Origin of the sequence: Streptomyces sp. NPDC060002 (genome assembly GCF_042737245.1) — a bacterium.
Classification (GTDB): Bacteria; Actinomycetota; Actinomycetes; order Streptomycetales; family Streptomycetaceae; genus Streptomyces.
Map to the genome: position 1 here is coordinate 1 of NZ_JBHWUW010000061.1, position 43,678 is coordinate 43,678.

The window sequence follows — 43,678 nt, forward strand, 5'->3', positions numbered from 1 at the left end:
GGCCGCCGCCCGGGGGCCACAAACCCCCGGGGCCCCGGGTACCAACCCGCCCCCCCAACCCTACACCCCGGGGCCCGCCCACCCGCGGCCCCCCTTCTCTTCTCGCATCCCGGCCTGTCAGCAATCACTGCGACGGGAGCTGAACAGCAGTGTGCGCTTGTACGCGGTTCCCTCGCTCAGACCGCGACGGTGGTGCCGAGCATCGCGGAGGCTTGCTGCAGCGAGCTGAGGATGCTCAGGGGCGCGGCCTTGGGGACGGCGCGACAGGTGAAGCCGAGCGCAGCCATGGCCCGGAGGACTTCGGCGGCGCTGAAGTCCCGGCGGTCCTGGCGGGTGATGACCTGGCCGACTTGCTTGACGGGGTAGTGACGGCGGCCGATGATCACGGATTCGCCGGTGACCGGTTCGGGCTTGATGCCCTTCAGCGATTCCAGCACCCCACCCTTGGTGAGCTCGAAGGGGAAGCGGGCGATGACGCAGCGCATGTGGCCTCACAGAGAGAAGGGAAGAAGGGGCCGACCAGGGGTGAGGCGTTTCGGCGAGAGAGGCGAGGATGCCTGGGGCGCTGCCTTGCTCGTCGACGAGTCGCAGGGCACCGAGCCGACGGGAGCGCATCGCCTGCTCGGCTTCGGCCCTCGTGGTCACAGGTGAGGTGAACGATCCGTGATCGCCGAGGGTGTCGCGCAGCACGCACGCGGTCCGTGCAGACGGAGCTCTCGCGAGCGGCGGTGAGTTCGGTCTTCTAGGCCGCCGTGCCGAGGGCGGGCTGGCGTACGGGGGCGCGCCGGGTCGCCGAGGCGGGGCGGCGTCGGCTTCGGGAGGAGGCGCTGCGCTTGGGGCGTTCGGTCACCGGTGCGGTGATGACGACCGGGATGCCGGACGGGGGCTGGGCGCCGGTGATCCGGTTCAGGGCCTCGTCGCCCGAGCGGATCTGGGTGGTCTGCGGCCGGATTCCGGCGTCCGACATGAGGCGGACCATGCCGCGGCGCTGGTGCGGTGTGACGAGGGTGACGACGCTGCCGGACTCGCCGGCGCGGGCGGTTCGGCCGCCGCGGTGGAGGTAGTCCTTGTGGTCGGTCGGCGGGTCGACGTTGACGACGAGGTCGAGGTTGTCGACGTGGATGCCGCGCGCCGCGACATTGGTCGCCACCAGTACGGTGACGTGCCCCGTCTTGAACTGCGTCAGCGTGCGGGTGCGCTGCGGCTGCGACTTGCCGCCGTGCAGCGCGGCGGCCCGTACCCCGCTGTTGAGCAGGTCCTGGGTCAACCGGTCGACGGCGTGCTTGGTGTCCAGGAACATGATCACGCGGCCGTCGCGGGCGGCGATCTCGATCGTGGCGGCGTGCTTGTCGGCGCCGTGGATGTGCAGGACGTGGTGTTCCATTGTCGTGACCGCACCGGCCGACGGGTCGACCGAGTGCACGACGGGGTCGGTCAGATAGCGGCGCACCAGCAGGTCGACGTTACGGTCCAAGGTGGCGGAGAACAGCATCCGCTGCCCCTCCGGACGCACCTGGTCGAGCAACGCGGTGACCTGCGGCATGAAACCCATGTCGGCCATCTGGTCGGCCTCGTCCAGCACCGTGATGCCCACGTGGTTCAGCCGGCAGTCGCCGCGGTCGATGAGGTCCTTGAGCCGGCCCGGGGTCGCGACGACCACCTCGGCCCCACCGCGCAGCGCGCCTGCCTGCCTGCCGATCGGCATCCCGCCCACCACCGTGGCCAGCCGCAGCTGGACGGAGCGGGCGTACGGGGTGAGCGCGTCGGTCACCTGCTGCGCCAGCTCACGCGTCGGTACCAGGATCAGCCCCAGCGGCTGGCGGGGCTCGGCACGCTGTCCAGCGGTGCGGGCGAGCAGGGCGAGGCCGAAGGCGAGGGTCTTGCCGGAACCGGTGCGTCCGCGGCCCAGGACGTCACGGCCCGCCAGGGAGTTCGGCAGCGTCGCTCCCTGGATCGGGAACGGTGCGGTCACACCCTGCCTGCCGAGTTCGGCCAGAAGCTGCTCGGGCATGTCGAGATCGGCGAACCCCTCGACGGCGGGCAGCGCGGGGGTGATCGTCTTGGGCAGCGCGAACTCACCCTGCACCGCGGCGGGCCGGCGGCCGTAACCGCCGGAACGGACAGGCCCGCCGGAATGGCGCGGTGCCTGCGAGCCGAAGCGGCTGCCGCCCCTTCCGGCGTCGGCACTGCCATTACGGGCGCGGGCGGGGCGGTCGTTCGTGTATGCGCGGTTCATGCGGAACCTTCCTCGATGTGGCACATATCAAGGAATTCCCGCAGCGATGGGCGGCATGGAGAATTACAAGTATGGACCGGTGGCAAAAGAAAGCAGATCTGACCGACGGAAATATCCGGGGCAGAGGTGCTGAAAAGAGTGACGCGACGGGGACTTATGATCCGGGCCCCGGCTGCGGTGCAGCTCCTGAGGATGCGCCTGCATCTCTAAAGGAGGAGCAGCGCGTGGTGAGACTGCGGATTCCTCCGAGGCGTCCCGCAGGTGAAACCGCTGCGGGAAATGCGTGCAACTGGGGCCCGCACCCCGAAGGATGCGGGCCCCGGCTACAGATTGTGCGTCAGCGTCAGGCCGGAACGATGTTCTCGGCCGTCGGGCCCTTCTGGCCCTGCGCGATGTCGAAGGTCACCTTCTGGCCCTCGAGCAGCTCACGGAAACCCTGCGCGGCGATGTTCGAGTAGTGGGCGAACACGTCAGCGCCGCCACCGTCCTGCTCGATGAAGCCGAAGCCCTTTTCCGCATTGAACCACTTAACGGTACCAGTAGCCATGTCATATCTCCTTTGGGGCAGTACATCGGAATCCGCACTGCGCGAACGCCGTGTCGCCGCGATGATTACCCCGCCCGGAAAGTGACCGGAAATACAAAAGTGCTCCCATCCGGCAGAAGCCTGGTGGGGGCACTTGAAGTTTTGGGAACCACAACTGCAACTTAGAGCGACAGTAGCACGCCGGAACGGCCTGTGCACGTTACATAATTCGACCCTGCTCATCGCGGCAAAAACTCTCACTGCGGGGTCCGTCAAACTCTCACTTCGCGGGCACAGGTATTGATCCACTCGGAGTGCAACGTTTCAGGAATGGCGGTCTCACCAACTGCAGCCAGGACCGCGGGGTCCGACGGCTCACGCGGCCGTCCGTAGTACGCCTCCCGGAAGGCGTCCAGCAGCTCGCACCGACATGCCGGCAGGCAGGATCACGCGGTACGACTGCCTCCCACTACGTCCGTCGCGGCCCTGCAAGAGGTCCGCCGGCTTCCGGGCCCGGCACTGTTCCCCTGTCGAACGGATGACCTGGAGGGTGGTGTCACCGGACCGGCGAAAGCGCCGGCTCCCTCCAAGCCCAGCGGGAGAGATCATTCTTGAGGCCAGGCCCATCCCCTCGGCTTGCACGGGCCCGCGCCGCTTGCGTCGCCGGCGCTCTCCCGTACGTGGCGGGAGCGTGGAACACCGGCACAGGGGGACTCGGCATGCAGCCTGCGAGAGGAGCCGACATGTCCAGCCCTCGCGACGAACTGTCCCACCCGCTGAAGGAGCTCACCGGCGAGAAGGACGTCCACCCAAAGGAAGAAGGGGCTGTGCCTCAGCGGCAGGAGTCGGATGCCGGCGTCGGGAAGGAAGGCTCACCTGTGGGAGAGGAACCGCGATGACGGTATCGATCACCGGGCAGGATGCTGCTCTGCTTGGGGGGCAGGGCAGCATCCTGATGCGCCAGCGCCGCGACCACGCCGACCTCGACGCGATGATGAACCGCTACCTCTGCGGCCAGGACACGCCCGAGGACCTGCACGACCTGTGGCAGAACATCGTGCAGTTGGTCTTCAGCCATGCCTTCGCCGAGGAGACCGTCCTGTGGCCCCTGCTGCGCCGCGGCTGCGCCGACGGCGTGGAACTCACGACACGCGTGGAGCTGGAACACCAGGCCGTCAACGAACTCATCGCGCGGATCGAACGCTCTCCGCAAGATGCCCGTCGCGACGAATGGATCCGGCAGGCTTTCGCGCTGATCTCGCAGGACATCCGCGACGAGGAGGACGAACTGCTGCCCTGCTTGCGCGACGCTCACAGCGACCGGCAACTGCGATGGATCGGTGCCGCCTGGGAAGCGGTCCGGGTCACCGCACCTACCCACCCCCACCCTGGTGTGCCGCGACGTCCCCCCGGCAACGCGCTGAGCGGTCTCCCGCTCAGCGCGTTCGACCGGCTGCGCGACTTCCTGCCCGCCACCACTTGGGCCGGGCGCCGCGCCACCCTGATCATCGGGGGCAGCTCCGCAACGGCAGCCATGGTCGTCCTGGCCCGGATCGCCGCCCGGCGACAGCTCCGTCGCCGAGACCACCAGAAAGTCCTGCGCTGACACGCGGCACTTCCTCTCCTGGCTCCCGGGGCGAGGTGTACGCCTGCGGCATCTGATTACACGGCATGCGCTCCGTACCTCACAACGCGTCAGCGTGCGATGCCTGAGTGTTTACGGAATCTTGATACCTGAATGCCGCGCTTCCACGGACAAGGGAGCCGATGGCTGCTGAAACTGCACCGGTCACGTTGGTGCCGGTCAAGGGACGGCGCAGCAGGGGCCGAATGGTCGTCTCCTGGCTGACCACGACCGATCACAAGAAGATCGGCCACCTCTACCTGATGACCTCGTTCGCGTTCTTCCGCGTAGGTGGGGCGCTGGCGAAAACTGGATCGGCACGATGTGGAAGGGCTCGATCTCCTTCGAACCACCCATGCTGTGGGCGGCCGGCTTCCTCGTGACGTTCCTCTTCGGCGCCGGCCTGACCGGCGTGCTGCTCGCCTCGCCGCCGATGGACTTCCACGTCACCGACAGCTACTTCGTCGTGGCCCACTTCCACTACGTGCTGTTCGGCACGATCGTGTTCGCGATGTTCGGCGGCTTCAGCTTCTGGTGGCCGAAGATGACCGGCACCATGCTCGACCACCGACTGGAGAAGATCCACTTCTGGACCCTCTTCGTGGGTTTCCACACCACCTTCCTGGTCCAGCACTGGCTCGGTTCGGAAGGCATGCCCCGCCGTTACGCCGACTACCTGGCCGCCGACGGCTTCACCGCCCTCAACACCCTCTCCTCCATCGGCGCCTTCCTCCTCGGCCTGTCCACCCTCCCCTTCCTCTACAACGCGTGGAAGACCGCCAAGTTCGGCGAGCGGGTCGAGGTCGACGACCCCTGGGCCTACGGCCGCTCCCTGGAGTGGGCCACCTCCTGCCCGCCACCCCGCCACAATTTCGTGACCCTGCCCCGCATCCGCTCCGAATCGGCCGCCTTCGATCTGCACCACCCGGAAATGGCGGAACTCGAACAGCGTGAGAACGACGGCAGGCGGGACGCCATCGACGCCACCGACCACAAAGGCGAACCGACGTGATGCGACCGGTCCCCTGGCCCGCTGGACCGGCAGGGCGCCGGCCTGGCCGACGAGGTCGAGGGCTACCTCCTCCCGACCGAAGACGTCGCGTCACCACATGGAGCGGCGCCTCGGGCTGACCGGACCGGCACCGCAGATCAGCCTCCGGCAGGGCCGACCGGCTGCGGCGTACGGCCCTGCCGGAGGCTTCGCGGTTCAGCCGGGTCCCGGCTGGTGTCGCGCCTCGTCGGCGACCTGCCTGCCCGATTCACGTGCCTGGTCCGTCACCTGCGCAGCCTGGTCACGGGCCTCGTCCTGGGTGGTGCGGGCCGCTTCCGCGGCGGTGTCCTTCACTTCCTGCGCCGCGTTCTGTGTGGCCTCCTTGGCGCCTGCCTTCAGGTTCTGCGCGGAGTCGAGGGCCGCTTCCTTCACCGGCTCCAGTGCCCCACCGGGTGCCATCAGGGCGGCGGCCTTCCCCTGCTCCATCTCGGACGCGGGCAACAGCGACGACGCCAGCATGCCCGCACCGAAGGCGATCAGGCCGGCGGCCAGCGGATTGCCCTGTGCCTGGCGCATCGCCTCGTCAGGCGCTTGCCGTATCGCTTCCCCGGCCTGGCCGGCCGCGTCGCGCACTGTGCCGGCCGTTTGCTGGGTGCCCTCCTGGAGGGAACCGGCCGCGCTCTGGGCACCGCCGGTGACCTCGTGGGCGGTGTACGAGGCCGTTCCCATGACCCGCTCACGCATACCCGAAACGGCGCCGCGCATCCTCCGGCTGCGGCGGCGGACCACCCTTCGGGGGCTGGCCCGGTCCGCGAGCCGGTCCACATCCGCGGACAGCCGGCCCCGAGTGGCGTCGATCTCGGCCCTCATCCGGTCGGGTGACGTGCCCATTGCGCATTCTCCTTCATCGTCTCGACTGTGTGCTCCGGTCTGGGTGCCACCGTGCGCATGCGTGTCCTGCCCCGCTGATACAGGACGGTTGCTGCCACGGCCCACACGGCGGCGACGATCAGGGCGGCCCAGCCCGCGTCGATCACGTTGGCCAGTCCGAACACGGCGGCCAGCGACAGGAACAGGACGACCATGTAGCCGGCGAACCCGGCGCCGCCGTACATTCCGGCGGCCTTGCCCGCCTTGGTCGCCTCCTGCCTGACCTCGAATTTCGCCAGTTCGACCTCTTGGCGGAACAGTGTCTGGACGTCCGACGTCACGGCGGACAGCAGCTCGCCCACCGAGCTGTCATCGACGGGCGACACCGCCGAACGGGACGGAACGAAGGACATCGTTCACACCCCCGGACCCGGCCGGCCCGGTGCGTCACCCGGGGTCATGCCGAGGGACGGCGCGAACTGGGGCGGAGCGGGCGGCACCGGCTCCCGCGCGGCGCCCGGCGACGGAGTGGACGCGAGCGCAGCGTGCGGCTCGTTCAGCGCCGCCTGCTCCGAGCGGACGGCCCCCTGCTGGTCCGGCCCCGAAGACGTGTCGGCCTTGGCCGCCACCTTCACCATCCGCCCGACGGCGAACCCTGCCAGCAGGGCACCGCCCAGAAAGGCCGCGGGACGGCGGCGGGCGAAGCTCTGCACTTCGGTGAGGACGCCGTCGACTCCCTGCTTCTGCAGATAGTCGGCCGCCCGGTGCCCGCCGTCGGCCGCCTGAGCCGCGAGGCTGCGGGCGGGCGAGTCGCTCTGCGCGCCCTCGGCCAGTCCCGCCAGGTCGTCCGCCCACTGGTGCAGTGTCCCGGCAGCCCGCCTGGTCTGTTCCTCGGCCTCGTCCATCGCGCGGCGGCGCAGGTCGTCGGCGACCTTGCCGGCCTGCTGCCGCGCCTCCCCGGCCACGGCTTTGGCCTGGTCCGCGGCGGTACCCGCAACCTGCCCTGCTGCCTGCTGGGCCTGACCGGCGGTGGCCGACGCCTCCGCTCTGGCCGTCTCACCGGCCTGCTGCAACTTTGTGGTGTCCTGCACTGCCTCACTCATCAGCTCACTCCTCCTCGCGGGTAATGCGGCTATTCGCCAGATATGTACACGAGTGACTGATTCGTCATCTTTTACACCCATCGAGGGGCTGAATTGTCGCGCTCCCCCGATCCCCGGCACGCCAGGCGGGGCGTGGACCTCCGGCACAGGGATGCCACGCGGAGACGATCGACGGCAACGCCTGCCGTACCCAAGCGCTGATCCCGGCTACTCGGCCAAGAGCACCCCTGCGCCATCGCCGACGACGAGGCGATACCCGAGTCAGGCGGGCCCGAAGTCATCTTCTGCATCGACGAGTTCAGCCCGCGTGGCCACCAGCCCCACCCGGGCCGCCAGTGGGCCGAGCGCAGTCCGCACGGTTCGACGGCCGCGGAGGGTCGGACGGTTGCTCCGTCCGGGTGCATCAGTCACGCGATCGGACGCTCGTCGGCCGCTCCGGGTGTAGGTGCTGCCCTCGCACAGCGAGGATGGCGGTGACTGACGTCATGGCGTGAGCGGACCGCGAGCATCGAGAGACGGACGACCTGTGAGCATCCTCGACGAACCCCAACCCCACGGTGCCGCGGCAGCCGAGGACTCCTACCAGAACGAACTGCCGGTCAGGGGCAGGCGGCCCGGCAACGTGGTGGTGACGTGGCTGACGACCACCGACCACAAGACCATCGGCACGCTGTACCTGACCACATCGTTCGCGTTCTTCCTGATCGGAGGCGTGATGGCGTTGCTCATGCGCGCCGAACTCGCCCGGCCGGGCCTGCAGATGATCTCGAACGAGCAGTACAACCAGGCGTTCACGATGCACGGCACGATCATGCTGCTGATGTTCGCGACGCCGCTGTTCGCCGGCTTCACGAACTGGATCATGCCGCTCCAGATCGGCGCGCCGGACGTCGCCTTCCCGCGGCTGAACATGTTCGCCTACTGGCTCTACCTGTTCGGCTCGTCGATCGCAGTCGGCGGCTTCCTCACCCCGCAGGGTGCCGCCGACTTCGGCTGGTTCGCCTACACCCCGTTGTCGGACGCGGTCCGCACCCCGGGGCTCGGCGCCGACCTGTGGATCATGGGCCTGGCCTTCTCCGGCTTCGGCACCATCCTCGGCTCGGTCAACTTCATCACCACGATCATCTGCATGCGCGCGCCCGGCATGACCATGTTCCACCTGCCGATCTTCACGTGGAACGTCCTGCTGACCGGTGTCCTGGTCCTGCTGGCCTTCCCGGTCCTCGCGGCCGCGCTGTTCGCCCTGGAGGCGGACCGCAAGTTCGGCGCCCATGTCTTCGACGCGGCCAACGGCGGCCCCCTGCTGTGGCAACACCTCTTCTGGTTCTTCGGCCATCCGGAGGTGTACATCATCGCGCTGCCGTTCTTCGGCATCATCACCGAGATCATCCCGGTCTTCTCGCGTAAGCCGATCTTCGGCTACATGGGCCTGGTCGCCGCGACCATCTCGATCGCCGGTCTGTCCGTGACGGTGTGGGCGCACCACATGTTCGTCACCGGCGGGGTGCTGCTGCCGTTCTTCTCCTTCATGACGTTCCTCATCGCCGTGCCGACGGGCGTGAAGTTCTTCAACTGGATCGGAACGATGTGGAAGGGCTCACTGTCCTTCGAAACCCCGATGCTCTGGGCGGCCGGCTTCCTCGTCACGTTCCTCTTCGGCGGTCTGACCGGCATCATCCTGGCGTCACCGCCGATGGACTTCCACGTCTCCGACTCGTACTTCGTGGTGGCGCACTTCCACTACGTCGTCTTCGGCACCGTCGTCTTCGCGATGTTCGCCGGCTTCCACTTCTGGTGGCCGAAGTTCACCGGCAAGATGCTCGACGAGCGCCTCGGCAAGATCACGTTCTGGACGCTGTTCGTCGGCTTCCACGGCACCTTCCTGGTCCAGCACTGGCTGGGAGCCGAGGGCATGCCCCGCCGGTACGCCGATTACCTGGCCGTCGACGGCTTCACCGCCCTGAACACGATCTCGACGATCAGCTCCTTCGTCCTCGGCCTGTCGATGCTGCCCTTCCTCTACAACGTGTGGAAGACGAGCCGGTACGGCAAGCCGGTCGGCGTCGACGACCCGTGGGGCTACGGCCGCTCCCTCGAATGGGTAACCTCCTGCCCGCCGCCACGGCACAACTTCCTCACCCTGCCGCGGATCCGCAGCGAGTCCCCGGCGTTCGACCTGCACCACCCCGACATCGCGATCGCCGAGGCCGAGGCCCATGGCGCCCGCGCATGAGCGGCCGAGGCGCGCGTTGAGCGGTCTGCCGGAGCGGGGAGTCGCCGGCGAACTCGGCAACACGGTGGAGGGATACCTGCTGTGGCAGGCCCGGGTCACGGAAGCGGAGCAGCGTGCGCGGGAGTTCGTCCGGCCGATGGAGTGGCTGACGACGTCGCAGCGCGCGGAGATCGAATGCCACTACGTTGCCGACAGTCTCCGACGCGCCCGACGTGACCTTGAGCGCATCGCGGCCCGAAGCCTGTCCCTGCGTACCGAGTACGAGCACCGCTACCAGCAGTTGCGGCGCCGCTGTCTGGGTCTGGCACTGACCGTCTGCGCGATTCTCACTACGGTGGCCACCCTGCTGTCGGACCTTTGACCAGGAGCGGTCTTGAGCGGGGCGCGACCGATACGGGGAGGGGCCGGCTCCGTTGCACCGGACCACCTGAGTCCATCAACCACCATGCCGGCCGACTCCCCAGCTTCGCCGCGCGCAGCCCACGGATGATCCGGCCCGCCCTCGGCCCGTCAGCCACCGCCCCGTCCCGTCACTGTCCCGAGATGACATGACGTACATGGCTCGCAACGGTGCGGCCCCGCTCGCCGACGGCGAGCGGGGCGGGCGTCGGCGGCTGGTTCTGCCTCGTCAGTCAGCCGTCTTTGCCCATGGCTTTGCGTACCGCGTCCTTGGTGCGGTCCATGAGGGCGGCGACCGGCCCGAGCGCCACGTTCGCCGCTCCCGATTCGACACCGGGGTGCGGACGGGTCGGCGCCACGGCTTCGGCGGCCTTGACCGCCTTTGCCATGGCGGCGAGGTCGGTGGCGTCGGTGCTGCGGCGGATGTGGGTGAACTCGTAGCGTTCCTCGGCCCGCGCGTGCTCCTGGACGTCCTTGCGCAGTTTCATGAGCTGCGGCATGAACTTCGGGTCGTCGGTGTCCAGGTCGTCGAGGGCGGCCAGCGTCTCCTTGGCCGCCCGTTCCTCGGCGAGCCGGTCCTCGACGACCTGTTCACCGCCGGGCAGGGCCCGCCGGGCGAAGGGGTGGACGACTTCCTCCTCGGCGGTCTCGTGCACGGCCAGCAGGCGCACAAGACGGCGGAAGGCGTCACGGCGCTCCTCGCCGGTGCTCGCCTCGACCTCGTCGAAGAGGTTGCGGATGTCACCGTGCTGCCGCATCAGCAACGCCACGACATCAGTGTCCTCGGCTCCGTCGTCTCCGGCCTGCGGGGTCTCAAGATCGGTCATCCCGGTTCCCCTCACTTCTCGCGCATCGCGGGGTCGGGGTGCTCGCCCTCGGACTCGATGCGGTACTCCCGGCCGAACATCTCGTCGTGCTCCGCCATGACCCGGTCGCTGGGCGGTTCCTCGCCGCCGTGGATCTGCTCCTGCATCTTCTCGAACCGCTCGTGCTGCTCCCGCACATAGCCGGCGCCGAGCGTGGTCAGGTCCATCTGGGTGTCCAGCAACTCGCGCAGGTACTGCTTGTTCGGCTCGAAGGTGAGCACGTTCGGCAGCTCAGGCGCCAGGACCTCCCGCGGCTCACGCCCGTCGTGCCGGCGCATCAGGTCACAGGCGATGTGCAGGTGCTCCAGCTCCATGTTCAGGTGCAGCTCCCAGATGGCCTTCACCCGGGGGTCGCTCTCCTGCTCCATGAAGGAGTAGTAGAGGTAGCACTCGTTGTACTCGTGGTTGACGAGCTGCTCCCACCACGTCTCGCCCGGGTCGACCAGCGACTCGTAGTGGGTGACGTGCTCCTCCTCGATGAGTCCGATCTCCTGGTAGAGCTGGCGGGCGATCGGCTCCATGTAGGTGGGGCCGGTGTTCATGTAGAAGTTCATGGTCTGCTGCTCCGCCGACAGGATCGTCAGCGCGTGCAGCTTCGACAGCGGGTTCGTCTCGTCCTTCGCGTACGGATCGCGCACATTGTCGACCGGGTCGCGGTGGTGGAACCTGGTCGGCCGTCCCGGCATGACCTCGGTCAGCCCGTCGACGATCGACTCCGCCTTGCGGTGCTCGATCATCTCGTACAGGTTGGCGTACCGGTACAGATGGTCGAAGTCCTCCAGCACCCCGAACTGGTACGCCTGAGTCAGGTACGGATCCGGCTCCATCCGCGCCACCCAGGCCGTGAGGTCCACCGCGACCTGCTCGTAGGCGATCGTCGTCTCGAGCACCGAGGACACGCCGGGCAGCAGCCAGTTGACGACCTTCTGCTGCTGGGCCTCGATGTAGCGGGTCCGCGCGAGCTGCCGCTTCACCTCGGGATCGACGGTGTTGCGGGCGAGCTGGTGGCTGAAGAGGATCGCCTCCACCTCGATCCCGTTCATCGTGATGATCCGACATCGGGTGTACGGGTCACAGTGGTCGGGATCGATCGGCTTCACGTTCAGCTCGCGCCAACTGCGCAGTTGGCGGTCCAGCGGGATACCCCGCTGTTCCAGGGGGTTGAAAGTCATGGGGGCGCTCCTCGTGGATCGGCCGGGCGGGCGAAGTACCCCCGTCGCCGCACAGCAGTCCGCAACCCAGGGCACTCGAAGCCATGTTTCGGCCATCCGGCTGCCCCTGCGACCGCACGCACCCGCAGGGCGGGACGAGTCCTTCCTTCGAGCACGATGGAGGGACTGTTCGGCGGCACTCGAGCCGCTGGGACCGGCAACCGGTGTTATGCCCAGCGCCTGACTCGGCCGGCCGGCAACGTCAGGACGTTCCGGGAGGTGGCGTCACCGCGTACCGGACGGCCGAGCTCGGTCGCGACCGTCCGCCGGCCGGCCTCCGGGTCCGGGCAGGACCATTCACATACGCCGGCCAAGGCGTGGCCTCGAATCCCGGTGCCGTCCCTCCACCGGCCCGGCTGCCCGAGCGCTCCCGAAGACGCTGCCGCCCCTGGGCGCGGTGAAGGAGCCACGGTACGTACGTCCGCGGGCCCTGAACCAGCCCAGCCCCACAACTGTGGCCATAGCCACCTCGACCATGTCTCCGCCGTAGTACATCAAGAGGGCCCCGCCGTGCAGGTCTGCGGCGGCGAAGCCGGTACCGGGCGGGGGAAGGGCGTACAGGGTCTTGGCCAGAACCGCGTGTGCGGCACCGGCGGCCAGCAGGGCCCCACCGCGCACCGCGACACCCCAGCGGCGGCGCATCGGATCGAGCTGACACACGGAGAAGCTGAACAGCAGACCCGCCGCCAGCAGGTGGGCGTGCACCAGGTAGCCCAGTAGCGGGCTGTGCTGGATGGCCGAATACAGCTCCGTCCGGTACAGCAGCCACAGACCGCCGACGTCCAGCATTGCCGCCAGCGGAGGAAAGACGAGCGCGCCGACGACACGGGAGTGAGCAAGGGCCAGCAGACCCCGGCGTGCTCTGCCGGGCCCCAGGCTGCGCAGGACGAGGGTGAGCGGACGGGCCGACACGAGAAGCAGCGGGGCCGCCATGCCCACGGCCACGTGCTGGAGCATGTGTCCCGTGAAGGGCCCTGGTGGCAGCGCGCCCGCCGCCGCCCAGGCCATGGCGACGCCCCCGGCACCGAACGACGCGTCCCGGTGCCGCGGCCAGGCGTCCCCCCGGCGCCGCAGACGCCCTGCGGCCGAGAGGTAGGCGACGACCACGAGCAGCGCGGCCGCCGCCGTGATCAACTCGGCCGTGCCGGGGCCCGCGGTCGTGCCCGGGTGGACGTGCGCGAGGCTCACGATGCCGATCCGGCCCTGCCGCGGGCGGCCACGCGCGCGGCGAGGGCCACGCCGACGAGCAGCAGGATCAGGCCTCCGAGGTTCCATGCCCAGTCGTACGGGGTGACATCCACGCCGTAGCGGACCTGGTGCAGGCGCAGCAGTTTGTGGTCCACGATCCCGTCGAACAGCTGGAAAACACCCAGACCCAGGAAGAACCCCGCTCGTGCGTGGGCGGGCGCGAGGGTCCGACGGCGGCGCAGATCGGCGTACAGGAAGAACGCGGCGACCAGCGCCAGCAACTCGGCGGTGTGCAGCAGGCCGTCGGACAGCAGTCCCACGTCGGCGGTGGAACGATCGTAGAAGTGGTGCCAGTGCAGAATCTGGTGGAAGACGATCTCGTCGACCGCCGCCATCACCGCCGCCCCCATGAGCGCGGCCGCGGCCATCGACCTCCGGGGCTCGACGGGAGCGGCCGGGACGGTGTGCGGCCCAACCGGTTCGCTCATGACTGTGCCTTTCCGTACGGAGTCGTCGTCCGCCGCCCGCTACGCGTACCCCTCCCCACGGCGGTACGCCTGCCGGGCGCGGCATCCGGGTTCCCGTGCGGGGTATCGCCGAGGAGGACTCCGACGATGATCTTGTTCACCACGGTGCGCGTGGCGTCCACGGTCCCGGCCACACCCAAGGCGCGATGATGGTCCAGATGCCGATCACACTGCGGCCCATGCCCGGTTGTGGACGCGCTCGCAGGGCGTGTCCGAAGCGGCTCGCGACGAGCTCCGAAGCGGGCGGCACGGACAGGGGCGACCGTGGCCGCTCGGCCCGGGTGGCCCCCGAGGCGGTGCTCCGGGCCGGCCGGACCGCCGACACGGCGGCGACCGCGGGCCATCCGGTCGCCGTCCTCATTCCCAAGGGCGAGACCGACGGCTGAGCGGGGCGGGCCGGCCTCGCCGGTTCGTTTGCCGTACGCCCTGGCGGGGACCCGGTTGCCCATGCACCGACGGGTCCAGGCAGGGCACGCGAGCGGCAGCAGGACGGACCGGCGCACGAGCGGGACTGGAGCAGCACATGGGCACAGCAGTTGACAACCGCCTCGCACGACGTCTGCACGGATTTCTCCGCAGCACGAAGCGAGACTATTCAGCGGGGTCCGAGCGGCCGCTGGGCGGCTATCTGACGGCCATGGCCGGATTCGGGGCGTACACAGCAGCCTGGGCGACGGCGGTACGGCTCCGTGGGTGCTCCCTGCCCGACCGGCCCGTGCCCTTCGACGTCGTGCTGACCTCGCTGGCCACCTTCCGGCTGAGCCGACTGCTGAGCAAGGCGGCGGTGACCAGTCCGCTGCGGGCCCCCTTCACACGGTACGTCGGCCCGCAGGGTCCGGCCGAACTGCATGAGGAGGCGCGGGCCGACGACGGCAATGACACCGTCGGAGAGCTGGTGACCTGCCCCTTCTGCATGAGCGTGTGGGTGGTCTCGACCCTGACCGCGGGCCAGCTGCTCTGGCCCCGCGCCACCCGCACCGCCATGGGCGGCCTTGCAGCCCTGGCCGGGGCGGACGCGCTGCAACTGGCGTACGCGGCGCTGGTGGACAAGAGCAACGGCAAGTGACTCCTGCTGCTTCGGCCCGGCCGCGACGGCGACGTGGGCTCCTGCCCAGCGACGAGCAGGCCCGCCACGGCGCTCTGTGCCGGCACGTGCCCACCCGCTTCCTCGGTGCGCACACGGCACGAGCCTCACACGCACGATCGCCATGGCCGAACCAGGCCGACTCCGCGATCTCCCTTGAGGCAACCAGCGGACCCGTGTACTCGGCGGTGTGACAGCAGAGACGCGCAACGGCCCTTGTGCGTGGGGCCGCACGGCCGGCTCCTCGGGACAGGGGCCGATCGGTCCTGGCGGCCGTGCGGTGCTGACGATGTGCTGGAAGTGGCGGGACGGGCCGCTGTCCGGTCACCCGTCGCCGGCGGGGATCCGTACCGTGAAGGTGGTCGAGCCGGGGACGCTTTCGAGGGCGACGCTGCCGCCGTGGGCCTCAGCCACCGCCGCCACGATCGACAGGCCGAGGCCGGTACCGGTACCGCTCTCCACGCCCTCCGTGCGGCGACGGTCCCCGTGGGTGAAGCGCTCGAAGACCCCGGGCTGGACGTCCGCGGCGACGCCGGGGCCGTCGTCGTGGACCTTGAGCACCGCGGTGCCGTCCTCGGTCTCCAGCGAGATGGTGATCGTGCTGCCGACGGGTGTGTGCAGGCGGGCGTTGGCCAGCAGGTTGGCCAGCACCTGATGGAGCCGGTGGGCGTCACCCGGCACTGTCACCGGCTCCTCGGACAGTTGCAGCGTCCAGCGGTGTCCGGGGCCCGCGGCCTGCGCGTCCGTCACCGCGTCCAGGACCAGACGGGTCAGGTCCACGGGCAGGCGCTCCAAGGGGCGGCCCGCGTCCAGGCGGGCGAGAAGCAGCAGGTCGTCGACCATCTCGCCCATGCGGGCCGCTTCGGCCTCGATGCGTTCCAGGGCCCGCGCCACCTTCTGCGGCACCGGGCCGGGGTGCAGCAGCGCCAGCTCCGCGTGGCCGCGGATCGACGCCACGGGCGTGCGCAGCTCGTGACTGGCGTCGGCGGCGAAACTGCGCAGCCGCTCTTCGCTCGCGTGCCGCTTGGTCAGCGCCTCCTCGACGTGGCCCAGCATCGTGTTGAACGCGTCGGCGACCCGTCCGACCTCACTGCGCGGGTCGGCCTCGGGCGCGCGCGGCCAAAGACCCACCTCGCCGCTGGAAAGCGGTAGCCGGCTGACCTTCGTGGCGGTCGCGGCCACCCTGCTCAGCGGTCGTAGCGACCAGCGCACCCACAGCGCTCCCGCGAAGCCGGCCACGGCGAGCGCGGCGCCGAAGACGACCGCGGCGACCAGTTCCAGCCGGTGGACGGTGGCCTCGACGGGCTCGGTGGGCAGCCCGGTGATCAGGACATCACCGTCCCTGCCCCGGACCGCCATCACGCGATAGTCGTCCAGCGCGGAGAGATCGATCGTATGGCCCCTGCCGTCGGCCGGCACCGTGGCGAGCGTTTCCCTGTCCGCGGCCGCGAGTGGAACGTTCTGTGCGCCCGCGCCCGTACTGGAACCCACCACCGCGGCGTTGGTGACCGTGTCGCCGACGAGCCGGGCTCCGAAGGTGCCGACGGTCTGACGGCGGGTGTCGCCATCGCCGTCCTCGTCGCCCTTCCGGGACTGGGGGAGGTCCGAGGGCCGGGTCCCGCCGTGCTCCAGGCTCGCCGGGAAGCGTTCGCCCGTCTCACGCAGCTGTTGGTCGAGGCGGCCGGTGAGGAAGCCGTTGAGCTCCACCACCGCTGCCACCCCGACGGCCGCGCAGCTGACCGCGAGCAGCACGACGAGGCCGGCCGTAAGCCGCGCCCGCAGTGTGTGCGGCCGAGGCAGCCGGGCCGGCCACCGCCTCGCCCCGCGCCGGAGCGGACCGCGTGCGAGGCGCTCTCGCAGCCCTGTCCTCACCGCGCCACCGGCTTGAGCACGTATCCGGCGCCCCGCACCGTGTGGATCATGGGCGGGCGGCCCGCGTCCACCTTCTTGCGCAGGTAGGAGATGTACAGCTCGACGACATGGGCCTGCCCGCCGAAGTCGTAGGACCACACACGGTCGAGGATCTGTGCCTTGCTGAGGACGCGTCGCGGGTTGCGCATGAGGAAGCGGAGCAGTTCGAACTCCGTCGGGGACAGCTCGACGAGCTCGCCGCCACGGGTGACCTCGCGGGCCTCCTCGTCCATGACCAGGTCACCGACGGTCAGCCGCGGCCCGTCCTCCGACTGGCGGGCCATGCCGGCCCGGCGCAGCAGTCCGCGCAGGCGGGCGACGACCTCCTCCAGGCTGAAGGGTTTCGTCACGTAGTCGTCGCCGCCCGCCGTGATGCCCGCGATGCGGTCCTCGACCGCGTCTCTGGCGGTCAGGAAGAGCACACACACGTCGGGGCGTACGGCCCGCAGCGAGCGCAGCACGGCGAAGCCGTCGGTGTCCGGGAGCATGACGTCGAGGACGATGGCGTCGGGCAGCAGCTCGCGTGCCTCGGCGACGGCGGAGACGCCGTCGCCCGCCGTGCGGACCTGCCAGCCGTCGTAGCGCAGGGCGCCGGAGAGAACCTCGGCGAGGTCGGGGTCGTCGTCGACGACGAGGACCCGGAGCGGGGCGCCGTCGGTCCGGGTCAGCACGGGGCGGCCGGGGCCGCGGGGGCGGGAAGTGTTCATCTCGGTTACCAGGATGCGGTCTCGCCGCGTCGTGAGCTGCCTTCCCAACCTCTGAGTTCGCTCTGAGTCGGCTCTGAGTCCGCCGTGCCGCCGGCCGGCGCCGATCGGCTGGGCGGCCCTCCCCACCTGCGGCGGGGCCGCGTCACCCCACCGGTCACTGAGAGCGGGCTCAGAGGTTGCGTCGGCACAGTGTCGTCGCGGACGGCCGAAGAACGGGGTCGTGAGGACAGCCGAAGGGACATGTGGATGACGACGGCCTACGCGCGACGAAGGGTGGCCCCGGCGCCTCCCGCACCACGGCGCTCTCCCGTCGGCCCGGTGCTCGCCGTCCTGTGGGGCGGTGCCGCCGCCGTGGTCGCCCTGTGGTGGCACGATACGGGGTCGGTCGTGGGCGCCTCGGGCTGGCTGACGGGGGCCGGGCGGATCGCGGGACTGCTGTGCGGGTACGCCTGCGCCGTCCTCGTCGCCCTGATGGCCCGCGTCCCGCTCCTCGAGCTGCGGGTCGGGGCGGACCGGGTGACGCGCTGGCACGCGATGGCGGGCCGCTACACGGTCTGTCTGCTGGTCGCGCACGTCGTGCTGATCCTGGTCGGGTACGCCGCCCAGGACGGTTCCTCGATCGTGGACGAGACGCTCACCGTGGTCCTGGACTACCCGGAGATGCTCAAGGCCACCGCCGGGACCGTCATCCTGATCGCGGTCGGGATCGTCTCGGCCCGCGCGGTACGCCACCGGGTCAGCCACGAGTTCTGGTTCTACACGCACCTGCTGACGTACGCCGCGGTCTTCCTCGCCTTCGGCCACCAGCTGGCCCTGGGGTCCGACCTCGTCGGCAGCCGGCCTGTTCAGGCCGCCTGGTACGCCTTGTACCTGGGCGTCGCGGCCCTGGTGGTGTGGTTCCGGATCCTCGCTCCGGTGCGGCTGAACCTGCGGCACCGGTTGCGGGTGGACTCGGTGCACCGGGAGGCGCCGGGTGTGTACTCCGTCGTCGTCCGCGGCCGACGGCTGGCCGAGATGGGCGCGCGGCCGGGGCAGTTCCTGCGCTGGCGGTTCCTCACCGAGGGCATGCGCTGGACCTCCACGCCGTACTCCCTGTCGGCGCCGCCGCGCCCGGACCTGCTGCGCATCACCGTCAAGGCACTGGGCGACCACAGTGCCGCCGTCGGCCTGCTGCGGCCGGGCACCCGCGTGTGGGCGGAGGGGCCGTACGGGGCATTGACCGCGGACCGGCAGAGCGCGCACAAGTCCCTGCTGATCGCGGGCGGCGTCGGCATCACCCCGCTGCGGGCCCTGTTCGAGACGCTGCCCGGCGACGTCACCCTCCTCTACCGCGCCCGCTCGGCCGAGGACCTCGCGCTGGGCGGCGAGTTGGAGACCGTCGCGCGGTGGCGCGGGGCGAAGGTCCACTACGCGCTCAACGGTCCGCACGGCCGACGCCCCGACCTCACTGCCCAGACCCTGCGAGCGGCCGTACCCGACCTGGCCGCCCACGACGTGTACCTGTGCGGCCCGCACGGGTTCGCGCAGGACCTGTACGAGGCACTGCGCGGCGCCGGGGTCCCGGACAGCCGTATCCACCACGAGTCCTTCGAGCTGTGAGGCCGTCTTGCACACGTTGAAGAAGAACCGTCCGCTGCGCCGCGTCGTGCTGGCGAGCGCCGCGACCGTCTCCGGGATGGTGCTGCTGCTGTCGCTGAAGCCGCACACGACGCCGGCCGTCGCCGGGTCGGTGTCCTCCCCCGCGCCCTCCAGCAGCTCCAGCACGTCGAGCGGAACGACCGGGTCGGGCGGATCGACCGGGTCGGGCGGATCCGCCGCCACGGGAACCAAGACCCTCACCGGGGACTCCGTCCAGACCCGCTGGGGCCCCGTCCAGGTCCGCGTCACGCTGAAGGACGGAAAGCTCACCGACGTCACCGCGGTCACCTACCCCCAGGAGAACCCCAGGGACCAGCAGATCAACGCGTATGCCATCCCGCAGCTGACCCGAGAGGCGCTCACGGCTCAGAGCGCGGACATCGACACCGTCTCAGGAGCCACGTACACGAGTGACGGCTACCGCCAGTCGCTCCAGTCGGCACTGGACTCCGCGAGCGGCTGAACGCCTGGCCCTGCCCCTGCCCCTGCCCCTGCGGCGACGGCGATCGGCCCGGCCGGGCCCGGCGCGAAGCGCCGCGCGATCCACAGCGGTACCCCCTCTGCCCGGGCTCGGTCCGCCAGGGCGGCCACCTGGGCGGACCCACCGCACTGCCGCACCGCCAGCTCGCCCGGCTTGCGGGCGAACTCGGCGGCCTGTCGGGCCCTCACCGGCGTCGCGGTGCCCGTGACGCGGGTCACCGGCACCACCCCTGTGCCCTCCGCCAGCCGCTCCAGCGGGCGCTCCGTCCCACCGCCTCCGAGCCAGCACCCTCGCTGGAACACGTCGGCCATGGCGGCGAGGTTCAGCTCGCTCAGCGGCGTGGTCCTGCCGCCATTGCGCAGGTGGACCTCGGTCAGTTCCACGGTCCGGGCGAGCGGGTTCCACGACCGTTCGCCCTAGAGCAACCGGCTCACAACTACCCCCGTATTCACGCAGTCGGCTCAGCGGAGCTGACCTTCACACACCCCGGCACAGCCCCGTCACGGGGGTGGCCCGTCCAGAAACGCTCCGGTGCGGTCGCGGTAGGTGCTACTTGCTGACGGCGAAACGCATCAGGGCGTGTTCGTCGCCCTGCTTGACCTTGCCCGTCACATTGATCACTTCGAGTTTCCAGCTGCCGCCGACCCGCAGCGCCTTCGCCACGGCGCAACCGTTGTCCTGCGTGAGCAGGCTCGGCCAGATGTCGGCGACCTGCTGGGAGTTGCCACCGGTCGCGTCATAGACCTTGAAACTGATGTTGCGCGCCTTCTGGAAAGAGCTGCCCTTCTTGTACGCGGCGGCGACGAACACGATCGACGTGATGTTGGACGGTATTCGGGCGAACTCGACGGTCACCGTCTCGTCGTCCCCGTCTCCGTGCCCGGTCTGGTTGTCGCCGCTGTGTACCAGCGCGCCGTTGCCCATGGGGTCGAGTGAGTCGAGACCCGCGAGGCGCACCGGATCCCCGCCCTGCATCGCGACGGCGATCAGGTCGAGGTCGGTACCGGTCTTACGGCGCAGCCTGCCCAGCACCCCGCCACTGCTGCCGGCGGTGGGATCCCAGGAAACCCCGATGGAGAGGTGGGTCACTCCGTCCAGGTCGGCCGGGCCGTCTTCTTTCGTGAGGGTGATCATCTGTGGCTCATCCTTTTGGCTCAAGGGGACTACAACACGCAGAGTGTGCCTGGTGCCTTCCTGGTTCCACGTGAGGGGTCCCCTCCGGCCGGGCCACGTCCTTGGCCCGAGCCGTTTCCGGTCCTCCGTCGGAACGAGGGCCCGGCGGTGTCCTCCTTGAGAAGTAGGCGACCGGCGTAGGAGGTGCGCCGGAAGTGATCTCCGGGACGGATCCCACGAGGGCGGGGCGGCGGTGAGAATGTGCCGGTGACGAACGAGACGACCGCGGTGGACCGGCTACGAGAGGCAGCCCGCCGTGCGCTGCGCCCGACCGGGCCGGCTCCGCGCCTCACCCGGCGGGGCCGGCAGTTCGACCTGACGGTGGCGGCGGCCTTCGCCGTCACCACCGTGTACTACGCCGTCGACGTCACGAACCATCAGGTGCGCGAGGTCCTCCCCGGTGTGGAGAAGGTGGTCCAACCGTCGGGAACGGACGCCGCGGTCGCCCTGAGCGCCCTGGCGCTCGTCACCTCCGGTGCCCTGATACAGCGCCGCCGCTACCCGCTCGGCGTGCTGTGCGTGGTGGCCTGCCTGGCGCTGCTCACCCCTCAGGACGTCGCGCGGCTGACCTTCTACCCCCTGGTCGTCGCCGTCTACAGCGCCGCGGCCTACAGCCCGTACCGGATTCCCACCCTGGTGGCCGTTCCGACGGCGGTCCTCCTGGTCTACACGTCGGGCACCTCGACCACCCACGTCTACCCGTACCAGCCGGGCATCGTCCCGAACGAGTACGTGGTCCTGTGGATCCTCGGGCCGCTGGCGATGGCCGCCAACGGCCTGCGCACCTGGCGGGTGCGCACCGACGAGGGCCGCGCGCGGCTGACCGCCGTGGAACAGGAGCAGGCCGAGGCGCTGCGCCGTGCCGTCGCCGAGGAACGCGCCAGAATCGCCCGCGAACTGCACGACGTCGTCACCCACAACGTCAGTGTCATGGTCATCCAGGCCGGCGCCGCCCGCAGGGTCATGAGAGCCGTCCCCGACGAGGCCGACGAGGCACTGCTCGCCGTCGAGGCGAGCGGTCGGGCGGCCATGACCGATCTGCGTCACGTCATGGGCCTGCTCACCATGGACAGCGGCAGCCAGAACGCGGACCGCGCCGAGAAACTGACCCCGCAGCCAGGTCTGGAACAGCTGGAGACTCTCGTCGGACGGGTCCGGGACACCGGCCTGCCGGTCGACCTCGAGATCACCGGAGCGGCCCGCCCCGTACCGCCCGGCATCGGGCTCACCGCCTACCGCGTGGTTCAGGAGGCGCTGACCAACACGGTCAAACACGCCTCCGGGGCGCACGCCACCGTGTCCGTCGAGTACGCCCCCGGCCGGCTCCGGGTGGAAGTCTCCGACACCGGTGGCCCTCCCGGGCCCGGCGCTGCCACCGGGAACGGCCGCGGACTGCTCGGCCTGCGCGAGCGCCTCTCCGTCTACGACGGAACCCTGGACACCGGCCGGCGCCTCACCGGCGGCTACCGTGTCGAGGCACTCATCCCTCTGGAGGCACCGTGACAGAGCCGCCGCCGCGCGTGGTGCTCGCCGACGACCAGACCCTTGTCCGCACCGGATTCCGGATGATCCTGCGCTCCGACGGCATCGAGGTCGTGGGCGAGGCCACCAACGGGTCCGAAGCCGTCGACGCGGTCCGCCGTACCCGGCCCGACGTGGTTTTGATGGACGTCCGGATGCCGGAGATGGACGGCCTGGAGGCCACCCGTCGCATCCTCACCGGCGCCCCGGGCGAGCCCCGCGTGATCATCCTGACCACCTTCGACCTCGACGAGTACGTCTACGCGGCGCTGTCCGCGGGCGCCAGCGGCTTTCTGCTCAAGGACGTCACTCCCGAGCAGCTGATCTCCGCCGTCCGCACGGTCCGCTCCGGCGACGCCCTGCTGGCACCGGCCGTCACCCGGCGCCTGGTCGAACGGTTCACGCAACAGGGGAGCCGGAACGCGATCCACCGCGATCTCGCCTCGCTGACCTCACGCGAACGCGAGGTCCTGGGTCTGGTGGCCCGAGGACTCAGCAATGCCGAAGTCGCCGACCGTCTGCACCTGGCCGAAACGACGGTCAAGACCCATGTCTCCCGCGTCCTCGGCAAGCTCCAACTGCGTGACCGCGTCCAGGCCGTCATCGCCGCCTACGAGACCGGGCTGGTCAGCGTGGGTGGGCAGGAACCCGCACAGCCGACCGTCGAACACCCGTGAGGCGTGCCGACGGTCACCGGATTTCCTGGTCTCGCTGATCAGCCCGAGCCGCTCCGGCTCCTCGATGAGGTGGGTGAGCTGCTCGCGGCCGTGGGCGGCGGCCGGCTCGTCGCGTGGCGTCACGCGGCACGGTCGTACCAGGGCGTCGCTCACCTTGTTCAGCAGCCCGATGACCGGCCGTACGACCTTCACCACTCCCCGGAACGCGGGCCAGAGCAGCGTCGCCGCTCGCTCCGGGTGGGCGATGGCCCAGGACTTGGGGACCATCTCGCCGACCAGCATGTGCAGGAAGACGACCACGATCATCGCCACGGCGAACGCGATCGCGTAGCTCACGGCGTCTTCACTCACGCCGGGCAGCGGTGAGTATGCGACGACGACGGCGCACCTGTGCCAGGGCGTGGAAGGACGACCACACGCGGATCTTCTACGCGAGGTTCACGGCCAAATTCGGCCGTACCCCGGCCGGCAGGACCACCACCTCGGACTGCGTGACCCGCACCGCCCCGACCGGCCGGCAGATCGCCGGATTCCACGGGCGCGCCGGCGAAGAGGTCGACAAGATCGGCTTCATCCGCACCCGGCGCTGAGCCACCCGTTTCGGGGCGGCATGTGCTCCCGCGCCTCCCCGGAGCGCACAGGAACCACAAAAGACTGACAAGACGATTGACGCGCCCATGACCAGGCCCTACTTTCTGATCGATTTATCGAACTTCGTTCGAAATACCGGTCGTTTAGGTGTCCCCCGCACGCCCACCTTGGAGTACGAGATGAGCGCAAACCCCCACCTGTCCCGGCGCGGCCTCCTGGGCATGACCGCCGCCGTGCCGCTCGCCCTGACGCTCGGCGCGGGCACAGCGCACGCCGCCGACTCGGCGTACGCGATGGTCTACTTCACCGAGTCGACCAATCTCGGCGACGGCACCGACTACGGCCTGCACCTAGCCGTCAGCCCCGACGGACTCAACTGGACGCCGCTCAACCAGAACAACCCCCTGGTCACCCCCACCGCCGGCGCGCTGGGCCTGCGCGACCCGTTCCTGATGCGCAAGCAGGACGGCACGTTCGTCGTGCTCGCCACGGACCTCAAGGGCACCGACTGGAGTTACAACAGCCAGTACATCCACGTCTGGGACTCCGCCGACCTGCGCACCTTCACCGGCTACCGGCGCCTCAAGCTCCACGACATGACCACCCACAGCTGGGCACCCGAGGCATTCTGGGACGCGGGCCGGGGCAAGTACGCGGTCATCTACTCCGCGGTCAACGACAGCGGCCACAACGTGATCATGGTCAACTACACGAGTGACTTCGTCACCGCCTCGGCGCCGCAGGTCTTCTTCGACCCCGGCTACGACGTCATCGACGGTGACATGGCCGTGGGTGTGAGCGGCTACAACTACCTGTACTTCAAGAAGGACCAGACGCTGGTGAGCGCCCGGTCCACCTCTCTGGACCCGGGCAGCTTCACAGAGTTCAGCACGGGTGTGGCACACGGCGGCACCGAGGCCCCGACTCTCGTCAAGTCCCTGGCCTCCGGCAACTGGTGGCTGTGGGGAGACACGTACACGCCGAACGGCGTCTTCTACGCCTGGCAGTCCGGCAGCCCGGCCTCCGGCACCTGGACGGCCCTGGACCAGAAGACCTACACCCAGCCGGTCAACTCCAAGCACTGCGGCATCACGACGATCACCACGGCCGAGTACGACAACCTGCTCGCCAAGTGGGGCTCGCCGGCCTGGAACCGTCTCAAGTCCTACAACTACCCGGCCCGTTACGTCCGCCACTCCAACTACGCGGCCCGGATCGACGAGTACCCGATCGAGCCGTACAAGGACTCCCTGTGGACCATCGTCCCGGGTCTCGCCGACAGCACCGGGGTCTCCTTCCAGTCGGTCAACTACCCCACCCGCTATCTGCGGCACTACAACTACGCGCTCCAACTGGACGTGAATGACGGCACATCCACGTTCGCCGGCGACGCGACCTTCTACCGCACGGCGGGCCTCGCGGACACGAGCTGGGCGTCGTTCCGCTCCTACAACAATCCAACCCGATACATCCGGCACTCCAACTACGTCCTGCGCGTCGACCCGATCTCCACCACCACGGAACAGCAGGACGCGACCTTCCGCGTCGGATACTGATCATGGAAGGCACCCCCATGTCGGACACCTCCGCTCGCGGCTGGGCCAGACGCATCACCGTGCGCGTCCTCGCCCTCACCCTGGTCGGCCTGACGGCCCTGGCCGGCCACGAGACCTCGGCACCGCTGTCCGCCGAGCCGGCCGCGGTCAGCACCACGCAGGCCGCCGTCACCCCGCCGTCGATGGGCTGGGCGTCCTGGAACAGTTTCGCCAGCAGTATCGACTCCGACGTCATCAAGCAGCAGACCGACGCCCTGGTCTCCTCCGGCATGACGGCAGCCGGCTACCAGTACGTCAACCTCGACGACGGCTGGTGGCAGGGCGACCGCGACGCGGACGGCAGCATCGCCGTCGACGCGGATCTGTGGCCGAGCGGAATGAAGGCCGTCGCCGACTACATCCACAGCAAGGGTCTGAAGGCCGGCATCTACACCGACGCCGGCAAGAACGGCTGTGGCTACTACTACCCCACCACCCGCCCCGCCGCCCCCGGCACCGGCATGGAGGGCCACTACCAGCAGGACCTGGAGACCTTCCAGCGCTGGGGCTTCGACTACGTCAAGATCGACTGGTGCGGCGGCCGGGTGGAGGGCCTGGACCAGGAGACGACGTACAAGGCGATCGCCGCCGCCAACGAGGCCGCCACCGCCGTCACCGGCCACGAGCTGGTGCTGTCCTTGTGTGAATGGGGCAGCGGACTGCCGTGGAACTGGGCCACCGGTTACGGCGATCTGTGGCGCACCAGCACCGACGTCATCCTGTGGGGCCAGACCCCGACCACCGGCATGATGCTCACCAACTTCGACCGGGGCCTGCACCCGGCCGCCCAGCACACCGGGTACTACAACGACCCCGACATGCTGATGGTCGGCATGAGCGGCCTGACGGAAGCCCAGAACCGGCTGCACATGGGTCTGTGGGCGATCTCCGGCGCCCCGCTGCTGGCCGGGAACAACCTGGCCACGATGAGCACCACCACCCGCGACATCCTCACCAACCGCGAGGTCATCGCCATCGACCAGGACCCGCGCGGGCTACAGGGCGTCAAGGTCGCCGAGGACACCCGAAACCTGCAGGTGTACGGCAAGGTCCTGGCCGGCACGGGCAAGCGCGCGGTGCTGCTGCTCAACCGCACCTCCTCGTCGGCGTCCATGACGGTGCGCTGGGCCGACCTCGGCCTGACCAGCGCCACCGCGTCGGTCCGAAACGCCTGGACGGGCACCAGCACCGGCTCCTACGCCACGAGTTACTCCACCACAGTCCCGGCGAACGACGCCGTCCTGCTCACCGTCTCCGGCACCGAGACGACCGGATCGACCTACGAGGACACCACCACGGCCACCACGCCCGCCTTCGGCGCCGTGACGACCGGCGTGGCCGGCACCAAGCTGGTGGACATCACCTACGCCAACGGCGGGACCACCGCACGCACGGCGACCATCCAGGTCAACGGCCAGTACACGTCGGTGGTCGCCTTCCCGCCGACCGGCTCGGCCACGACGTACCGGACCGTGTCCGTACTCGCCCACCTCGCCAAGGGCGCCAACAGCGTGCGCTTCGCAGCGGTCTCCGGCAGCACCGCGCCCGACATCGACGCAATCCGCGTCCAGGACCTCCCCGGCACCAACGGCGTCGCCCTGGTCGGCGCCGCCTCGCACCGCTGCGCGGGCCTGGAGAAGAACACCATCAGCGACGGCGCCCAGGCCATCCTGTGGGACTGCTTCGGCGGGCGGAACGAGACCTTCACGCAGACCTCACGCGGCGAGCTCGTCGTGTACGGCAACAAATGCCTGGACGCCGACGGCAGTGGCACCGCCAACGGCACCAAGGTCATCATCTGGAGCTGCACCGGCGGCACCAACCAGAAGTGGACCGTCCACTCCGACGGCACGATCACCAACGACCCGTCGGGACTGTGCCTCGACGCCGCGTCAGCGGCGACCGCCAACGGCACCAAGCTGCTCCTGTGGACCTGCAACGGCCAGACCAACCAGCAGTGGACCCTCAACTGACCTGACCTGCGCCGCCTCACCGCCCGTCTCCGGGCCGGCCGTCGAGCCGGTCCCGGAGGCGGGCGGTGACGTTGTCGTCTGCCGGGCGGGACCACCGGCAATCCGTGAGGGGACGGCCGGATCGCCGAGGCGTCGTCGCGGCCGGGGTCGGGCAGGCGGACGAGGACGGCGCGGGTGCGCCCTTCCGACACGGCCGTCCACGGAGCGGGGTGGCTCGAGTACGCCCGCGAACGCGCCTGCGGACGTGATCGGCGTCCCGCCGAGCACGTCGTCACCGACGAGCAGCCGGTTGACGCGGTCGCCGACCGTCTCGACGACGCCCGCGAAGTCATGCCCATCGCGCGCGGGAGGCGCCGACCGGTCATCTGCTCGAGGGCGTCCACCGCCGCGTCGACGCCTCCGGTGGCGCGTACGCCGCCGGGACGGTCGAGGCCCGCGGCGACCGTGGGGGTCCGCTCGGGCGCCACGCCGAACGCCGGCGCGGCCTCGGCCGGCTCCGTGCCGAACAGGTCGGTCGCGGCGGTCACACCGCCGGGCTCGACCTTGATCACGGTCTTCACCGTGCTCATCTCCGTCGCGCTCGGGACGCCGTTCACCGTCGCAGAAGCGATGGGAGGCGCGGTCGTGCTCGGCGGGGTCGCGATGACCGACGCCCAAGCCTTCCGTGGTGGCAAGGCACGAAGTGATGCCCGTACGTCTCGCTGATCCATCGGCTACCGGGACATATCCGGTGCGAGGTCATACCGTGACAACCGACCGCCTCCCGGAGGCGCAGGACCCACGGTGGCACGCTCGGTCCCGTCGTCCGGTCAGGTCGAGGGGGCCTCCGCCCTGACCTTGGCCACCGCCGCGGCGACCTGCTCCTGCACGGTGTCCGCGGGCGGTTCGCCCAGTACGGCGGCGACCAGGTCGCGGGCGAGGTGGTACAGCTTGGTGTTGGTGTTCTGGGAGGCCAGGACCAGCACCCGCCAGGCCTCCTCGACGCCCAGTCCGAAGGACGCCATGAGGACGCCCCTGGCCAGGTCGATCACCGGACGGGTCTGCATGGCGCGCCGCAGCTGGACGACCTCGATGCGCAGGTCGTCCAGGGCGCCGTGGTCCGGGGCTCGGCCCGGCACGTCACCCCGACCCGCCTCGCCCTCACCGGCCCCCTCGCCATCGGAGTCGGGGGCGTCGAACAGGGTCCGGGTGCCGGTGAGGGTCAGCAGCCGTTCGATCGCGGGGCTCACCGTGCGCAGGGTGAGCGTCTTGCCCAGTTTCAGGCTCCGCTCGTGCAGATCGAGCAACACGTTCAGAGCGGAGCAGTCGCAGAACCCGACGCCGCCGAGTTCCAGATCCACGCCGGCCACCGCGGCACCGAGCGCCGCGCGCAGGGCCTGTGCCAGCTGCTCGGCCGAGTCGAGGTCGAGTTCGCCCCGAACCGCGACGACGACACGGTCGCCGTCGGGACGGAGGCCGATCTTGGGCGCGGGGCTCGGCGAGACGGGGCGCACACGACTCCCCTCCGCCCCGTTGCAGGTGTCTCCGCCTTCGGCGTTCGCGTCACCGGCGCGTTCCGGCATGACCGCCTCCCCGGTCAGTCCACTGGTCCCCTCCAGACTCACCCCGCCGTTCGTCATACGTCAACCGATACACGAAATAAAGTTCCGGGCTTTGTATACGTGAATGTCCAGCCATACAATCGCCGCATGGACGGAGTGCCCGAGTCACACAACGGATGGACGTTCCTCACCAACCACGCCCGCGTGCTGGCGGCCATCGCCGACAATCACAGCGCCCGCATCCGGGACCTGGCCGCGCACTGCCGGCTCACCGAACGGGCCGTTCAGAAGATCATCGCGGACCTGGAGCAGGACGGCTATCTGTCCCACACGAGGGAGGGACGCGGCAACACCTACCGGGTCGAGTCCGGCAAGGTGCTGCGCCACCCGGCCGAGGCGGGCCTGAGCGTGGCGGCCCTGCTGTCCCTGCTGGCCCAGGACGACGCCGGCCGCGTCCGGCGCCCGGAGGCCGGGGCGGCCGACGCCCGTTCGTGACCATCCCGCGACGGTCCGTACAGCGGGCAAACCTCGTGGCGGCCACAAGAGACGAAGGTCACGAATACGTATCGGACATTTGGCGCTCCAATCTTCACGCCAGCCTCACAAGTTGGTTAAGTTGACGCCCAAGCCGTACGACTGCCCGTCAGGGCAGGGGGCTTGGGGGCACCTGGCAACAAGGGTCGCCCGGATTCCGCCGCCGAGTGGCAGGCGGAGGACGGAAGGAGTACGTCTTCCATGGCGACGGATCGCAGCCCGCGTTCCCCAGGCGGCAACACCGACGAGCCGAGCCGGGCGGAGATCCAGGAGCGGGTCAACTCGCTCTACGACCGGGCCGAGTCCGACACGGGCTCCTACAACATCACGCGCGCCCAGTCGAGCCGGACCCGCGGGACGGTCACGTCCGTCGCCAACAGCGGGCGCGGGTCGACCGATCCGTCGCTCGACGCGGTGGCCAGGCAGTGGTTCGACGTGGCACGCGGCAGGGTCGGTCCGGTGACGCCCGCCGTGCTGCCGGCCGACCGCCAGCCCGCCCGTCCGGCCCGGGCCGCCCGCCCGGCGAGCGCACCGGAGCGGCCCGCCGACAGCGCTGCCGTACGGGAGTCGGAAGCGGCCACCCGGCGCGTTCCGGAGCTGACCGCGCGCGCCGTCGCCGCTCTCCCCGCGGCCCCCGAGCCGCGCCAGGAGGCGCCCAGGGCCCTGCTGCCCGCCGTCCCCGCCCAGGCCACCGTGCCCGCCCAGACCGCTTCCCCCGCCTCCGCTCCCACGGACCGGCAGGCCTCGCTCAAGAACACCAAGGAGCAGAACGGGCGGAAGCTCGCCACGGCCCGGGAGGTGCTGGCCCGGGCTCTCGCCCAGCCCATGCAGTCCCAGCCCGTGCAGTCCCTGGCCGCCCCGTCCCTGGCCGCGCCGGCCGCCCCCGCACCCTCCCTGCCCGCACCCTCCCTGCCCACGACCGTGCTGCCCACGATCGGGACGCAACCGGCCCAGGCGCAGCCGGCTCAGCAGCCCTGGGAGACCGCGGAGCAGCTGGCCTTCCGCGCGGAGATCACCGCCGCGTGGGCGGGACGGCCGCCCGCCGCCGCTCCCGGCACGACGTCGCCGACCGGGGCGGACGGGCATCCCACGACAGGTGAACTCGGCTTCGCCGCACCGGTGTCGGGCTTCACGACACCCGAAGCCGCCTTCGCCTTCCCCATGCCCTCTGCGGCACCCGCTCCGGACCCCCTGACCTCGGAACTCGGCTTCACCACACCGCCGTCCGGCTATCCGATGCCCGAACTCGACCTTCTCGCACCGGAGTCCGGCTTCACGGCTCCCGGCGCCGCCGTCCCGGTCGCCCCCGCACCCGGCTATCCGACGTCCGAACCCGGCTTCACCACAGCGGCATCGGGTTACTCGGCATCCGGTCTCGCTCCCTCCGCGCCCATGCCTAGTTACCAGGCCCCCGCGGCGGACGTGCTGACCGCAGGTGCCGGTTACCCGGCCCCGCCCGCTCCCGCGGCCCCCGCCGCCCCGCTCCCCGAGGCCGTCCTCCTGGCCGCCGCCCCGGCCGATGTCACGGTCAGCACCACCGGTACGGCCTACCTGGGGAAGGCGGACAAGGCTCTCGCCTTCGCCCGGGCGCAGATCGGCCGGCCGTGTGTGTGGGGGGCGACCGGACCGGAGTCCTACGACTGCTCCAGCCTCACGCAGGCCGCGTGGCGGTCCGCCGGGGTGACGCTGCCGCGTTCCGCCATCGACCAGGCGAAGGCCTTCACCCGGATCAGCCTGGCCGAACTCCGCCCCGGAGACCTCGTCTTCTTCTTCGACGACCTCAGCCACACCGGGCTGTGCACGGGCAACGGCATGATGATCCACGCCCCGGGGCCTGGCACGTACATCCGCGAGGAGGCGATCCTGCCGTTCGGGGAGGGCGCCCTGCGCGGCGCCGTCCGGCCCGCCTGAGTTCCGACGAATCCTGCCGGGCGGGAGGGTTGAGCGCCCGCCGGAACGCGCATGGCCGGTAAAGGCGCATCGCGCGGGCGGCCGTCGCGGCGACACTGTCGTCCGGTGCGGCGATTGGGGACCCGATGGGGGACGCGCGGGAGAGCGTGCGCAAGGTCGAACGGGGGCCCGGCCGGCCGGGCTGCCCGGTACACCGTGGCGCGGACGGGACATGGGAGGTCCGTGGGTACGCGGCCGCCCGTGAGGTGCTGCGCGCCACGGAGACGGTGCAGGCCGGACTCGGCATCGAGACGGTGGAGAAGCTGCCCGCGCGCGTCCGCCGTCCCGTGCTCTACCAGGACGGTCCCGGACACCGCGAACAACGGCGGCAGACCGCCCGGTTCTTCACGCCACGGCACGTGGACGAGCACTACCGCGAGCTGATGACGCGGGTCGCCGAGGAGCAGACGGCAGTGCTCCGGGCCGCGGGTACGGCTCAGCTGTCCGATCTGAGTTTCACCATGGCGATCGAGGTGGTGAGCGACATTCTCGGGCTCACCCACAGCCGCCCGGGTCTGAAGTCCCGGCTGGAGCGCTTCTTCCCCGAGGAGTTCGGGCAGCCCGGGCTCACGAGCCTGCGGGGTCTCTACTGGCTGCTGCGCCAGAACACGAACTGGCTGCGGATCCACCTCGCCGACGTCCGCCCGGCGATCCGTGCGCACCGGAAGCGGGAGCGGGACGACCTGATCTCCCATCTGCTGGCCGAGGGATGCTCGGGCGCGGAGATCCTCGGCGAGTGCCTGACGTACGCGGCGGCGGGCATGGTCACCACGCGTGAGTTCATCTGCGTCGCGGCCTGGCATCTGTTCGACGACCCGGAGCTGCTCGGCAGGTACCGCGCGGCCGAGGAGCCGGAGCGGCTGGAACTGCTCCGGGAGATCCTGCGGCTGGAACCCGTCGTGGGACGCCTGTCCCGCCGGGCCACCGCGCCGATGCGGGTCGGTGAGGCGTCGATCGGCCCCGGTGAGCTGCTCACCGTCTTCGTCGACGAGGCCAACGCGGACCCGGACGTCGTGGGCCATGACCCTGACCTGCTGCGGCCCGGCCGGCTGCGGGACCTGGGGCCGGGGCCTGCGGGGCTCGCCTTCGGTGACGGCGCCCACCGCTGTCCGGGCGCCGCTGTCGCCGTCCTGGAGGCGGACGTCCTGCTCAGCCGGCTCTTCGCGCTGGACGGTCTGCGGATGACCGGCAGCCCGCGGGTGTCGTTCAAGGACGAGATCGGCGGCTACGAGATCCGGGAACTGACAGTGACCGTGCCCAGGTCGGCGAAGTGAGCCGCCGAACCCTTCAGCGCATTACGGAGTTCGTGCGCGACTGAGCCCGCCTGGCGTTGTTGTAGGCGCGCAGGAGGTGTTTGGAGACGGCGCACGGCGACATGTCGAAGTGGCACTGACGGCAGGTGCGTACGTGCTCCTCATAGGCGGTGCGGGACTCTTGCAGGGCGTCCTCAAGCGAGGGCATGGGGGTCCTCCGAACGAAGCGACGGTTACCCGGGGGCTTGGCTACTCACCAGTAGGGCCCGCGTCAAGAGGATTGGATCATGTTACTTACGGTAGTGGAAAATACGATTCCAGCCGTTTCCGAGAAGGTGGGCGCCCGGCCGGGGCACCATGGCGGCGGGGGACTCACACACCACCACGAAGGGAACCGGTTTGGTCGGCGAGGACGGCGGGCAGCGTGCGGCGCGGGTGTTCGACGCGCTGGGGCCCGTGTACGAGAAGGCGTTCGCGCACTCGGAGGCGCACCGCAGATCCCTGGATTGGCTGCTGGGGCGGCTCGCCCCGGGCGGCCGGGTGCTGGACGTCGGCAGCGGGACGGGACGGCCGACGGCCGAGACCCTCGCCCGGGCGGGCCACCACGTGCTCGGTGTCGACGTCTCCCCCGTCATGGTGGAGCTGGCCGCCCGGCAGGTGCCCGAGGCGGAGTTCCGATGCCTCGACGCACGTGAACTTCCGCTGGAGGAAAGCTCGTTCGACGCTGTCTGCGTGTACTTCTCGCTGCTGCAACTGGACCGGGCGCAGCAGTCCGAGCTGGTCGGGCGGCTGGCTCGGGCGCTCCGGCCGGGAGGCAGTCTCGCGCTCGCCACCGTGCCGCTGGACGTGGCGGGCGTCGACGCCGTGTTCATGGGGCAGCCCGTGCGGGTGACCAGCTTCGCCGGCGAGGATCTCGTCGACGTGGTCACCGGGGCCGGCCTGACCGTGCTGGCCGAGGAGAACGTGCTGTTCACCCCCGACCATCCCGAGGCAGTGCCGGAACCCCACCTCTTCCTCCACTGCGGCAGGAAGTAGGACCGCTCTCAGCCCTCTCGGCTCCCTCGGCTCCCTCAGCCGTGCTTACGCGCGGTGAGCGCCAGAACCAGGGCCGCCGAGCCCGTGCCCAGCAGCGCTCCGGCCACGACGTCACCCGGGTAGTGCACCCCGGTGTGGACCCGCGAGTAACCCACCGCGCACGCGAGCAGGCCCAGTGGCACCGCGGAGACCGGCAGGGTCGGACCGACCGCGGCCGCGAAGGCGACGGCCGAAGCGGTGTGCCCGGACGGGAAGGACGCCGAGTGCGGCATCGGCACGTGCCGCCCCGGGAACGGCGAGTCCTCGGCGCGGTGCGGTCGCGGCCGGCGTACGAGCTTCTTGCCGAGCAGGTTGGCGGTGGCCGAGGCGACCCCGATCGCCGCGACCCCGAGCACGGCGGCACGGCGCGGGCGGCGGCCGCACAGGGCGAGCCCGGCGGCGACCCCGAGGGACAGCTTGGAGTGGTCGGCGGCCGCGGAGAGCCGGCGCAGCGCGCTGTCCAGGGTGGGCGTTCTGGTCACGGTGACCGTCTCGTACAGGGCCTGGTCCATGGTGGCGAGGTCACGGACCAGATGCGAGGTGGGGAGCTTCGGCAGACGGTCAGACATCGTAGGCCTCCTTGATCGTGCGAGCGTCGGGATGGCCGAGCGCGAGGCGGACGATGCGCCGCCAGTCGACCGTGGGGGGCGCGTAGGCCGCGCCCGGGCGGTGCCGGGGCACCCGGACCCGCAGCGCGGCGGGCCGTACCGTGCACACCACGGGGGTGGCCAGTTCGAGTGCCTCGCCGTCGACGGCCACCGCGATGCGCTTGCGGTCCGCGTCGACGACGACACGCCGGGACGTCACCGAGGTGATGCTGCCCGCGCGCTCGCCGAGCAGCGCGAGTTCGGCGGCCTGGGCGGCGCCCTCCACCCGGACGCCGATCACCCCGAGCAGTCCGGCGTCCAGCCGGGGCCGCCGTCCGCCGCCGAGCGGGTCGGCGCGGGCGTAGGCGTTGTTGCTGACCAGGAGGGCCTGCGGCGCGTGCACACGGGTGTCGTCCGTCTGGACGTCCAGGGTCGGGCCGGCCTCGCCCTGGAGCAGGTCGGGCAGGTGGTCGAGTGCGGTGGCGGCCTTGGCGTCGCGGTAGTCGGGGCTCTGCACTATCTCCGCGTACGCCCCGAAGGAGACGGTGTTGACGAAGGGCCGGCCGCCGACGTCCCCGAGGTCCACGCGGAGTTCGACGCCGTTGGTGAGGGCGTCGAGACTGCGGGTGGGGTCGGTGCGGTCGAGGCCGAGGTCCATCGCGAAGTGGTTGCGGGTGCCGGCGGCGATCACCAGGAAGGGCACGTCGTGTTCGGCGGCGACGGCCGCCACCAGTGCCTGGGTGCCGTCGCCGCCCGCGACACCGAGCAGGTCCGCGCCCTCGGCGACGGCCTGCCGCGCCTCCGCCTCCGGATCGGTGTAGACCTCGTCGGCGCCGAGCACCACCACCCGGGCGCCGAGCGCCTCGGCGCGCTCGACGAGGCCGTGCTTGACGACCTTGCCGCCGCCCGAGCGCACGTTCATGATCAGGACCGGGCGGCGCGGCGGCGGGGTTTTCCGGCCGTGCATGCCCTTGGGACGGCGCACGCTGCGCAGCGAGGCCCGGGCCGAGGCCAGGGCCCCCGCCCACAGCGCGAGCGCGCCCACCGCCACCGGCCACAGGCCGGACAAGGCGTACAGCACCACCACGCCCACCGGCGCGGTGACGGCCACCAGCCCGCCGAGCAGCCGGGCTCCGCCCCGGTGCGCCAGCATCCACCACACACCCGCCCCCGCCAGCGCGAGGAGCACGAATCCGATGAACAGGACCAGCCAGCCGCCGGATCCCGCACCCGCCATCACCACCGCGACACACGCGGCGACCAGTACCAGGGCCAGCCGGGCCCAGCCCCGCGCGCGGGCGACGGCGTCCCGCTGCGCCGGGCCGAGGTGCGGCAGCGACCATTTCTTCCCACGCGTCTCGTTCACCGTGCGCCCGCCATGCTCCGAGGCCCCCTCAGTTGCGTCGACAGCGCCGACGATCTCGGTCAATTGTCCATGGCGCAGCACCCGGATGTGACCGAGGTCCCGGTCCCGGTGCCCGTGTCGTCGTCCGTGCCGGTGTCCGGGTCGCTGTCCGTGTCGGCGTCGAGACGGCAGAAGCAGGACGCCCGGACGCGTACGTCGGCCAGGGCGGCGGCGAACTTCAGCTGCTGGGCCACGATCCGCGCCTCGGCGGTCCTGCCCAGCCGGACCAGGCACTCGTGGTAGCCGTGCAGGGACCACACGTTGCCGGGATGCTGGGACGGGCGGGGCAGCGTGTCGTCCAGTCCGAGGTCGGCGCGGTAGACCGCCTCGGCCTCCTCGATCCGCCCCCGCTCCAGCAGCAGGGCGCCGTACGCGTGCCGGGTGGGCTGCATCCATCCCCAGGGTTCGTCATAGGGGAGGTGGTCGTCCAGTTCGACGGACCGCTCCAGGGCGGCGAAGGCAAGGTCGTGGTTGCCCTTGCGGTACTCCAGTTCGCCGTCGAGCATCGCGGACGCGATCGCGAGGATGTCCCGGCAGGTGTTGTTGAACAGCATCCGGGTCGCGGGCACCCGGTCGGCCGCCGAGCGGAACAGGGAGCGTTCCGCCTCGGCCTCGGGGACCCGGCCGGTGGCGGAGAGCGCGACGCCGCGGGCGTAGTGGCGCATCGCGGTGGTCACACTGTGCAGGACCGGGTCGGCGGGCGGCGGCACGTCGAGGACGTCCTGCCAGCGGCCGAAGCGGATCAGCACATGGAAGCGCATGGTGCGGAACGCCTCCAGCCAGTCGGCCATGGGCGGGCTCTGCACGCGCAGCAGCTCCTCGGGGATGGAGGCCTCCAGCCGTTCCGCGGTCTCCAGCGCGGTCCGGTACCGGCCCAGGAACATCGCGCCGTAGATCTTGAAGTGATAGTCGTGCGAGCGGTACAGCGTGTAGAAGTTCATCGCGCCGGAGCGCGCCCGGTACTTCTCGTCGGCGGTGATCGCGGCGGTGTTGTCCGTGACGACGCGCCGGTAGTCGCCGCACAGCACGTCGAGGTGCGAGGGCATGTGCTGGAGGTGACCGGCGTCGGGGACCAGGCCGCGCAGCCGGTCGGCGACCTGGAGGGCGGCCTCGGGGGTGGGCGACATCTCCATGAGGTGGATGTAGAAGTGCAGGACGCCCGGATGCGCGGCCGCCGCCCCGTCGGCCAGCGCGCGGTCGAGCACCTCCTTCGCCTCCGGTGTGCGGGCGCCCTCGGCGGGCCGGCCCGTGCGCACGTCCCACAGCTGCCAGGGGGTGAGGTTCATCAGGGCGTCGGCGTACAGGGCGGCGACGTCGAGGTCGTCGGGTGCCAGTTCGTGGACGGCCCGCATGGCGTCGGCGTAGGGCTCGTTCCACACCGAGCAGTCCTCGGCGGGGCGGGTCTGCGGATAGCGGGCCCGCAGCGCGCCGATCAGGGCCCGCTCGACGGGCGTCGCGGCCCCGGCGTTCCGGTGGGCGAGCTCGACGGCGTCGTGCGTACGGGCGACGGTCCGAGCCAGGTCCTGCTCGTCGAAGAACTCCCACGGTTTGTTGTAGTTGGGGCCGAGCGCGTAGGCGATGCCCCAGTGGGCCATGGCGCAGTCGGGATCGGCGCGGACCGCGGCCTCGAAGCAGGCGACGGCCTCCTCGTGGTGAAAGGCGTACGACCAGACCAGTCCGCGGTCGAACCACACCTGGGCCTCGGCGGACGAGGTCGTCACGGACCGGCCGTGGGTGCCGAGGTCGTAGTAGTCCCCGGCCAACGTGTGCTCCGTGTGCTTTGTGTGCTTTGTGTGCTCCGTGTGCTCCATGGGTCTCCCATCGTCGCCCGCGCTTCGCACGACGTATACCGCGCGGTCCGGCGCGGGGGCGGTGGCTCGTGTGCGGGAGCACCCGTACGGGGGCGCGGGGACCCATGGGTCACGCCGAGGGCCCGTCGGCAGTCCGACGGGCCCTCGGTGGAGTGGCTGGATCTCAGTACCGCATCTCAGTACGGCGTCTCGATCTCCGGTGTCTCGATCTCAGTACTTACGGCGTGCGTTCCGGAACAGAACGCCGAAGCCGGCGATCACCAGCAGCCCTCCGGCGGCCGCGGGCCAGAGGTTGGCGCCGGTTTCGGCGAGGCCGCCCTGGACCGCCTGGGGTTCGGTACCGCCCTGGGGGGTGGTGTCGGCGCCCGTGCCGGCCGGGGTCTGCGACTGCTCGGGGGTGGTCGCGGGGGCGGCGGTCGCCGGGGAGCCGATCTCGCCGCCCGAGCCGGCGGCGGGCGCCGAGGTGGCCGCCTTGGCCGACGGCTTCGTGTAGACGCGGGGGTCGGTGGAGGCGGTGGCGCCACCGGAACCGTTGCCGCCCGAGTCGGGCTCGGCGTTGTCGGCGGGTTCGGTGGTGGCGGGGGTGTCCGGGGCCTGCGACGGCTCCTGCGTGCCCTCGCCGTTGCCGTTGCCGGCGTTTGCGTTGCCGTTGCCGGCGTTTCCGTCGTCGCCGGAACCGTTGTCGTCGCCGTTGCCGGAACCGCCGTTGGCACCGCCGCCGTTGCCGCCGTCGTTGCCGCCGTTGTCGTTTCCGCCGTTGCCGTCACCGTTTCCGTTGCCCGCGCCGTCGCCGGTGCCGGCGCCGCAGGTACGGCCGTCGTTGATGCAGTCGACCATCTCGCGCATCAGGCCTTCGTCGAAGACGTTGATGAAGTCACCGTGGTCGGTCACCGGCTTGTGCAGCTGCTCCGGGAAGGAGTCCACCGCGAACAGCGGAGTGGTCCTGCCGCCGTCCTGGAGGCTCGGCGCGTCGACGTCGTAGACGATGCGCTGCACCAGCTGCGGAACGGCCTTGAAGCCGTTCGCGCAGGTGCCGTCGGCGGCGGCGAAGGCCACGTGGGTGCGGTGGTTGGCGCTGTCGATGTTGGTGCCGTCCCAGCAACTCTGGAAACGGAAGGTGCGCACCACGTCGCTGCCGGACGGGCAGAGCGGGTACTTGTCCTTCAGCTGCCGGTCCTCGAACCCGGTGCAGCTCCAGGACGCGTTGGCGTTGGCCGTGCCGTTGACGAAGGCCTTGGCGTCGCCGGTGATGACACGCAGCAGCCGGGGCATGGCGGTGACCTGGCTACGCGGGTTGCCCACGAAGGTCAGCGTGACCTCCTTGGGCGTGACGATCTTGCCGGCGTTGCCCTCGATCCCGCCGCCGGGCTTCTGCGCGTCCTGCTCCTGGTTGCCGTTCTGCAGGCGCAGCACGGGCCAGTAGTAGGTCGACTTGTCGCCCTGGTCCACACAGCTCGTGTCGGCGTTCGCCAGGTCGTCGTCGGAGGCGAAGGCGTCGTTGGACTGGTTGCCGACGTAGTCGTGGAAGTGGTGGGCGCCGTTGGTGACGCCCGGGGCCACGATCACGTTGTCGGAGTTGAACACGCCGTTCGCGTTCACTCCGCAGCTGGTGGTGAAGGTGCCGCGGGAGGGGCCGGAGCTGGGATCCGGGGTCTGCCCCGCCGGCTGGACGGCGTTGATGTCGGCGTAGTCCGCGGCGACGGGGCCGTTTCCGGCCTGGCCGCCGTTGCCCTGCCGGCCCTCGTCGCCCTGCTGGTCTCCGCCGCCGTTCTGGTCGTCGCCGTTCTGGTCGTCGCCCTGCTGATCGCCGTTCTGGTTCTCGTCGCCGTTGCCGTCGGAACCTTCGTCGGCCTGGTCGTCGTTGTCGCGCAGGGTGCAGCCGGCGAGGTCCTCCAGGCCTTCGGGGCGGTCCCCGGCCCGGTCGATGGACTCCGCGATGCGCTGGATCGTCGCGCCGCGCTTCTCCTTCAACGGGTCCATGACCGCGTTGTCGGCGAAGTCCGCGTCCTGCCGCACCGACTCCGCGGACTCCTGGAGTTGGCGGTATGCGGCGGCGATCTGCTCGTCCAGCAGGGCGAGTTCGCGGGCGACCTCGGGCGAGGCCTGCTCCGGGACGTCGGTCAGCTTGCTGCCGACGTCCGGGCAGTCGATGGTGACGGCGCTGTTGCCGCCCTGTGCGGAGTTGCCGTCGGAGCCGTCTTCGGTGGCCGATGCGTAGACGTTCACCCCCATCAGCCCACCGCCGCCGATGATGAGCGCCAGCGCCGCGAAAGTCGCGCGTCGCCCGCCCGTCTGGCGTCTGCGCCTGTTCTGTACCAAGGAGTGCTCCTACGCGTCGTCGGCGGCCATGGGCATGAGATCCCCCGGCCCTATACGCAGACGGACTCAGGAGTGTTCAACCGCACCACGAATTCATAGCAAGATCTCAGGCGGACGCCGTGTCCTGCGCGTTCGTGGCGGCCCGCCGTCGGCGGCGGCCCCGCTCGTGCAGCAGGCCGAGGACGATGGCGGCGGCCACCGCTATGAGGTGTTCGCGACCGGCGAGGTTGGGCTTGGCGATCGACTCGAACACCATCGAACCGCCGGTGAGCGTGAACACGATGGGCGCGCGGCGGACGACCGAGAGATAGGTGAACAGTCCGACGACCGCTGCGGACGGGCCGGTGTCGAGCACCTGGCCGATCCCGGGCGGCAGTCCGAGACCCCACCATCCCGGCCCCATCGCCATCATCACCCGCACGGTGAGGGTGCCGGCCAGGGTGGACGCGTAGGCGATCAGCAGGGTCCTGCGGCGACCGAGGGCGAGTTCGGCCAGGGCGAAGGCGAGGAACAGCTGGGTGATGCCGGCCCACACGGGCAGATCGAGGGCCGGGACGTACAGGGAGACCGGGGTGCGCAGCAGGGCGAGCCACAGCGGCAGGTCGCCCTGGACCCCGCCGAGGATGCGCACCACCGCCCCGCCCGTGGGGTGCTGGGCGATGGCGTGAAAGAAGATCACGCCCGCGCAGGCGACCAACGCCAGCAGCAGCGCCGCGGGCCCGCGTCGGCGCAACTGCCGCACGGGGTCGACGACGATGCCGTACCACTCGCCCCGCAGCGTCCGGGCGACGAAAGCGGCGGTGCGGGCGAGCGCACCGCCGCGCCGCCCGCCCCTGGCACGGCCGACGCACGGCCCGTCGTTGGTACGGCCGGCGCACGGCCCGTCGTTGGTACGGCCGGCGCACGGCCCGCCCTCGGCACGGCTTTCGCGAGGCCCGTCGTTGGTACGGCCGGCGCGCGGCCCGTCGTTGGTACGGCCGGCGCGCGGCCTGCCCTCGGCACGGCTTTCGCGAGGCCGTTCCACGTCCGGACGCAGGATGCTCAAGGTCTCCCCCAAACACTCGTCGCACGATGTCTCATACGATCCACGCTCTGGAGGACGCGAAGAAGGCCTGCCAGGGTCAGTCCCGCAGAGGCCGTCTACCTCACATTCCGACCAGACCCCGGCCGGGTGCGCGGACCGGGGAGATCCGGGGGAGGCGCGCGGGGCGGCAGGACACCGGTGCGCCCGATGACACCCGGTCACGTCTCCGTAACTCAAGTGGGTTAATGTCACTGCCGTGGAACGCACTGACCAGCGGAACATGACCCCGGCCAGGTTACGTCGCTCAGCGGGCCGGACCGGCCCCGGCGCCCCCGGCCCCCGCCCGGCCCGGACGACCGCCGCGTGAACCGACCGTCGCCCGTCGAGGCCCGCCCCACCGCCGAACCCGTACCGACCCTGCTCGCCGACGGCCTGCTCACCGAACGGCTCGCCCTGGGCGTACCGCAGAACACCAGGGTCGTGGTCGCCGACTACGAGATCCCGCCAGGCCACTCGCTCCCCTGGCACTACCACGAGGGCCGGGTCGTGGCCGTGGTGACGGCGGGCGTCCTGACCCGGACCCTGGCGGACGGATCCGAGTGTGTGACGCCCGCCGGCGGATGCATCGTCGAACCGGTGGGGCCGCGGGGCGTGCACATGGCGGAGAACCGGGAGCCGGAACCGCTGCGCATCTGCGCCCTCTTCTTCCTTCCGCAGGGCAGCCCGTTGTCTACGCGCGCAGAACCGCCCGACCTGGTCGCGTACCGCTGACGCGCGGCGTGCTCGTCCGGGTCACAGCTGCGGCCTGGGGCCCGTCTCCTGGACCGGGAACGACTGCTCGGCGCCCGGCAGCGTGGGCCTGGGCAGGGTGGCGACCTCCTCCTTCGCCCTCAGCAGCTGCTCCGCCGTGTCGTCGGGCAGCGCCGGCGCGAGCTCGCTGGTGGACTCGAAGCGGAAGGCGGAGGTGAGATCGCCGAAGGCACTGCGCCGCCATTCGCTGATGTTGGGCTCCATGACCCCCGTGAGTCTCTCCAGGAACCGCAGGGTCGAGGTGTGGTCGAAGGCCTCCGTGGCCACCCAGCCGCCCACGGTCCACGGCGAGACGACGATGGCGGGGACCCGGAAGCCGCCGCCGACCGGCAGCCCGCCGACGAACTCGCCGGGCGTGCCCACGGGCGGACTGGGCGGGGGCACATGGTCGAACAGACCGTCGTTCTCGTCGTAGTTGAGGATGAACGCGGTCTTGCGCCAGACCTCGGGGTTGGACGCGATGGCCTCGAGCTTCGAGGCCACGAAGTCCGCGCCGGCCGCCGGCAGGTAGTCCGGGTGCTCCGACTGGTGCCCCGGCGGCACCAGCCAGGACACGGTCGGCAGCCGGTCGGCCCGGGCGTCGTCCTCGAAGGTGCCCTCCGGCTGCGGCCGGACGCCCCGCTCGTACACCTCGGAGCCCGGTCGCGCGTTCCGGAACGTGTCGAACTGCTCCAGCAGGTTGCAGCCGTAGTCGTCCTCCTGCTGGTACACCTTCCAGTCGACCCCGGCCGCCTGGAGCCGTTCGGCGTAGGTCGTCCAGGTGAACGGCGTCGGGGCGGAGTTGCGGACGACGGGCCCGCCCTGGGCGCCGTCGGGGTCGATGGTGCCGGTCATCCACATCAGGCGGTTCGGCCAGGTCGGGCCGAGGACAGAGCAGAAGTAGTGGTCGCAGACGGTGAAGGTCTCGGCGAGGGCGAACTGGAACGGGATGTCCTCGCGGGTGTAGTAGCCCATGACGTAAGGGGCGTTGGCGCCGTCGGCCGTGCGGTGGGCCGGCAGCCAGCGGTCCATCCGGCCGCCGTTCCACGCCTCGTGCTGCACCGACCAGGCGTGGCTCGTGGACGGGATGGCCTGGGCGCTGGAGGTGTGGGTGTCGAGGTGGAAGGGCAGCAGGTGGCCCGCGGGGTTCTCGGCGTCGGGCTGGTAGAAGACGGAGCGTCCGGTATCGAGGGTGAGCGCGTCGGGGTCGGCGAAGCCGCGCACGCCGGACAGGGTGCCGAAGTAGTGGTCGAAGGAACGGTTCTCCTGCATGAGCAGGACGACGTGTTCGACGTCGGCGAGTGAGCCGCGGCGGGACGCTCCGGCCGCGACGGCCTTCTGCACGCTCGGCGGGAGGAGGGAGAGGGCCGCGGCGGCGCCCAGCGCGCCCGCGGTCGAGCCCAGGAGTCTGCGACGGGTCAACTCGGCCATGTGTGGTGTGCCCCCTGGTGAGCGGAAGAAGCGGAGGAGGTGGCGAATGGCGGCGGCCCGTGGCCCCGTGCGAGGCGGCCCCGTTCGCTCTCCTGCCGGGCCCGAACTCGATGAACACGGGTGCGGTGCCGAACCGACCGCCCGTCAGACGGTGTACGGCGGCGGGTCGTTCAGGTCCACAGATCACCGCTGCCGCACACTCGCGCCCCCATGTTGCGCTCCATCATCGCCAGCGCCGCGTCCGCGAGCTCGGCGTGGATGTGGGCGACGGCGTCCCGGGGGACGGTCACGTCGAAGTGGCGGATGTGGGCGTCGAGGGCCGAGTACAGGACGCACTGCTCGGTGACCTGTCCGCACAGGACGAGATGGTCGATGCCCTCCTGGCGGAGCAGGTAGGACAGCGGGGTCTCGAAGAAGATCGAGTGCCGGGCCTTGACGACGAAGAGCGAGTCCTCGTCGGGCACCAGCGGTTCGACGAGCCCGGCGTGCGGGCCGGAGAGAGCCTCGTCGAGGAGTTCGCCGTGGTGGGAGCGCCACTGGCCGAAGTTGTCGTTGACGTAGACGACGGGCTCGCCGGCGCGGCGGGCGCGGTCGAGGAGACCGGCGGCCACCGGGACCACCTTGCGGGCCGACGGCAGGAGCAGGTCGGCGTCCGGGTGGCCGTAGGTGTTGATCATGTCGATGACGATCAGCGCGGTCTTGCTCATGCCGCTATGGGTTCCCGGCGGAGCGTGAATATGACGGCACGTCACTCGTCCGCGCGACGGCCGCGCGAGAGAGCGGCCGGGGCCCCTTTCCGGGCCCCGGCCGCGCAGCCGTCTCAGGGGCGGGAACA

The 43,678-nt window shown here is 70.7% G+C and carries 41 protein-coding genes and 3 pseudogenes; 19 read left to right on the forward strand and 25 right to left on the reverse strand.

The genetic code is table 11. From position 1 onward, the window contains the following. Nucleotides 1–176: 176 nt before the first annotated feature. The 3 genes from ACFWBD_RS35035 to ACFWBD_RS35045 form a co-directional block, all read right to left on the reverse strand. The gene (locus tag ACFWBD_RS35035; RefSeq protein ID WP_385676034.1) at nucleotides 177–485 is read right to left on the reverse strand and encodes an SCO5918 family protein; all 309 of its coding nucleotides are present in this window, start codon (nucleotides 483–485) and stop codon (nucleotides 177–179) included. A 257-nt stretch (nucleotides 486–742) separates the two neighbouring features. After that, nucleotides 743–2,236 carry a DEAD/DEAH box helicase gene (locus ACFWBD_RS35040; RefSeq protein ID WP_385676037.1) on the reverse strand — a complete coding sequence of 498 codons (1,494 nt, stop codon included), beginning with the start codon at nucleotides 2,234–2,236 and terminating at the stop codon, nucleotides 743–745. Between the two features lie 343 nt (nucleotides 2,237–2,579). Continuing rightward, nucleotides 2,580–2,783 carry a cold-shock protein gene (locus tag ACFWBD_RS35045; RefSeq protein ID WP_006136369.1) on the reverse strand — a complete coding sequence of 68 codons (204 nt, stop codon included), beginning with the start codon at nucleotides 2,781–2,783 and terminating at the stop codon, nucleotides 2,580–2,582. 874 nt (nucleotides 2,784–3,657) lie between these two features. Between ACFWBD_RS35045 and ACFWBD_RS35050 the strand changes: the two genes are divergently transcribed. Together ACFWBD_RS35050 and ACFWBD_RS35055 are read left to right on the forward strand one after the other, a co-directional pair. Then, the gene (locus tag ACFWBD_RS35050; protein WP_385676042.1) at nucleotides 3,658–4,368 is read left to right on the forward strand and encodes a hemerythrin domain-containing protein; all 711 of its coding nucleotides are present in this window, start codon (nucleotides 3,658–3,660) and stop codon (nucleotides 4,366–4,368) included. Between the two features lie 325 nt (nucleotides 4,369–4,693). Next, nucleotides 4,694–5,398, forward strand: a pseudogene (locus tag ACFWBD_RS35055) (cbb3-type cytochrome c oxidase subunit I); the annotation flags it as partial. A 195-nt stretch (nucleotides 5,399–5,593) separates the two neighbouring features. On the opposite strand, the gene ACFWBD_RS35060 reads toward ACFWBD_RS35055, so the two are convergent. The 3 genes from ACFWBD_RS35060 to ACFWBD_RS35070 are packed head-to-tail and all read right to left on the reverse strand — an operon-like array spanning nucleotide 5,594 to nucleotide 7,350. After that, nucleotides 5,594–6,268, reverse strand: coding sequence for a DUF3618 domain-containing protein (locus tag ACFWBD_RS35060; RefSeq protein ID WP_385676045.1), 675 nt, complete (start codon nucleotides 6,266–6,268; stop codon nucleotides 5,594–5,596). Next, nucleotides 6,244–6,609 (reverse strand): phage holin family protein, encoded by a 366-nt coding sequence (locus tag ACFWBD_RS35065; protein WP_385676048.1) that lies wholly within the window; start codon nucleotides 6,607–6,609, stop codon nucleotides 6,244–6,246. The genes ACFWBD_RS35060 and ACFWBD_RS35065 overlap by 25 nt, the downstream gene beginning before the upstream one ends. A 54-nt stretch (nucleotides 6,610–6,663) precedes the next feature. Further along, on the reverse strand, nucleotides 6,664–7,350 hold the full coding sequence (locus ACFWBD_RS35070; RefSeq protein ID WP_385676051.1) for a hypothetical protein: 687 nt from the start codon (nucleotides 7,348–7,350) through the stop codon (nucleotides 6,664–6,666). Nucleotides 7,351–7,569: 219 nt separating this feature from the next. Here ACFWBD_RS35070 and ACFWBD_RS35075 point away from each other — a divergent pair. From ACFWBD_RS35075 to ACFWBD_RS35085, 3 genes and pseudogenes are all read left to right on the forward strand, one after another. Next, nucleotides 7,570–7,698: pseudogene (locus ACFWBD_RS35075) on the forward strand (IS630 family transposase); the annotation flags it as partial. Between the two features lie 178 nt (nucleotides 7,699–7,876). Beyond that, the gene (ctaD, locus tag ACFWBD_RS35080) at nucleotides 7,877–9,583 is read left to right on the forward strand and encodes a cytochrome c oxidase subunit I (protein WP_385676054.1); all 1,707 of its coding nucleotides are present in this window, start codon (nucleotides 7,877–7,879) and stop codon (nucleotides 9,581–9,583) included. 16 nt (nucleotides 9,584–9,599) lie between these two features. Then, nucleotides 9,600–9,944, forward strand: coding sequence for a cytochrome C oxidase subunit I (locus tag ACFWBD_RS35085; protein WP_385676057.1), 345 nt, complete (start codon nucleotides 9,600–9,602; stop codon nucleotides 9,942–9,944). Nucleotides 9,945–10,215: 271 nt separating this feature from the next. On the opposite strand, the gene ACFWBD_RS35090 is transcribed toward ACFWBD_RS35085, so the two are convergent. From ACFWBD_RS35090 to ACFWBD_RS35105, 4 genes are all read right to left on the reverse strand, one after another. Next, nucleotides 10,216–10,809 carry a hemerythrin domain-containing protein gene (locus ACFWBD_RS35090; RefSeq protein WP_385676060.1) on the reverse strand — a complete coding sequence of 198 codons (594 nt, stop codon included), beginning with the start codon at nucleotides 10,807–10,809 and terminating at the stop codon, nucleotides 10,216–10,218. A gap of 11 nt (nucleotides 10,810–10,820) precedes the next feature. Next, nucleotides 10,821–12,020 carry a hypothetical protein gene (locus ACFWBD_RS35095; RefSeq protein WP_385676063.1) on the reverse strand — a complete coding sequence of 400 codons (1,200 nt, stop codon included), beginning with the start codon at nucleotides 12,018–12,020 and terminating at the stop codon, nucleotides 10,821–10,823. 336 nt (nucleotides 12,021–12,356) lie between these two features. Next, nucleotides 12,357–13,247, reverse strand: coding sequence for a cytochrome c oxidase assembly protein (locus ACFWBD_RS35100; protein ID WP_385676066.1), 891 nt, complete (start codon nucleotides 13,245–13,247; stop codon nucleotides 12,357–12,359). Further along, a complete protein-coding gene (locus tag ACFWBD_RS35105) occupies nucleotides 13,244–13,735 on the reverse strand; it encodes a DUF2243 domain-containing protein (protein WP_385676069.1) in 492 nt (163 codons plus the stop codon). The genes ACFWBD_RS35100 and ACFWBD_RS35105 overlap by 4 nt, the downstream gene beginning before the upstream one ends. Before the next feature lie 197 nt (nucleotides 13,736–13,932). On the opposite strand from ACFWBD_RS35105, the gene ACFWBD_RS35110 reads away from it, so the two are divergent. Then, a complete protein-coding gene (locus ACFWBD_RS35110; RefSeq protein WP_385676072.1) occupies nucleotides 13,933–14,160 on the forward strand; it encodes a hypothetical protein in 228 nt (75 codons plus the stop codon). A gap of 137 nt (nucleotides 14,161–14,297) precedes the next feature. After that, entirely contained in the window at nucleotides 14,298–14,840 is a 543-nt protein-coding gene (locus tag ACFWBD_RS35115; RefSeq protein WP_385676075.1) for a DUF1360 domain-containing protein, read from the forward strand. A gap of 342 nt (nucleotides 14,841–15,182) precedes the next feature. Here ACFWBD_RS35115 and ACFWBD_RS35120 read toward each other — a convergent pair whose 3' ends face one another. Then, entirely contained in the window at nucleotides 15,183–16,658 is a 1,476-nt protein-coding gene (locus ACFWBD_RS35120) for a sensor histidine kinase (RefSeq protein ID WP_385676145.1), read from the reverse strand. 68 nt (nucleotides 16,659–16,726) lie between these two features. Beyond that, the gene (locus tag ACFWBD_RS35125; RefSeq protein WP_385676078.1) at nucleotides 16,727–17,476 is read right to left on the reverse strand and encodes a response regulator transcription factor; all 750 of its coding nucleotides are present in this window, start codon (nucleotides 17,474–17,476) and stop codon (nucleotides 16,727–16,729) included. A 246-nt stretch (nucleotides 17,477–17,722) separates the two neighbouring features. Between ACFWBD_RS35125 and ACFWBD_RS35130 the strand changes: the two genes are divergently transcribed. Continuing rightward, complete coding sequence (locus ACFWBD_RS35130; RefSeq protein ID WP_385676081.1) at nucleotides 17,723–19,075, forward strand: ferric reductase-like transmembrane domain-containing protein; 1,353 nt, start codon at nucleotides 17,723–17,725, stop codon at nucleotides 19,073–19,075. A gap of 7 nt (nucleotides 19,076–19,082) precedes the next feature. Next, a complete protein-coding gene (locus ACFWBD_RS35135) occupies nucleotides 19,083–19,577 on the forward strand; it encodes an FMN-binding protein (protein ID WP_385676085.1) in 495 nt (164 codons plus the stop codon). Here ACFWBD_RS35135 and ACFWBD_RS35140 read toward each other — a convergent pair. Beyond that, nucleotides 19,532–19,978: a hypothetical protein gene (locus tag ACFWBD_RS35140; protein ID WP_385676087.1), complete on the reverse strand. Its 447-nt coding sequence runs from the start codon at nucleotides 19,976–19,978 to the stop codon at nucleotides 19,532–19,534. The genes ACFWBD_RS35135 and ACFWBD_RS35140 overlap by 46 nt on opposite strands. Nucleotides 19,979–20,144: 166 nt before the next feature. Next, nucleotides 20,145–20,729, reverse strand: coding sequence for a TerD family protein (locus ACFWBD_RS35145; protein WP_385676090.1), 585 nt, complete (start codon nucleotides 20,727–20,729; stop codon nucleotides 20,145–20,147). A 246-nt stretch (nucleotides 20,730–20,975) separates the two neighbouring features. Here ACFWBD_RS35145 and ACFWBD_RS35150 point away from each other — a divergent pair, with 246 nt between their 5' ends. Both ACFWBD_RS35150 and ACFWBD_RS35155 read left to right on the forward strand, forming a co-directional pair. Further along, on the forward strand, nucleotides 20,976–22,271 hold the full coding sequence (locus tag ACFWBD_RS35150; protein ID WP_385676092.1) for a sensor histidine kinase: 1,296 nt from the start codon (nucleotides 20,976–20,978) through the stop codon (nucleotides 22,269–22,271). Further along, a complete protein-coding gene (locus ACFWBD_RS35155) occupies nucleotides 22,268–22,966 on the forward strand; it encodes a response regulator (protein WP_385676095.1) in 699 nt (232 codons plus the stop codon). The genes ACFWBD_RS35150 and ACFWBD_RS35155 overlap by 4 nt, the downstream gene beginning before the upstream one ends. Before the next feature lie 29 nt (nucleotides 22,967–22,995). On the opposite strand, the pseudogene ACFWBD_RS35160 reads toward ACFWBD_RS35155, so the two are convergent. Further along, nucleotides 22,996–23,305, reverse strand: a pseudogene (locus ACFWBD_RS35160) (CNNM domain-containing protein); the annotation flags it as partial. 29 nt (nucleotides 23,306–23,334) lie between these two features. Between ACFWBD_RS35160 and ACFWBD_RS35165 the strand changes: the two are divergent. The 3 genes from ACFWBD_RS35165 (at nucleotide 23,335) to ACFWBD_RS35175 (ending at nucleotide 27,125) form a co-directional block, all read left to right on the forward strand. Beyond that, a complete protein-coding gene (locus tag ACFWBD_RS35165) occupies nucleotides 23,335–23,556 on the forward strand; it encodes a jacalin-like lectin (RefSeq protein ID WP_385676098.1) in 222 nt (73 codons plus the stop codon). Nucleotides 23,557–23,736: 180 nt separating this feature from the next. Continuing rightward, nucleotides 23,737–25,113 carry a glycoside hydrolase family 43 protein gene (locus tag ACFWBD_RS35170; RefSeq protein WP_385676101.1) on the forward strand — a complete coding sequence of 459 codons (1,377 nt, stop codon included), beginning with the start codon at nucleotides 23,737–23,739 and terminating at the stop codon, nucleotides 25,111–25,113. A gap of 2 nt (nucleotides 25,114–25,115) precedes the next feature. After that, nucleotides 25,116–27,125 (forward strand): ricin-type beta-trefoil lectin domain protein, encoded by a 2,010-nt coding sequence (locus ACFWBD_RS35175; protein WP_385676104.1) that lies wholly within the window; start codon nucleotides 25,116–25,118, stop codon nucleotides 27,123–27,125. On the opposite strand, the gene ACFWBD_RS35180 is transcribed toward ACFWBD_RS35175, so the two are convergent. Both ACFWBD_RS35180 and ACFWBD_RS35185 read right to left on the reverse strand, forming a co-directional pair. Then, nucleotides 27,045–27,782 carry an alcohol dehydrogenase catalytic domain-containing protein gene (locus ACFWBD_RS35180; protein WP_385676107.1) on the reverse strand — a complete coding sequence of 246 codons (738 nt, stop codon included), beginning with the start codon at nucleotides 27,780–27,782 and terminating at the stop codon, nucleotides 27,045–27,047. The two genes, ACFWBD_RS35175 and ACFWBD_RS35180, sit on opposite strands and share 81 nt — an antisense overlap. 152 nt (nucleotides 27,783–27,934) lie before the next feature. Continuing rightward, the gene (locus ACFWBD_RS35185) at nucleotides 27,935–28,744 is read right to left on the reverse strand and encodes an ANTAR domain-containing protein (RefSeq protein WP_385676109.1); all 810 of its coding nucleotides are present in this window, start codon (nucleotides 28,742–28,744) and stop codon (nucleotides 27,935–27,937) included. Between the two features lie 69 nt (nucleotides 28,745–28,813). Here ACFWBD_RS35185 and ACFWBD_RS35190 point away from each other — a divergent pair, with 69 nt between their 5' ends. The 3 genes from ACFWBD_RS35190 (at nucleotide 28,814) to ACFWBD_RS35200 (ending at nucleotide 32,424) form a co-directional block, all read left to right on the forward strand. Continuing rightward, complete coding sequence (locus ACFWBD_RS35190; RefSeq protein WP_385676112.1) at nucleotides 28,814–29,161, forward strand: helix-turn-helix transcriptional regulator; 348 nt, start codon at nucleotides 28,814–28,816, stop codon at nucleotides 29,159–29,161. A gap of 240 nt (nucleotides 29,162–29,401) precedes the next feature. Beyond that, the gene (locus ACFWBD_RS35195; RefSeq protein WP_385676115.1) at nucleotides 29,402–31,111 is read left to right on the forward strand and encodes an NlpC/P60 family protein; all 1,710 of its coding nucleotides are present in this window, start codon (nucleotides 29,402–29,404) and stop codon (nucleotides 31,109–31,111) included. Nucleotides 31,112–31,236: 125 nt separating this feature from the next. Continuing rightward, nucleotides 31,237–32,424 (forward strand): cytochrome P450, encoded by a 1,188-nt coding sequence (locus ACFWBD_RS35200; protein ID WP_385676118.1) that lies wholly within the window; start codon nucleotides 31,237–31,239, stop codon nucleotides 32,422–32,424. Nucleotides 32,425–32,437: 13 nt separating this feature from the next. Here ACFWBD_RS35200 and ACFWBD_RS35205 read toward each other — a convergent pair whose 3' ends face one another. After that, on the reverse strand, nucleotides 32,438–32,611 hold the full coding sequence (locus tag ACFWBD_RS35205) for a hypothetical protein (protein WP_355702947.1): 174 nt from the start codon (nucleotides 32,609–32,611) through the stop codon (nucleotides 32,438–32,440). 149 nt (nucleotides 32,612–32,760) lie between these two features. Here ACFWBD_RS35205 and ACFWBD_RS35210 point away from each other — a divergent pair, with 149 nt between their 5' ends. Beyond that, nucleotides 32,761–33,438 (forward strand): class I SAM-dependent methyltransferase, encoded by a 678-nt coding sequence (locus ACFWBD_RS35210; RefSeq protein ID WP_385676122.1) that lies wholly within the window; start codon nucleotides 32,761–32,763, stop codon nucleotides 33,436–33,438. Between the two features lie 35 nt (nucleotides 33,439–33,473). Here ACFWBD_RS35210 and ACFWBD_RS35215 read toward each other — a convergent pair whose 3' ends face one another. From ACFWBD_RS35215 to ACFWBD_RS35235, 5 genes are all read right to left on the reverse strand, one after another. Beyond that, nucleotides 33,474–34,046 carry a phosphatase PAP2 family protein gene (locus ACFWBD_RS35215; protein ID WP_385676125.1) on the reverse strand — a complete coding sequence of 191 codons (573 nt, stop codon included), beginning with the start codon at nucleotides 34,044–34,046 and terminating at the stop codon, nucleotides 33,474–33,476. Next, entirely contained in the window at nucleotides 34,039–35,430 is a 1,392-nt protein-coding gene (locus ACFWBD_RS35220; RefSeq protein ID WP_385676129.1) for a diacylglycerol/lipid kinase family protein, read from the reverse strand. Before ACFWBD_RS35220 ends, ACFWBD_RS35215 begins: the two co-directional genes overlap by 8 nt. 59 nt (nucleotides 35,431–35,489) lie before the next feature. After that, nucleotides 35,490–37,280, reverse strand: a complete 1,791-nt coding sequence (locus ACFWBD_RS35225) for a hypothetical protein (RefSeq protein ID WP_385676132.1) — start codon at nucleotides 37,278–37,280, stop codon at nucleotides 35,490–35,492. A 210-nt stretch (nucleotides 37,281–37,490) separates the two neighbouring features. Beyond that, nucleotides 37,491–39,512, reverse strand: coding sequence for a DUF1996 domain-containing protein (locus ACFWBD_RS35230; protein WP_385676148.1), 2,022 nt, complete (start codon nucleotides 39,510–39,512; stop codon nucleotides 37,491–37,493). A 193-nt stretch (nucleotides 39,513–39,705) separates the two neighbouring features. Beyond that, a complete protein-coding gene (locus ACFWBD_RS35235) occupies nucleotides 39,706–40,644 on the reverse strand; it encodes a hypothetical protein (protein WP_385676134.1) in 939 nt (312 codons plus the stop codon). Nucleotides 40,645–40,986: 342 nt separating this feature from the next. On the opposite strand from ACFWBD_RS35235, the gene ACFWBD_RS35240 reads away from it, so the two are divergent. Further along, nucleotides 40,987–41,394 (forward strand): cupin domain-containing protein, encoded by a 408-nt coding sequence (locus ACFWBD_RS35240; RefSeq protein WP_385676137.1) that lies wholly within the window; start codon nucleotides 40,987–40,989, stop codon nucleotides 41,392–41,394. A gap of 21 nt (nucleotides 41,395–41,415) precedes the next feature. On the opposite strand, the gene ACFWBD_RS35245 is transcribed toward ACFWBD_RS35240, so the two are convergent. Then, nucleotides 41,416–42,843 (reverse strand): alkaline phosphatase family protein, encoded by a 1,428-nt coding sequence (locus ACFWBD_RS35245; protein ID WP_385676139.1) that lies wholly within the window; start codon nucleotides 42,841–42,843, stop codon nucleotides 41,416–41,418. 170 nt (nucleotides 42,844–43,013) lie between these two features. Beyond that, nucleotides 43,014–43,550, reverse strand: a complete 537-nt coding sequence (locus ACFWBD_RS35250) for an isochorismatase family cysteine hydrolase (RefSeq protein WP_385676142.1) — start codon at nucleotides 43,548–43,550, stop codon at nucleotides 43,014–43,016. Nucleotides 43,551–43,678: the final 128 nt, after the last annotated feature.

Coding starts and splice junctions, on each gene's coding strand:
- ACFWBD_RS35035 (WP_385676034.1), bottom strand. CDS start 485: ATGCGCTGCGTCATCGCCCGCTTCCCCTTCGAGCTCACCAAGGGTGGG.
- ACFWBD_RS35040 (WP_385676037.1), bottom strand. CDS start 2,236: ATGAACCGCGCATACACGAACGACCGCCCCGCCCGCGCCCGTAATGGC.
- ACFWBD_RS35045 (WP_006136369.1), bottom strand. CDS start 2,783: ATGGCTACTGGTACCGTTAAGTGGTTCAATGCGGAAAAGGGCTTCGGC.
- ACFWBD_RS35050 (WP_385676042.1), top strand. CDS start 3,658: ATGACGGTATCGATCACCGGGCAGGATGCTGCTCTGCTTGGGGGGCAG.
- ACFWBD_RS35060 (WP_385676045.1), bottom strand. CDS start 6,268: ATGGGCACGTCACCCGACCGGATGAGGGCCGAGATCGACGCCACTCGG.
- ACFWBD_RS35070 (WP_385676051.1), bottom strand. CDS start 7,350: ATGAGTGAGGCAGTGCAGGACACCACAAAGTTGCAGCAGGCCGGTGAG.
- ACFWBD_RS35090 (WP_385676060.1), bottom strand. CDS start 10,809: ATGACCGATCTTGAGACCCCGCAGGCCGGAGACGACGGAGCCGAGGAC.
- ACFWBD_RS35095 (WP_385676063.1), bottom strand. CDS start 12,020: ATGACTTTCAACCCCCTGGAACAGCGGGGTATCCCGCTGGACCGCCAA.
- ACFWBD_RS35105 (WP_385676069.1), bottom strand. CDS start 13,735: ATGAGCGAACCGGTTGGGCCGCACACCGTCCCGGCCGCTCCCGTCGAG.
- ACFWBD_RS35110 (WP_385676072.1), top strand. CDS start 13,933: ATGCCGATCACACTGCGGCCCATGCCCGGTTGTGGACGCGCTCGCAGG.
- ACFWBD_RS35115 (WP_385676075.1), top strand. CDS start 14,298: ATGGGCACAGCAGTTGACAACCGCCTCGCACGACGTCTGCACGGATTT.
- ACFWBD_RS35125 (WP_385676078.1), bottom strand. CDS start 17,476: ATGAACACTTCCCGCCCCCGCGGCCCCGGCCGCCCCGTGCTGACCCGG.
- ACFWBD_RS35130 (WP_385676081.1), top strand. CDS start 17,723: ATGACGACGGCCTACGCGCGACGAAGGGTGGCCCCGGCGCCTCCCGCA.
- ACFWBD_RS35145 (WP_385676090.1), bottom strand. CDS start 20,729: ATGATCACCCTCACGAAAGAAGACGGCCCGGCCGACCTGGACGGAGTG.
- ACFWBD_RS35165 (WP_385676098.1), top strand. CDS start 23,335: ATGCGACGACGACGGCGCACCTGTGCCAGGGCGTGGAAGGACGACCAC.
- ACFWBD_RS35170 (WP_385676101.1), top strand. CDS start 23,737: ATGAGCGCAAACCCCCACCTGTCCCGGCGCGGCCTCCTGGGCATGACC.
- ACFWBD_RS35175 (WP_385676104.1), top strand. CDS start 25,116: ATGGAAGGCACCCCCATGTCGGACACCTCCGCTCGCGGCTGGGCCAGA.
- ACFWBD_RS35185 (WP_385676109.1), bottom strand. CDS start 28,744: ATGACGAACGGCGGGGTGAGTCTGGAGGGGACCAGTGGACTGACCGGG.
- ACFWBD_RS35190 (WP_385676112.1), top strand. CDS start 28,814: ATGGACGGAGTGCCCGAGTCACACAACGGATGGACGTTCCTCACCAAC.
- ACFWBD_RS35195 (WP_385676115.1), top strand. CDS start 29,402: ATGGCGACGGATCGCAGCCCGCGTTCCCCAGGCGGCAACACCGACGAG.
- ACFWBD_RS35200 (WP_385676118.1), top strand. CDS start 31,237: ATGGGGGACGCGCGGGAGAGCGTGCGCAAGGTCGAACGGGGGCCCGGC.
- ACFWBD_RS35205 (WP_355702947.1), bottom strand. CDS start 32,611: ATGCCCTCGCTTGAGGACGCCCTGCAAGAGTCCCGCACCGCCTATGAG.
- ACFWBD_RS35210 (WP_385676122.1), top strand. CDS start 32,761: ATGGCGGCGGGGGACTCACACACCACCACGAAGGGAACCGGTTTGGTC.
- ACFWBD_RS35215 (WP_385676125.1), bottom strand. CDS start 34,046: ATGTCTGACCGTCTGCCGAAGCTCCCCACCTCGCATCTGGTCCGTGAC.
- ACFWBD_RS35225 (WP_385676132.1), bottom strand. CDS start 37,280: ATGGAGCACACGGAGCACACAAAGCACACAAAGCACACGGAGCACACG.
- ACFWBD_RS35230 (WP_385676148.1), bottom strand. CDS start 39,512: ATGGGGGTGAACGTCTACGCATCGGCCACCGAAGACGGCTCCGACGGC.
- ACFWBD_RS35245 (WP_385676139.1), bottom strand. CDS start 42,843: ATGGCCGAGTTGACCCGTCGCAGACTCCTGGGCTCGACCGCGGGCGCG.
- ACFWBD_RS35250 (WP_385676142.1), bottom strand. CDS start 43,550: ATGAGCAAGACCGCGCTGATCGTCATCGACATGATCAACACCTACGGC.